Source organism: Flavobacterium sediminis, from assembly GCF_003148385.1.
GTDB lineage: Bacteria > Bacteroidota > Bacteroidia > Flavobacteriales > Flavobacteriaceae > Flavobacterium > Flavobacterium sediminis.
Genome location: NZ_CP029463.1, coordinates 114,292 through 171,962, shown reverse-complemented (window position 1 = coordinate 171,962; position 57,671 = coordinate 114,292). Strand labels below are relative to the sequence as shown.

Here is a 57,671-nt window from a genome sequence, read left to right as displayed (position 1 = left end):
ATTTTAATTTTTCATAGGACGAAAAGGGCTTAACAATATATATGTTGTTAGGCCTTTTTTATTTTCATCGCTAAGAGATATTCTGTTTTTCCTTTGGGTGTTAAGTAAGGATAGAGCGATTGACCGATCACCTCATAATAATAGGAAATAGTTTTTTTAGAAAGTCTTTCTTTAGCTATGGCGCTACCGGAGATCCAGAAATCAATTAAGATCTGCAATCGCTTGTATAAATATTCGTATTCGTGTGGCAATTCCTCTTTTCTAATGATGTCGTTAGCTATCAAAGTTGCAAATAAGGTCTGGAATTGTTCGGTACGAATAGCATTTAGTTGGGCATAATGTACTTTGATCTTTTTATGCTCTCTCATGATCTGAACAAAATCCAGTAAAAAGAAACGATACGTATAAAAACTATCCATAATGACCTGAAAAACCTGGAAGAAAGACTGCAAATTGTTTTCTTCCTCATGTTCGGCAATTCCTTTATCAATAGATTCAACCAGTTGGAAGTATAAAGTCTCTATAATTTCTTCTCTTTTTTTAAAATGGTAGTTCAGATTACCCTGACTTATTCCCATTTCCTGAGCGATCGTTCTTAAAGTAACCTGTGATAAGCCTTTTTGATTAAAAAGGTTCAAAGCTGTTATTACAATCTTGTCTTTGGTTTTTATCTTATCCATGAGTCAAAAATATAAAAAATAGTAAATATGACCTAAAAAAATATTTTTTAGTACATTTGACCTAAAAAATAAATCATGAATAAAATAACGATCATAGGAGCGGGTATCGGAGGTCTGACTACCGCAATTGCTTTGCGCCGGAAAGGATTTGAAGTTGAGATCTTCGAGCATACCCCACAATTCACTGAAGCCGGCTCCGGAATTAATCTGGCATTAAATGCTATGCAGCTCTTTAAACATCTGGGAATTTCGGAAAAGATAGAACAAAGCGGACATTCCTTAAAGGCAATGAATGTCAGAGATCTGAAGTTGGATCTGTTGGCATCTTCTCCGATTAAAGAATTAGCAGCCCTTTATTCAGTCAGGGCAGTGGCCATATATCGAGCCAGACTGCATAGTATTTTGTTGGACGAATTGGGAGACACACCGGTCTATCTGAATAAAAAACTGCGTTCGCTTTGCCAAAAAGGGGAACAGGTAGAATTAGTGTTCGAAGACGGCACAACACATACTGCCGCGATTGTGATCGGTGCCGACGGAATAAGATCGGTAGTACGTGAAGCAGTTGTTCCCGAAGTCAAAAGCCGCGATGCCGGACAAATTTGTTGGAGAGGTATTTCTAAAGCGACACTTGCAGAAGCTTTTCAAAAGGAATTGAACGAGATTTGGGGAGTTGGCAGTCGTTTTGGTTTTGTACCCATTAGTTCAGATGAGGTCTATTGGTTTGCTTTGATTCGTAAAGATAAACGAAACAATTTATCTGAAAATGGATTATCTTTATTTAAAAATTATCCGCAGGTAGTACAGCAGATCCTTGGGGAAACACCGGAAGAAGCCATAATCTGTAATGAGATCAGGGATTTAAAACCTATAGATATCTGGTACAAAGGAAACATAGTACTGTTAGGCGATGCAGCTCATGCCACAACACCTAATCTGGGACAAGGTGCCTGTCAGGCAGTAGAAAGCGCTTATGTTTTGGCAGAGTGTTTAGCCTCAGAGCAAGATATTAGTTTGGCTTTTGAAAAATACCGCCAACAAAGAATAGCCAAAGCACATTATGTTGTAAGAACCAGTTGGGCATTAGGTAAAATGGCACAATTAGAGAAAAGTTGGGCTTGCAGTCTAAGAAATTTTCTAATGAAACGATTGCCGCAAACTGTTGCTGACCGACAAAGTAAAAGGCTTTATGCGCTTGATTTTAAACTAAGATGAATACCATGAGAAAAGTAAAAGAAGAAAAAATCAGACCAACACTCGCTATGCAGGAACTTTTGGCAACCATTGATTTTTACGATACGTTTTCTACCACCAACCATTTTCATTCAATGGAAGAGATCACCCGGCTCATTTTCAATTCTTCTTCCCGATGGGTGGATGCACTTTTTAAGATCAGGAACAAGCTGGTACAACTGATCGGTTTGCGATCCGATCTACCTTCCGGTTACCATACCCGGTTTGAGGTGGGAGGTTACATCAAATTCTTTAAGATATTTTCCATTACAGCAAATGAGGTTATATTGGGTGCCGACGATTCGCATCTGAACTTTAGAGCTGTTGTGACAAATGATTATGCTAATCAGTATAATATCAAAGTCACCACTTTGGTTCATTTTAACAATGCAAAAGGGAAATGGTATATGAAGGTGATCCAACCTTTTCATCGCTTGGTTGTTGCCCGTATGGTGAAGAATGCGTTTTGTGAGAAAGTCCAATAGTTTCCATTGTAATAATTAAAAGGTTGCCGAAAGGCAGCCTTTTTTATTGGGAATTATGGGAAACCGTAAAAATAAATGTTAGTATTTTTAATTTTTGCTAAAAAGTGTATTAAAAATACCTAAAATTAGGTATTGTAAGATTTGTAGGGTTTTGTTAGGTTTGGGGTTAAAGCGAAAATATAGTAAGAAATCAAAATAAATATCAGATGGAAGATAATACTAATAATGATAGTGGAATGAATTTTTTGTTGGGATGTTTAGCATTGGGAGGGTTTGTATGGGCAATAAATGAAAAGAACAAGGTAAGTCAGCTAACCTCAGCTTTACAAAAAAGTCAGACAAGTTATCTAAAATTATTAAATGATTATACTAAGCACCAAAGTAGTTTTACTGAAGAAATAAAAAGACAATTAGTAGAGTTAAGAAAAAATTATGAAGGTATAAATGATGCCGTTGCAATTGAATTGAAATCAATAACAGAATTAATAGAAGGAGGTCAGGAAGAAACAGCTATTGCTAAACTTACTAAAGTTATTGAAAACTTATTGAAAGATAAATATATTGCAGAAGGTAAAGCTAGTGATACCAAATCGTGTCCACAGCTTTTTAAAATGTTACAAGGCGCATTAAATTTCAATTGGATTGATCAAAATGAATATAATTTTTCAAATCTTTTACGCGAACAGAGAAATCAAGAGGCTCATGAATTAGCTGTAAAGTTTCCTGAAAATTGGCGATATATTTCTTTTCTTTCAGGCATTGAAATTATTTATAAACTTAAGGGCTTTAGAAATAACTAAAAATGAGAGATGAATAATCTGTAGAAAGGCACTATTAAAATTAGCTATAAATTAGTATTAAAAGAAAAAGAAGTTGATTATAAGTAATATGACAAAAATATATTGTTTGATCGTATTTGTAATAGGGCTAAACTTCCAAGAACAAAATGTAATCCTGCTTGATAGTGTAATTCAATACGAAGGGCAAACCGTAACAATATGTGCAAAAGTGCAGGGACATTTAAAACAAAGAACAACACGATCATGTTGAATTTCGGTAAACCCTATCCGGAACAAACTTTTACTGTAGTTATCTTTGCTCAGAATTTGACGAATTTTAGCTATGTTCCGGAAACTTTTCTCAAGAATAAGGAAATATGTGTAACGGGAAAAGTAAAACTATACAAAGGCTCTCCTGAGATCATTGTTAAAAAAGAAGAGGAAATCCAATTGGAATAGTAAAAAACAAATGTTTTATGTATGTTTGGACAGCCAATTAATTTCCTGAGAAGTTTTTTATGAACGACAACCACTACCTCTATTGCCTCGAAGGCGTTGCCGATATTTCAGTACCTAATAAAAGTTTAATTTTACCTTCGTTAGAAAATCTAGCGTCACATTACGGAGTAACCAATGTCTATAAGACGTGCGACAGTTTAGAAGGATTAGAAGAAAGTTTAAGCACTCTGTTATACGAAGACCGCCATTTTAAAGACTATTCTATTTTGTATCTCGTGTTCGAAGGAAGAGGCAACCAAATTACGTTAGACCATTACTATTATACACTGGAAGAGATCGCCGAATTTTTCGAGGGAAAGCTCACCGGAAAGATCGTCCATTTTGCCAACACCATGCAATTAGACCTGGAAGAAGAATCCTTCCAATATTTCTTAGACGTAACCGGAGCCAAAGCCATTTCCGGCTATGGTAATGCCGTTCCTGTATTGAGTACGGTGCTGGACAATTTGTTCTTCGCACTGTATCAGGAATACGACGAGGTTACGGAATTAGTGGAAGAATTATTCCGACAGCGTTATGCCTTGTGCAAAAGTCTGGGATTCCGGTTGTATTACTAATCCTTTAACCGGATTGCCAGAATTTCTCCTGTGGCACAAACCGTACCGTTGGCACTCAGCGTCATATCGACCCAGATCTTTCTTCCTTCTATACTTCGGAGTTTACCTTTCAGTTCTAATTCAACACCCATAGGAGTCAATGCTTTGAAATCAACTTTTAAGGAAGCTGTTACACAACGAACCGGTATAGGAGCTTCTTCTAAAGAAATGCCTTCTGCCTGACAGGCAAAAGCAGCAGCCGATCCGGTGCCGTGACAATCTAAGAGCGAAGCGATCAAACCGCCGTAAACATTTCCCGGAATAGAAGTATATTTTTCTTCCGGTGTAAAATGAGCTATAGTTTCATCACCTACTAAATAGGTTTTAAGCTGATAGCCATCAGGGTTATTTTTACCGCAGCCGTAGCAATGGGCTAAATTATCAGGATATAAGTCTTGGATCGCTTTTGACATACAAAATATTTTATCAATTGAGCGAATAAAGGTACTCATTGGTTTACAAATAGACAAAAATTAGGTTAATTTGTAGACTTATTAAATAAACGATCGATGTTCGGAAAAAAGATCAAAGCAAAAAAACGATATTTAGGCTTTTTAGTCTTACTATTTGTAATTTGTACTGTAGTAGCCTATAAAACGATTCAAAGGGAGGCAGCTCCTAAAGTGTATGGTTCTGTTTCGGAAGTTCCGGAGACACAAACAGCCCTGTTATTGGGAACCGGTAAAACACTAAAAAGTGGTCAACCCAATGCTTATTTCTTTAATAGAATTGAAGCTGTTGTAGCCTTGTATCAAGCAGGAAAGATCAAAAATGTGATCATAAGTGGCGACAACAGTCGTGCAGATTATAACGAACCGGAAGATATGAAGCAGGAACTGATGAACAGAGGTGTTCCGGAAGAACGGATCTATTTGGATTTTGCAGGCTTTAGAACATTGGATTCCGTCGTAAGGTGCAAAGAGATATTCGGTCAGGATCAGATCATTATTGTGTCTCAGCAATTTCACAACGAAAGAGCCGTTTATATTGCGGAACATTACGGAATAAAAGCTATTGCTTTTAATGCAAAAGACGTGAATGCTTATGCAGGATTTAAGACACAGTTAAGGGAGTTTTTAGCAAGAGATAAAGTTTTTATCGATTTTCTATTTAATGTAAAACCCAAGTTTTTAGGAGAAAAAGTTGTAATACAATAAAATTTTACGGAGATAATGACTAAAATAAAAAGGTTGTCTCAATAGAAGACAACCTTTTTTAATAGGAGTTAATATAAACCTCTATTATGGCCTGCTTTAATTATAGCCTGTATTCTACTGTTTTACCTGTAAGAACACAAAACTATAGTCGGTAGGGTATTGTGTACCGTTAATGCTGCCGTATTGATGGCACGACATACATTGCGTACTTTGAGCGTAGGTTTCCATAGTTGTATTAGCAATATTGGAAGGAGTTATACCTCCCATTTGCAGCGGGATCTGTTTATTGTTGTTTCCGTCCTGTACCGGGTTCTGAGGCCATTGCACATTAACCAGTTGATAATATTGCCATACCGATTGCGGATTGCTTTGGCGAATCAGATCTTGTACCTGAGCATTTAATGTTTGAATATCGGTAGTTAAGGCATTATTAGCGATCCGTACTACTTGTACAGGAGTAGAAAGGCTATCTTTATTCGGCACAGGCGATTGGTTAGGAATAGCCGTACTGTTTGGGTTAAAAAAGCTATAATTCACAGAATTGTCAACCTGACCGGCTGTTGGTGCATTATGTACATGTTCAAATGTCATCCAGACGAATTGTGAAGCTAAAGACGTTTTACGAATAATATGCAAACCTACCAACGCAAGGTATTGCTGTGTATATTTTCCGTAAATAGGCTGATTATTAGCGTCAAAACCGGTTACAGTAGGAACTAGAGCCTGAGACATTTTATAATACTTCTGTACAGAATCTACCTCTTTTTCAGGAACTACTTTCCAGGCGGCTTTAAACTCAATTGAACCTGTCGGCAGCCAAACACCATTGTGTTGGGAAGCATAATTTTTCAAGTTAGCCATTGTATACAATTGGTTTGCATTGATAAAATCGGCTTCAGTCATATCAACAAGTACCTCATACCATACCAGATTTCCTCCCTGATCGGTAAGCCAGGTCCCTTTTGCCTGAAAGATCTCTTCAAGTTTACTGTCTTTAGATGCTTTGAGCGATTTTTTGTTTACTTTATTCAGTAACAAACCGATCTTACTTAGCTTATGGATACGTTTAATTGACGTTAGCGGGTTCAATGCTTTTAAGCTTTTTCCTTGTGCCGAAAAAATAGCATCAACACTTGGACAGCTTTCCCATACTGTCGGACTGAAATCGCCGGGTGTTCCATAGGTCGAAGCCGTTGCTGTACTATCCGGAACTCCTTGTCCGCCCGCTTTCCAGTTAAGGGCTAAAAAGCTACTCCAGGCAAAACAGTTCATCGTCTTTTGTGAACTCAGGTTACAGGCATCTTCCGGCAGCACATAGGAAACTTCCGGAGGATTACAGAAAGCACCGCAATCTATAGTTTCCTGTTCTATTTCTTGTGTTGCAGCCACTTCGGTCATTTCTTCCGTATTTTTCTCTTTTTTACATGAGGTTAGTAAGAGAAGCAAACTCAATCCCCATAATAGTGTTTTTCTCATATTACAGAATAGCTTTTAAGTGTTCAACTTGCGCTTCTGAAAGAGCCGTAGCATTCTTTTTAGTACTTAGTGTAGGTAAAGTTCCGGCAGGAACCACTTCTAATACTCCGGCAATAGGATATTTCGGATCAGTTGAGGTATTGTACAAAGCCAGTGGTTTTTGTCCAGTTGAAGCAGAACTGTCCACTTCCAGGCTTACAACAAATAACTGTCCATTGTTTCCCAAATCCTGATACGAATTGATCGTTGTTGTAATACCGGGACCAAAATCAAATTGCGTGTTTTTTGTGGCATTATAAGTAAGAATGGCAATATTATCTGTTGTTTTACCTACTTCTACCTGAGTAATGCAGGAAGTCAGGTTAGAGAGCGAATTGAGCTTATTGTATAAGCTAGCCGATAAAACGTCATAATCTAAAACGTACTGGATATTAGGTAAAAGAACAGGAGCATCGGCTACCGGAGGAAATATTTCAGGTTTCTGGCCACTGCTTGCCGGTATACCGGTTCCGGCTAATTGTACCTGAAATGTATCTGCAATTTGAGAACCCCATTTCATAGGCACTCCGTTTATTTTAATATCGCTTAGTGTAAAGTTAGCACCTTCCGGTACAAAAAAGCGGGAATGTAAGATCATATTGTTCGGGTAATAAGCCTTACCGGAATTATTTTCTAATCCTCTGACGATCGTATAACAATCTTGAATTGTTTTATTAGCATTGGCAGGCATTTCAAACATACTTAGGTCGGGTTTTTGCCCGTATAAAGCAATAGGGTTAGTAAGCGTGATCAATAGATCATGATCTTGTACCAATAAATTTACCGATTGCCCGATACGCGGATCACTATTGCGGTAAATTTGTCCGTATTGAGAAGCACAGATAAGTTGGTTGGCATCTTTGAGAATGGTTCCGTTCACTTGTCTCAAAATAGTGGCAGCAGCCCCAGATAAATTTCCGCACCTAAAGAATTCGGCGGACTGGTAAGGTGAATAGCACCACCGCTTAAACCTGTGGTAGCCGAACCGCTGTTCCATTTGTTGATAGGATTATAGGCCGGTTTTCCGGTTTCGCGTACGATCACCGGATTATTGTTGGCATCATACAGGTAAAGATCTTCCAGTTTAATATTTGGTTGGCTTAAGATCTCTTGGTACAGAGACAATACCAGATCGGGAGATACACGCCATAAATGGAACCAATATTCAGGATTTTCATGCGTAAAGTCAACCGCTGTGATGTTGCCGTTCTCATCACGTGTTACTGACCATTCGCAGTATTCGTCCTGCCAGCCTCTCGGTCCTTTGGGACCAAAGGATTTTGTTTGAGTATTGTTCGGATCGCATGGATTAGCGGGAACATCAAGAGTGATATTGTATTTTTGACTAAAAGCATCCGGACCTATATCGGCCAGTTCATGAAGTTTATCAGTAGCATCTTCTCCGAAAGTATGACTGAAAAGCCCTTGGAAATAATGATTGATCCGATTCGGAAAGGCAGTCCATTGGATCGGAACGGTATTACTGGAAGCCGGAATAACAGGAGTTACCAGCGGGTCGTAATACCAACTTCTGGGATGGTCGTAAAGGCTGGTCCAGGGATTTCCCATTTGAGAATTAATGGTGCAATAGTTAACATAATTGCTCCAGGAAGCTAAAAATTGTTCTTTTAGTTTATCAGGTTGGTTTTGGAAATCTTTTTCTCCCTGATACGCCGGAGTGTCAAATTTAGTCATTGTCATAATATTGAGTTTTAAGAGTTGTATCTCAGGTAAAGTTTTACATGATGTAAAAGGTTACACAAATCGGTTTAGGTAATAACAGTGACTAAAGTAAGCAGTACGTATCGGTACTAATACTCAATAGTAAAAGTAGAAAATCGCTACAAGATGAGTACAGGCAGAAATACCTGTTTTTATTTTTGAGTAGAATTTATAGGGTATGACAATAGTGTTAAGTTATTGTTATTGTGTGGATTATAGTAGTTGTTCCCACCATTTTTCCCAAACGGTACTCAATTGATCCAAAATTACCTTTTCGCCTATCTTTGGTGTAATAACCGGATAGTTTTCTTTTTCGGCTAATTCAGTAATCCGTTGCAGCGGTTCGTACCAAGGGTGTTGCGCCAACTTGAATTTGGAATGATGAACCGGTAAAACGAACTGAGCTTTTAAGGCTTTGGTTTCCGTTATGATCTCTTCCGGAAGGGAATGAATGTATGGCCATTTTTCGTTATACTGTCCGCATTCGAGAATTGCCAGATCAAAAGGACCGAATTGTGCTCCGATCTCATCAAAATGCGGACCGTAGCCACTGTCGCCACCTAAGAATAGTTTTTGAGAAGGTGTTTCCAATACAAAAGAGGTCCATAAAGAGATATTCCGTGTGAATAACCTCCCTGAAAAATGACGTGCCGGAGTTAAGGTTATGGAAAATCCGTTTTCGAGATTAACAGATTCGTACCAATTTTTTTCATGTATCATATTACGATCCCAGCCCCAGTATTCAAAATGCTGTTTAACACCCATTCCGCAGATCACAGTGCTTACTTTGGTTTGCAATTTTTGAATCGTATGATAATCTAAATGATCCCAATGATCATGTGAAATAAGTAGAAAATCAATATCCGGCATATCTTCCGCATTGTAATCATCAGCACCTTTAAAAGCTTTTACTGAGCCGGGGATGGGCGAAGCATTACCACTGAAAACCGGATCGACCAAAAAGGTTTTTCCATGTGTCTGAAAGAAATACGAACTGTGACCGAACCACACCAAAACCTCGTCGTTTTTAGAAATTGCTTTCAGATCGGTACGAACGGAAGGAATCGGAAATTTCGGTTCGGTTTCCGGATGTTTTTTAAAGAATTCCCATAATACCTTTAGCATGCTTTCACCTTCCCGGAGTGCCGGAGTTGTTGTGATATTCTGAAACTTTCCGTTGGCATAATTGGAAAAAGTATTGAATTGTTCTTTTTGTTTGGTTTTGGGAGATTCCCCCAGTTGTCTGAACAGATCTTTCATTTCAAATCAGGAATAGAACGGTAAAGTTAATTCATTTAGAAGTTTTTGACTTCATTTCAGAAGTTAAAATCTGCCATTCTTCTATTATTTGTATTTTTACCGAATATGAATGTTTACATCAGAATACTATTTATATTTTTCTGCGTTTATGGTTCGGCTCAAAATCCGGTTGTTTTTGACTTTGGCGATGAGTTAAATAAATATAGTAATGAGTTTTATGACATCATTGAGACTCCGAACGGAACAAAATGGATATCTTCTGAGAATGGTCTTTTAAAATATGATGGCAGAAAGTTTGAAAAAGTAAGAAACGAGGAACAAAAAGGAAATACTGTTTTCAATCTTCAAATCGATAAAAAAGGAAAGTTATGGTTCAACAACCTGTACGGACAGTTTTTTTATGTAAAGAACGATAGTATTCAGTTCTATAAGGATTTCAATTCCGTTCTGAAAGGAGGGTTGAGTCAGTTTATTGTTAAAGGCGAAGATATCGTTTATTTGTTTTCGTCTAAAGGAATTTACAGATCAGATGCAGAGACCATCCGGAAAATAAGTGACGCAAAAGTATTAACGTCTTGTTATACGGGAGAAAAAGGATATTTTATTGACAATGAAAGCCGAATCTTTACAATTGATTTTTCTACGGATAAGATCACACAACTATCGCAATTAGAAATAGAGAACTCCTCTTCAAAACCTGTTTTCTTTGTTTTAGATACAACTTGTTTTTTATTTGCTGAAAACAGATCAAAAGGACAATTCTTTAAGATTACCGATTCCGGTCATTTAAAGATCAATAGTCCCGAAGATATAGCTTTTGAGCGGTTGATCAATGTAAAGGTAGTGGATCATAAGGTTTTTGTATTTACGTACAACGGAACACAGGTATACGAGTATAAAGAAGATTCTTTTGTTTACAGAAATACTTTTTTTAAAGAGAATAAAGTAAGCCATCTTTTTAAAGATTCAGAAGACAACTATTGGTTTGCAACGCTAAAAGACGGAATAAAAGTAGTGCCCAATATCAACCTGCTTTCTAATAATTTTAATTATGAAAGCTATGGATATATTGTTGGCTCTAAAGCTAAAAATGACCGAGAACTTATTTTTTACACGGATTCAGGTTATTTGCTGTTTTTTGATGTAATAAAAGGCATTACCAAAGTTTTGAAAGTACCGACAAAGAATATTCTTTCAGCCATAGAAGTGGATCCGAAGAAAGATATTGTTTACATCGGTGTAAATAATAACGAGAGCTTTATATATGATCTTAAAAAACATACGTTTCAAAAAACTTCACTGTTCAATGTAGCCAAAGATATTCAGGTTGTCGGCGATAAAGTATTGTATTTAACGTATAACAAATCGGTTTTATATACCGAAAAGTACAACCGTATTCAGGAAGATACAGTAGATGATTCCCGGGCGTATACAGCCCATGTCAGTAAAACAACTCAAGACTTTTTTATAGCGACAGCCAGTGGTGTATATAAGTTTAGCAGTGGCAAAAAAAAGCTATTGCAATTTAAGAATGAGATATTTAACGCTACTTCGATCGCAGAAACGGATGACGGTACCATTTGGTTTTCCGGAGTTCAGAACAAGCTATACTACTTAAAAAACAATGAAGTTTTTAATTATCGCTTTAAAGATTTTGAACCTAAAGAAATTAAATTCCTAAAAGCCTATAAGAATGAACTTTGGATAGTTTCTGAAAAAGGGTTGCTAATGATCGATCGGAGTGACAAATTCAAGGAAACCCTTTACAATACACGGAACAGTGGTATCAGCGGTTCTATAGTTTCTCTGGAAGTTTTTAAGGATAAGATCATTTACACCAGTAATAAAGAAATATTTTCTATAAAAAAGGAACTTTTAAGTACAAAAAAAACAAAAATTCCTGATGCATATTTTACAGCAGTGACCGTTTTAGATAAGGAAATTGATATTAGTAAAAAAATTGAATTAACACACGAAAAGAACAATATTAAATTTTCATTTAATACCAATGCTTTTAATAATGCAGAAAATATATCGTACAAATACCGACTGAAAAATTACGACAATACGTGGCGGGAAATTGAAGAGGCAGAGCGCTCCGTAAAATACTTATCCATTCCGCCCGGAAATTATGTCTTTGAAGTTTTTCCATTCTATATTGATGAAGTAGCCCGGACCAATAATAAAATAGTTTCCATTGAAGTGGTTGTCAATGAACCTTTCTGGAAAACCAAAGGTTTTGTTTTTATGATAAGTGTACTGCTAGTCTTAATTTTATATGGGATCGTAACGATTTCCAACAAAATAAAAATCGAAAAAAAGAACCGGGAGATCTCACAATTACTCGTGGATAAAAAGATAACCGCATTGCAATTAGAAAATTTGCGTTCCCAAATGAACCCTCATTTTATCTTTAACGCAATGAATTCTATACAGGATTATATTGTTCACAACGAACGAAAATTAGCCAGTTCCTATCTGGTTAAGTTCTCCCGTTTAATGCGTTTGTATCTGGAACACAGTCAGGTAAGTGAAATCTTTTTAAAAGAAGAAATAGAAACTTTAGAGCTATACTTGTTCCTTGAAAAGATACGATTTGAGACCGATTTTGAATACGAAATACTGTACGATAAAAATTTGTTAGGCTCTGATCTCAAAATACCATCTTTATTGTTACAGCCATTTATAGAGAATGCCATAAAACACGGATTGAGCAATAAAAAAGGACTAAAAAAGATAAAGGTCAGTTTTCAGGAAAAAGATTCTTTTTTCGAAATCATGATCGATGATAACGGAGTAGGGCGACAGGCCACCCAAAATAAAGAGAACAAATACAAGTCCTTTGCCACCAAAGCCACTGCTAAGCGAGTGGAATTACTGAATAAGAATTACAATAAAAACATTTCGGTTACCATAGTCGATAAACACGATGAATTCAGTCGTCCGACAGGAACAACCGTAATTATACAAATATCCAATTACTAAAATGAATTGCATTATAATAGATGACGAGAAGAGCGCGAGAAGCTTAATAAAAACCTTTGTAAAAGAGAACTTTGCGCAGTTTGATTCTTTTTTTGAAGCGTCCAATTTAGAAGAAGGAGTTGCTCTTTTGAAAAAAGAAAAGATAGATATAGTGTATCTCGATATTCAGATGCCCGGCGAAAGCGGTTTAGAGATCATCAATTATTTTGATACTGAAGCAATGAACTTTAAGATCATCTTTACCACAGCGTATCATCAATATGCAGTTGATGCGTTCAAGCTGAATGCTTTGGATTATTTGTTGAAGCCTATTGATGAGCAGGAGCTTATTAAAGCTACCCAAAAAGCTATTGCCGAAATTGAAAAAAATGAGCTAGGCACGAAGCTTGAAAGTTTAAAAGAAGCTTTAGAACAAATTGCGGTTACTAAAATAGCACTCGATGTACCCAAAGGAATCCTGTTCATGAACTTAGACGATATTGTATATTTTGAAGCAGACGGCATGTATACCAAAGTGCATTTAAAAACCGATGAGACCAAACTGGTCAGCAAACCTTTGAAGTTCTTTAGTGACCAATTAGAGAATAAACCTATCTTTTTTAAATGCCACCGAAGCTTTCTGGTCAACCTGATGTACGTTAAAGAACTTGTTAAGAGCGACGGTGATTACCTGATCCTCGAGAACAAAAAAACAATACCGATCGCTAAATCTAAAAAAGACGAATTTATGGCAGTTATCAAAGATACTTTTTGGTAAAATCCTTTAGCAATAAAACGAGCAGTTTCAGAAGTAAATCAGCAGTCTTTATAAGATAACAAAATGCTGACTTTACGTAATGAATTTTCTTTGTTGTTGTAATAAAAAGAAACACAAATGAAGAAAATTTTACTTTTAGCGCTTAGTTTATTCGTTTTTAGTCTAAAGGCGCAAACCGTAGTGTATGTTGATACCGATGCTACCGGAAACAATGACGGAACCAGTTGGGCTAATGCCTACAACTCTTTGCACGATGCGTTAACCAATACAAATATTGCCGGTGCTGAAATTTGGGTAGCCGAAGGAACTTATAAACCAATTAATGCTACTACACCTTTTTTAAATCAGTATGGAGTTAATATCTACGGTGGTTTTGTGGGAACAGAAAACACAAAAGCTGATCGTAATGTTGACCCTTGGTTACATCCGGTGTATTTATCCGGAGATATCAACGGAGATGATTTAAATGAAGTGCCAAGTGCTAGTTCGGCTAATAAAAGTGATAATGCAACACGTATTTTACAAATTGAACCAACAACTCTTGGTGGTGCAACTTTAAATCATGTAAATGAGAGCATTGTTATTGATCGTATCAATTTTGTGAAGGCTTACGGCGGAAGCGCTTTGTACAGTCACCCAAGTTCAGCTAACTATACGCAAAATGAAATAACACTTATAAATTGTCGTTTTTCTAGAAATTATGCGTCTACAAGACCAGCTTTTGATATTTGGGCTAATATATTTGGAGGAAGTAGTTCAAGTCCAATTAAAACTTTTTCTTTGCTCAATAGTATTGTAGATGAAAATGTGTCGCAAGTTGGGTATGCTTTTGAATATAGAACGCTTCAAGATGACGATGAAATTTTCATTGCTAATAACTTGTTTATTGCTAATAAAGTAGAAAATGCAGGTTATTCAGGTAGTGTGGCGCGTTTAATTTCTGTTAATTATCATACTTTAAAAGTTAGATTTTCTAATAATACATTGGCGTTAAATCAAGAAGGCAATGGCGTAACAGGCGGCTCTGTTGCAAGTTGTATTCGCTTAGAGCGAGTAAACGGGAATGTTCAAGGTTTTTGGTATAATAACATGTATTACAATAACATCGGAACAAATGAGTATGTGGGTAGTACATCTTATTCAACTGCTGGGATTGTTGCAGGTAATACAAATGCCAGAGATTTTTCATTACCCGTTTATGATGTGCCAAACTCTGTTTATTTATCTACAAGTCCTTTTGTAGATATTACTGCAGGAAATTTTGAACCCTTAGCAGCCTATCGTCAAAACGGAACTATGGGAGCAGGTTATGATTTAACTAATTATCCAGCGACCGATTGTTTCCAAAACGGAAGAACGTATTCTAGCGGAACGATCATTGGTTTAGGAGCTATTCAACATTCAAATACAGCGATGTTTCACGGACCTGGAGATATTGCGAATTCATCAACACCAACCCCGGCAGGAGATATTTTTGTAGATGCAAGTGCAACAGGTAATAATGATGGAACAAGCTGGGCAGATGCTTATAACTCTTTATATGATGCTTTAAACTCTATGAGTCTAACACCTGGAGGAAAAGTATTTGTAAAAGCAGGAACGTATTACCCAACAGCCGGAGGGTTCACGGTAACTGATGATTCTGTTCAAATTTTCGGAGGTTTTGATGGTACGGAAACTGATGAAAATGACAGAGATATGTCGTTGATTTACACGACAAATGCTACCATTATTTCAGGGGATGTTAATGGCGATGATATTGTAGGAGATTTTTCTTCAAACAAGGCTGATAATTTAGCACAATTAATGATGGTTAATACAAATTCAGTAACCATTGATGGTTTTATTTTTGAAAACGCTCATAAACCTAGTGGTAGTAATCCTATTATTTATTTCTCAGTAACAGGCAACACATCATATTTTACGCTAAAAAACAGTATCATTAGAAACAATTATGCTGCGAGTGGTTTATTAATGGATTACAGGTATTTTACGGATACTATTGAGTTTATTAATGTTGCCATCAAAGACAATTTAGTTAATAACGGAATTTGTTTGTTCCAAAGTTCAAGTAGTAATACGCCTATCGATTTTAATTTTGTGAATTTTGAGTTTAGTGATAATCAGTTTAATTCTGACTTTGGAGCTATTTGGTTCAGAGAAACAGGAACTTCAAATATGAACACAACAATTGTAAATTCAACATTTGTAAACAACACTAATGATTATTCAACATCAACAATTAAACATTTAATCAATATCAGTTCATCTGGTTCATTGGAAAATGTTGTAGATGTTTATAACTCTATTTTTTATAATAATTACTACAATTCATCTATAGTTAGTGATAATGTTTTTGATAATTCTAAAATTTCAGAAGGTATTTACGGAGATTTAGATATTGATAATTGTATTGCACCTACAATTTATCCTTATACATCTAATATTGATGCAGATGCTTTTAATATCAGTACAGCAAATCCTAATTTAGATGCTGAATATAAACCTACGTCAACTTCTACAGCAGTTATAGATCAAGGAACTAATTCATTTTATAACTCAGGTTTATTCGGAACGTTAGATGCTTCAGGAAACCCAAGAATTGTAAACACCACAATTGATTTAGGTGCTTATGAATACAATGCAACATTAAGTAGTTCAAGTTTTTCTACAAACGATTTCAAACTGTATCCTAATCCGGTAACAGATCTCTTTACAATAGATGCTAATGAGGCAATCGAAAAAGTTGAGGTTTATAACTTAACAGGAGCAAAAGTTATGGAAACGAATCAAACTCAAGTAAATATATCTTCTTTAAATGCAGGGCTTTATTTGGTTAAAATTTACTCAGAAAACGGGGTAGGTGTTCAAAAAATCATTAAAAAATAAATTTTAAATATCATAACATGAAAAAAGTAATTCTATTCGCATTCTTAATTTTATCAAGTCTATCGTTTACTTCTTGTAATAAGGATGATGATAACACTAAAGAAAACTACGCTAAGCTTAACGATGAAAGCTATAGTTTAAAAACTAGTCTATACTATACTGACACAAATAATGATGGTACTTATGAATCTATACTATTTATTTATTCGGAAGGAATTACTTATGATGAGGTAAATGACGAGTTTACAGGTCAAGGTAGTTTAGCTGTAATAGAAATGGATAGTCATCCGACGCAAGATTTTTCCGGAAATTACACACAAACAGATGATGTATATATTGTTTTTTTTCCATTATATGATTTTGACAATTTAGGTAATGGTAGAGCTCCGGCTCCGGAAAACTATGTGTTAGATACATTTAGTCTATCTATTGCTAAAAATGGTGATAGTGCTACAATTAACGTTTCAGGAGAATCAACAGATACTCCGGCGCTTCCTTTTGAAATGTATTACAACGGAAATCTTACATTTAGTCCGATAGACTAATTTAAAACCTTAAAAATGAAAGTTTTTTATAGCATTTTATTTTTTTCTCTTGCTTCATTGACCGGTCAGGCACAATTTGGAAAGATGTTAAAAGACAAGGCAAAAAAAGCCGTTGAGAAAAAAATAAATTCAGCGGATACTACAACATCTTCGTCCGGTTCTGATTCGTCTTCAAATGCAGGAATGGCAGAGCGTTCTACTGCAGAATATTCAGATGAAGAATTTAAAAAAGAATTAGAGAAAAAGTATCCGAATGATCAAGCAAAGCAAGATTTGTACTATCAGAAATACCTGGAGAAAAAAGCAAAAGAATCTAAGTCAAACGCTATCGTTAATACTGCTGATTCTGATGAAGGCTTCTTGTATCTTTCCTATACATTCGGGATGTCTTCAGGAGTTAACAGCTATGCGGTAGACCAGGTTAAATTACGACGACAAATGACCGATAGGGGAGATAATGTCGATATTTTGCCTAAGCAAGATACAGAGTATGCCTGGCTGCGATTTTTGACCACTCCCGAATTAGAAATGATGTCGCCGGATGGTTATATCGGGTACGAATTGGTTTCAGGTTCTTATGTTACCAAAATAGGAGCTGACAGATCTCAAACTATGGAATTAGGAACCGGAATGCCGGTTTTAACCAGAGGAATGCTGATAGCAGAAGATGTATTTGTCATCTATGCAGGTTCGCATCAAGGAGGACATGCTTTTAATGTTCCTTCGTATATGGATCAAGACGATATTACCATTATGAATATCGTGGGAAAAGGTGACCAACAATTTCATTTGGAATGGTTAGAAAAAGCCAAACCGATTGTAAAAGAGTTTGAAGCTACTTTAAAAGCCAATTACGACAAAGCCGCAAAAGCAAGTATGGCGAGTATAAAAATGCCTAAAGCCGGAACCATGAATGGAAATAGCGAGTTGAAAAACTTTGCCATAGCCAAAGTAAAAGAAACAATAGCTAGAGACGGTGCTCAATTGTTAAAACTGAACATAGAATCTAGCGACTGGTCTATTGTTAAGAATAAATATACAGGGCATATTTTATACCGTTGGATAAAAGGATCCTTTACCGAAAAGAACAAAAACAAAGATTGTATGTTACAAGGATTTTTGATCAAACAGGAATACAACGGAAGCGGTTACGGAAGTTCTCAATTTGGCGGAATCATACACGGACAAATGCCTTACGGACAATTGATGGATTGCGCTAATGCGATGTAACGAACTGTATACAGTATAAAACGATCAGATTTTTTTATTGAAAAGTCATGTATTTGGTTAAGTTAAAAAAGTCCCGGAAACTTCCGGGACTTTTTGATATAGTATACTCATTAATTCAGCAAACGGTTTTATTACATCTTCCCCTGAATAATATTCTGCAACGTTATCACTGCTTCCAATCTAAGCCGCAAGCGATCAAGTCGTCGGATATTTTCTGTTGCCAGATTGCGTTCCACTTTGTCCCGAATATTCTTTAATAAAGAGGCAGGATCCTTTTTCTGCATTTCTAAAAATCGGATAACGTGCAAAGCAGCCAGATTTTTAGCCCGTTTTTGTTCCGATACCGCTATTTTCTTTTCCAGAAGCAGTTGTTCGTATCTTAGTCTCTCTAACTTTCGCTGTAATACTAATTCTCCATTCTTCCTTTGATCTGTCTGCAATAATTTTTTGGTATTGAAGATATCCTTCTCTTTTAGCTGTTGCAGATAAATAAGAATAGCCATAAGCTTTTTTTTAGCAGTTAAAGGTAAATTACGTTTTCCGCTCACAAACATTGACCATTGACTTCTGCTGATCCCTAAAAGCAAAGCTATCTCATGTTGGGATAACCCTAATGTTCCGCTTAAGCTTGATCTATCTTTCATAATTTGACAAATTTTTTGAACGAAATATTTTCACATTTTTTCCAAACAAAAATTTTGCCACAAAAGTTATAGCAAAAATGGAGAATGTATTTTTTCCGGATTTTTCAAGTTACAATTAACTAAGTACCCTACGTAATATTTGCACGTTCCACGTATGTTTTAGCATTCCTGATTGTCTTAATCTTGTAGTTGAAATTAAATCCTATTTATGATGAGAAATAGTTTGCGTAGTATCCTGTATGACCTGCCTGTACTTATAAGGTGGCAACACGAAGTTGAGTTAAGAGCAGTCCGCCAACCGGCTCGGGGTGTTTTTTGATCCGTAGGACGATCCGAATAGGAACTCTTTTACGAGAGAACAGCTCCTTTTAACGTCTGACGTTTTTTGAAAAGTAAGGCCATTCCGCAGATTACCTGATAAGGAATAGTCGTACTTAAATTTTATTATGAGACTAATTGATAAACTTAAAACCAATCATGAAAATTAAAATATTGTTGTATACCCTTGTGTCACTTATGGAGGTAATGGTAGTTGCTCAAACCAAATCCCATCCCGCTATGAGTACTCATGCAACCGCTTCGCAAATCCATGACCGAGCGGAAAATTATAATTTGATAAACTTAGCCTGTCCCGGGAATGTGACGGTGAATAACGATGCGGGGCAATGTCAGGCAAATGTTGTACTTCCGGATTATGATGTTTCGGGTAATGCAATTGCCTTTGACGGAACAAACGATTATCTGTCAGCCACGCTGCCTACAGCATTTGCTGCTATAGGAACGACTGATTTTACAGTAGAGACCTGGGTTAATCCGTCGTCTCACGGATCTTCAAGACGTGTGTTTTTTGCACAATACGATCAATTCAATTTTATGACGATCTTAATCAATTCCTCCGGTGTAGTATATGTTTTTGTACGAGACAATTCTACTGTTTATAGTACAAACACGCAAACAGTAGTTTCCCTAAATCAGTGGACACATATTGCATTTCGCTGGGTGGCTTCCACAAAGGCTATTCAAGTACTGATAAACGGAACACTTGCACCTTCTATTTCAGGAGGTTCAAGTTCATTAGGAACTAACAATCGGATGACGATAGGTAGCCGAAGTGACGGGATGCAGGTTTTTAACGGAAAAATAGATGAATTCCGGATATGGGATACCTTAAGAAGTAATTCGGAGATTGTAGGCTCAATGAATACTTGTATACCTGAAACAAGCACCGGATTAATAGCTTATTATCATTTTGATGAAACAAGCGGAAGCCTTACCGCAGCTGATGCAACCGGAAACGGTTATGATTGTACTTTGAATAATATGGACAGTTCGACAGTTTGGACGAATGGTACCATTACATGCGGAGCCTCAGCGGTAAATGATTATACAGGAACGAACAATGCATCAGGGACTTATCCTATAGGGGACACAACAGTGAACTGGACCATAGATGACGGGCAGGGGAATATAAGTAACTGTACACAGATAGTAACCGTGACCGATGCTGAAGATCCGGTAATTACATGTCCGGGGGCGATTACACTCAATGCAGCTGCAGGTCAATGTACGGCTACAGCATCCATAGGAACCGCTACAGCCACGGATAATTGTGGTACCCCAACAGTAACCAATGATGCACCGACGGCTTTTCCGATCGGAACCACTACTGTAACCTGGACAGCTACGGACGGAGCAGGGAACACGGCAACTTGTACGCAAGTAGTAACAGTGACCGATGTTGAAGATCCGGTAATTACATGTCCGGGAGCAATTACACTCAATGCAGCTGCAGGTCAATGTACGGCTACAGCATCCATAGGAACGGCTACAGCCACGGATAATTGCGGTACCCCAACAGTAACCAATGATGCACCGACGGCTTTTCCGATAGGAACCACTACTGTAACCTGGACAGCTACGGACGGAGCAGGGAACACGGCAACTTGTACGCAAGTAGTAACCGTGACCGATGCTGAAGATCCGGTAATTACATGTCCGGGAGCGATCACACTCAATGCAAATGCGGGTCAATGTACAGCTACAGCATCCATAGGAACCGCTACAGCTACGGATAATTGCGGTAGCCCAACAGTAACCAATGATGCACCAACGGCTTTTCCGATCGGAACCACTACCGTTACTTGGACAGCTACGGACGGAGCAGGGAACACGGCAACTTGTACGCAACTGGTAACCGTGACCGATGCCGAAGACCCTGTGATCACGTGTCCGGGAGCGATCACACTCAATGCAAATGCGGGTCAATGTACAGCTACAGCATCCATAGGAACCGCTACAGCTACGGATAATTGCGGTAGCCCAACAGTAACCAATGATGCACCGACGGCTTTTCCAATCGGAACCACTACTGTAACCTGGACGGCTACGGACGGAGCAGGGAACACGGCAACTTGTACGCAAGTAGTAACCGTGACCGATGCCGAAGATCCGGTAATTACATGTCCGGGAGCGATTACGCTCAATGCAGCTGCGGGTCAATGTACGGCTACAGCATCCATAGGAACGGCTACAGCCACGGATAATTGCGGTACCCCAACAGTAACCAATGATGCACCGACGGCTTTTCCGATCGGAACCACTACTGTAACCTGGACAGCTACGGACGGAGCAGGGAACACGGCAACTTGTACGCAAGTAGTAACAGTGACTGATGTTGAAAGTCCTGTTGCTATTGCTCAGGATATTACGGTTTCTTTAGATGCTTCCGGCAATGCAACCCTTACACCGGCAATGATCGACAACGGAAGTAGCGATAACTGTACTATTGCTTCTTGGCAACTGGATAGAACTTCTTTTGATTGCTCGGATATAGGGACACCGGTCACTGTAGTTCTGACCGTTACTGACGGTGTGGGCAATAGCGATAGTACTACTGCTTTGGTAACGGTTGAAGACACTATTGATCCGGTAGTGATAACACAAGATATTACCGTACAATTAGACAATTCAGGGAGTGCTTTTATTACGCCTGAAATGATCGATAACGGAAGTTATGATAATTGTGGTATCGTAAGTATGTCTTTGGATATGAGTTCTTTTAACTGTCCGGGACTTGACGAAGCTGAAATGGTGACACTAACCCTAACAGATGCAAGCGGTAACAGTAGCCAGGCACATGCAACCGTTAGCTTTACGGGACCGGATAGGGATATGGACCATATAGCTGATCCTTGTGATGCTGAGCAAAACCCTGATATTACCCCTATTTTAGGTTTATCGCCTAATAATGACGGTCAGAACGATACTTGGGTAATTGAAAATATCACCAATTATCCTCAAGCAAAGATTGAAGTTTTTGACAGGAATGGGGTAGCGGTGTTCCATACGGTAAATTATCAAAACGATTGGGACGGCCATAGAAACGGAACGGGAGACTTAGTACCGGTGGGCTCTTACTTTTACAGTATTGATGTTTTCGGAGATGCTTCCTTATACCTTAAAGGGTGGTTGTATATAAATTACTAATAAATCAATAAAATGAAATTATATAAATTATTATTTTTAATACTATTGCTTTTAACATCATCATTAAAAGTTTTAGCACAAGCAGAACCGAGTTATTCTCTGTACCGATACAATACCAGTTTTTTTAACCCGTCAGCATTCGGACTTGATGAACGCGCTACGGTCAGAGCCAATTTCAGAAGTCAGTTCATCGGTATTGCAGAAGCACCTGAAACACAAAGCCTGAATTTGTCGGTCCCGGTTAATGACAAGATCAGCATTGGCGGAATTGTTATAGCAGACAAAGTGTTCATTGAGCGAACAACCTCTTTGTTCGGTAGTTTTTCTTATGCGTTAAAAATCAGCGAGTCTACGGATGTATTGTTCGGAGTTCAGGCAGGAGGAACATTTGTGAATATTGACTTTGAACGGTTGAATTTACCGGCAGATCCGTTCTTATCTCAGAACACCAATTATTTTAATCCGAACATAGGAGCCGGTTTTTATCTGAAGAACGACAACTATTTTGCGTCACTGTCTGTTCCCAGAATATTTGAAACGGATCGGGTAGCCGATAAGAACGGAATTGCCACGACTGCTAATAATAAAGCGCAGCTTTACATAAGCGGTGGTTATAATTTTACGATCAGCGATCAGATAAAGTTCATCCCCTCAACATTGGTTCGCTATTCGAGCGAAGAAACCATTACCGACGTAACGGGAACGTTTAACTTTTTTGATGTTCTCGATCTCGGAGCAAATTACAGAATAGACCGCGCTGTAGGAGGCTTATTCAATATTAAGATAAAAAACCGCTTGCAGTTGAGCTATGCTTTTGAATCGAATGTTACAAACATAAACAAGTATGAGAACGGAACCCACGAACTGGGAATATGTTTTGAATTTTAAAAATATGTTTTTCTCTTTTCGATAGAAAAAAAGGATAAAAAAGATAATTACCCCAAAAGGATCGTGCACAGGCTGATTCTTTTGGGGTTGTTTTTTAGGGCTTAAAAGGTGTTGGATAAAAGAAGAGAAGAATGCTCAATACAAAAATCAGATCAGATAAAGTTGAATTTGTACATTTTTACATCGGATAAAGAATAATTGTGTACAAATCCTATCTTTACAATAACAAATTTTCTGTTCTTACAGAAAAGAGGTATATATTTGGCAATAAGAAAAAGGGACACACTATTTTTAAATGGTAAAAACAAGATGAGTTTATTTAAAGTTATACAGGAAAACTGCCCGCATTGTAATGCTATACAAGAGATCAAATATTATCAGACAGTCAATGTTACATTGGAACCCAATTTAAAAGAAGAGGTTTTAAGCGGGACACTGAATAGTAAAAAGTGTACTAACTGTCGCAAAGAGATCACTATTTTTTCCGGACTGCTCTATCACGATATGGAGAACCGATTAATGTTTGAAGTAAAAGTTTCAGATGAGCAAGATGAGCGGAAAGCAGAAACCCTGAATGAATTTAAGAAAAACGGTTATATATACCGGGAAGTCCATTCTTATCCTGAGTTAGTTGAAAAAATTCACATTTTCGACAACAAATTGAACGATCAAGTGGTTGAGAGTGTATCGAATAAGCTGAAAGCAATGTTAGATGAATCCCTTAAACAAGTAAAGGAAACGGATATAGAATTTAACGTCTTTTTTAAAAAAATAGAAAAAGGCCTTTTTAAGAAAAAGTTGGTTTTCTTTTGTTTCTCTCATCCGAGTCAAATAATGGAAATGAAATATGAGATAAAAAATCTCTCAGCAAACGAAAGAAAGGATCTGTATACTATTGACAGCTTAAGAGGCTGAAATGCGGTAGGGCAACACTTGAAAACCATTGAATAGAAAAAGGTTTGACGTTGTGATTCGGTAAACCGGAATGCTTCTATTTAGTTGTACCTGATTAAAACAGTATTTGATTTGTAATTGTTTGTTAAATAGTGTTTTATTTATCTAAAAGGGATTGTTTAGCATTTAATTTTAGCATACATTTATCTTTGTAGTATAATTTTTAAAATCGTAATGTTATGAGTACAACAAAAAATCACAATGCGGACAGTCACAATGCTAACAAAGGTACATCAGGTACAAATGAAACGTATCAGGCACAATTAGACAATCGTTCTAATCAATTAAACCCTAACAATCCGGAATATAAGGGTAAAAAATAAAAAGAAAAAAGGAGTTTTTGATTAATTTTATTAAAAACTCCTTTTTTGCATTCGTATGTTTTTAAAACTATATCATTTTATACAGTCCGAATTAACGTCGCTTTATAACGATCCGGATTTCCGATCGGAACTCTACCACATTGCAGGTGAAAATACGGAGCCGATAGGTTCATTAGAAGAGATCGGGAACACTTCAAATTATGTAGTAATCGATTTTAATTTTCTATTTAGTTGTGTTGTCACTGAAACATTGTCCGAATTGTTTAAAAGAAATAGTCAGACGGATAAAATTTCAAATTGGGTTATGCAGACAGATCTCAAAAAGGAAGAGTTAGGATATGCCTTAGAGAGATTAGATATCATAAAAGCAAAAATAGGACGTTATGTTTTCAATAAAATATTTAAGATTAAAAGATCGCAACGTTTGACCAAAGACTTATTGCTCAGGAAAATGGATACTGTTATCAAAGTTTCAAGAGACGAAATTGCAACAGAATTCGGAATTGAAAACAAAACCCTGAATCTATGGATTACTCAAATATACGGTTTTGATAAATTCAAAGATAAAGAGATCCGATTTTCAGAATATTTAGATTTATACATAAGGTGTTTTGTTTTTTCTGATGCAACATCATTTAATTTTGAGCACAACAGAAAGCATTTTCAAAATTTGTTCGATAAGAACAACAAGGAAATAAAAAGGGTTTATTCCAAAAAAGATATTATTGATCTATCTGATTCAGATTATAAAACAGCCAGAGCTCAAGTACTAGATCACAATAAACTGGAATTCTATGCTACAATGAACATCTTTCCCTATACATTGGCTCAAGAAATTATACAAGGAATGAACGGGAGAAATAGTTTAGAGGAGTGAATTCTAAAGAGCTAAAACATTACTTTACAATACAAAAATTAGCGATGGTAGTATTTACAGGATGTCGCAAACGGAGGTACAAAATTGACTACTAATTTTATTTTCGATTTTTTTATGAACAAAAGCAAAAATTACAACACTAGTGAACCCCCTTTTAATTTCTCCAATCAGGTTGATTTTATTTAAAAATTTAAATAATAAAACTTATTTTGAGCCGAATAGTGAATATTAATTTTAAAAGATATTCAAATTTGAAGTATATTGTTGAATTATAATTAGTATGGAAAATAAAAATATCACTGTTATAAAGTCAATTGAGGATTTCCCATCTGAAAGTGTATTGTTTAAATTAAATAGGGGAGATAAATTAATAATTTATTATGATAAGTTTAGTTCGCCAGAAAAGAAGACAAAAGCAGAAGAGTGGAAAGAAAGGTTTTTAGACTATTCGATTGAAATAGATACTGTTGATGAAAGTATCTCTATTTTTAAGAAAATTACTAAAGAAGAAGTTCTGAAAAATTTGAGTTTTTTTAAAAAATATGAGGCAGAATATAGAGAATTGGCTTCAAGCCTTTTTTTAGAACGAAATAAATTATTATTCAATAATAGAGATCTTAAACATATTGACCCAATAATGAGAAAAAAGTTTGCTAAAGGACAAATTTTAGATTGGAATTTTAATTTTTCAGGAAGTTATTATTCTTTTGAAAATAGGAAAAAAGAAGAGTTTATAACTGTGCCTGAAAACTTTAGAAAGGATACTAAGTTAGATTCTTATTGTTTTCCTAAATTTATTGAAGAGAATAGAGAAATAGCTAGTATTCTTCCAATTAAAATTTATTTTGGATATAAAGATTGGGAAAGGATTGTTAATATTATTTCAGAATAATTATTTCTAATTCATATTGGTAATATTGTAAGAAGCATGGTTTGAAAAAAAAATATTTTTTAAGTTTGATTTGCAGCGTAATGTTGCTGCTTTTTTCGGGTTGTACAAACAAAATCGATTCCAATACAGTTGTCTTATTAAAGCAGTATAAAGGACTTCCAAAAGCTGAATTAGATACAGCTAAATTGTGTCTTGAAAAGTTCTATGAGGTAAAGGTTCATATTAACGAAAATCAAGAATTGTATAAAGAAGCTTTTGTTCTAATTAAATCACCACGATACAGAGCAGATTCAATTATTAAATTTCAGAAAATGGATTTAAAAGATAGTATACAATACGTTTTAGGATTAACGAATAAAGATATCTCTACTACAAAAAGGGATAAAGATGGAAATATCAAAAAACCAGTTTACAAATACGAAGATTGGGGAATTATGGGATTAGCGTATTGTCCGGGTAATAGTTGCATAATTTCAACATTTAGAATCCAGTCTCCTAATAAAAGAATATATTTTAACCGTTTTAAAAAGATTATAGTTCATGAGTTCGGGCATAATTTAGGATTACCCCATTGTAATGATAAAAAATGTGTGATGACTGATGCTGTGGAATCTATAAAAACGATAGATAATGCTGACTTAGCCTTGTGTGAAAAATGTAAACGGGAATTAAGGTAAAGATCACTGATTATAGCACACAATTTTTACTAAATCAGCTTAGGTTTTAAAAAAGAACAAAAAGGTGTATTGATTTTCACTGCTTCAAATAATCAATCTATCCAATGCGCAGCCATTTTACCTATTCAGGAATTAGAGCAAATAGTACAATTATTAAATCAAAAATACAATTCTTGATGTTGGATAATTTTAGAATAAGCAAATTGTTTTAATTACTTCCCAATACAAAAATTAGCAAAAATATTACCTAGTAATTCATCATTGGTCACTTCGCCCGTAATCTCACCAAAATAATGTAATGCCGAGCGGATGTCGATCGCCATTAAGTCCGATGAAATACCGGCATTTAAACCCCATTTTACTTTTTGGATCTCTTCCAGTGCTTTTAACAACGAGTCATAATGACGCGTATTGGTAACAATGGTTTCATTGTTGCGCAAGGCACCTGTATTCACAAACGAAAGCAAAGCATTCTTCAGTTCGTCAATACCCTCTTTATTTTTTGCGGAAATGAATAGACTATTCGGAATTTGAGATCTCAGATCCGAAATCAGTTCTTCCGACAATAAATCTTTTTTGTTAAATAAAACCAACAGTGCTTTTTGCGGGTATTTATTTTTGATACGCTCGGCTTCATTTTTAAGAGGTTCTAAGCTATCAACTGTTAGCTGAGAACTGTCAACCAAAAAAAGGACAACCTGAGCCTGTTCGATCTTTTCAAAAGTCTTCTGAATCCCGATGCTTTCCACATGATCTTTTGTTTCTCGGATTCCGGCCGTATCGATGAATCGGAAACCAATACCGTTGATGACCAATTCGTCTTCAATGGTATCACGGGTCGTTCCGGCAATGTCCGAAACAATAGCGCGTTCCTCGTTCAGCAAGGCATTCAATAAAGTCGATTTCCCTACATTGGGTTCGCCCACAATTGCTACCGGAATACCATTTTTAATCACATTCCCCACAGCAAACGAATCGATTAAACGCTTTAAAACAAATTCAATGCGGTTTAAGAGTTCATGAAAAGCCGTTCTGTCTGCAAATTCTACATCTTCTTCGCTAAAATCTAATTCCAATTCAATTAAGGAAGCAAAATTGAGTAATTCTTCACGCAATTTGGCAATCTCATTACTAAAACCACCACGCATCTGCTGCATGGCAATCTGGTGACTCGCTTCATTATCGCTGGCAATAAGGTCAGCTACAGCTTCTGCTTGTGATAGATCCAGTTTTCCATTCAAAAAAGCGCGTAAGGTAAATTCACCTGCCTGAGCCATTTTGGCTCCTTTACGAAGCAATAATTGAATGATCTGCTGCTGGATGAAAGTAGAACCGTGACAGGAAATTTCAACCACATTTTCGCCGGTATACGAATGTGGTCCTTTAAAGATAGATACTAAAACCTGATCGTAAACCTTTCCTTCGTCTGTAATATGTCCTAAGTGGATTGTATGCGTCTTTTGTCGGCTCAGTTCTTTACCGGAAACCGATTGAAATACTTGTGCCGCAATAGCAATAGCCTCTTTACCCGACAGGCGGATAACAGCAATAGCACCGGCACCGGAAGGTGTAGCCAAGGCAACGATAGTTTCTTGTGGAATCATAGCTTTTTAATCTTACCGCAAAGATACGAATAGAATTGAGAAGTTGGTCAGGAGGAATAAGGTGTAATACAATGGAAGTCACTCTCGGGGTATACAGTATACCATAAATTGGACAGAAAGCGTAAAATTCAGTATTTTTGCTGAAAAAATATTCATGTATAAGATCATCATAGCCTTATTGGTTTCGTGCTATACATTTGCTCAGGAAAGCGAAATGAGGTCGGCTCAGGAATTTCAGGAGCATTTGAATGAAGAATTCAGAGATTCTGTTTCAAGTCCGTTAGAAAAGGAAGATTTAGTGCATTTTGAACAATTGGATTTTTATCCGGTTTCACAGGAATTCATAGTTCAGGCAACTTTTGTGCAAGTAAAGAATACAAAGAAGTTTAAGATGAGAACGTCGACTTCCCGAACTCCGTTGTATAAAAAATACGGAGAACTGCATTTTGAGTTAAACGGAAAGCAATTCGTTTTAAATGTATACCAAAATATAGAATTGAGTAAGAAACCGGGATTCAAAGATTATCTTTTTCTGCCCTTTTTAGATTTGACCAACGGAGAAGCAACGTATGCAGGCGGACGGTATCTGGACATGAGGATTCCGGAAACCGATACGGTAGTTATAAACTTCAACAAAGCATACAATCCGTATTGCGCCTACAATCACAACTATTCTTGTCCGATAGTACCCCGGGAAAACGATCTGGATATTGCTATTGAAGCAGGAGTAAAAAAGTTTCATGACTAATGCCGTTCATTAACCTACATACACATCAGTACACAGCTGATCCGGAAATTCTGGAAGTGGTTAACCAATACCCGTGGGAGTTTTCTGCGAAGATCCCTCAGTATTCCATAGGAATTCATCCGTGGTATATAAAGGAAGATCGCTTATCAAGTGATCTGCAGCTAATAGAAGAGAAATTAAAAGACGAAAAATGTCTGGCATTGGGAGAATGTGGTTTAGATAAGCGAATTGAAATTCCGTTATCGCTACAAACGGAAGTCTTTCAACAGCAGATAGAATTGGTACAGCAAACAACAAAGCCTATTATTTTACATTGTGTAGCGGCTTATCAGGAACTCATTGCTATTAAAAAAGAAATGGATATTCAGAACCCGATGATCGTTCACGGTTTCTCAAAAAATGAGCAGGTCGCCAAAAGTTTACTAGATAATGGACTGTATCTTTCTTTCGGAAAATACCTGTTGCGTAATCCTGATTTAGAAAAGGTTTTTAAATTTGTGCCCGAAAATTGTTTTTTTTTAGAGACGGATACTATTGAAGAGGGGATTGCTCAGGTTTACCAAAAAGCGGCAACTGTAAAAAATTTGACAGTAGAGCAACTACAGCAACAAGTGATACAAAATTTTGAAGCGGTTTTCAAAAGAAATAAATAAAAAATAAATCAATAGAATAAGGTATGGCAAAGTGGCAAGAACGCGCAGAATTATTGTTTAAGCCGGAAGGGATGGCAAAATTGACAAATGCAAATGTAATGGTAGTAGGTTTAGGTGGAGTAGGAAGTTTTGCAGCAGAATTTTTAGCTCGCGCCGGAGTAGGGAATATGACTATTGTAGATGGCGATACGGTTGATATTACCAATATAAACCGCCAATTACCGGCATTGCACTCTACCGTAGATAAACCAAAGGTACAAGTAGTGGGTGATCGTTTACTGGATATCAATCCGGAACTCAATTTAACCCGTGTTCAGGAATTTCTTTCTCCGGAAAGAGCGTTTGAATTGGTTACTCAGGATTTTGATTATGTACTGGATTGTATTGACAGCTTAACACCTAAGTTGAATTTGATCCTGGCAGCCAAAAGAAAAAAAGTAAAGATCATCAGTAATATGGGAGCCGGCGGAAAGTTTCTGGCAGAAAAGGTAAAGGTTCGCGACATTAGTAAAACCGATTATTGTCCGTTAGCCAAACAAGTGCGCAAACGCTTAAAGAAAGAAGGGATTTCCGGTGGCGTGAAAGTAGTGTATTCAGATGAACGACCGGATTACGATAGCGTAAAAATGACCGACGGGACCAACTTTAAAAAGTCGTTTTACGGAACGAATAGCTGGATGCCGGGATTGTTCGGACTGCATGCAGCACAAACGGTTATTCTGCATATTTTAAAAAAGAAAGACGTTAAAGAAAGCGAATAGCTTTTATATTCAGATATGAAAAAGATCATTATTGCAATCGACGGCTTCTCGTCGACCGGAAAAAGTACCTTAGCCAAACAGTTAGCTAAAGAATTAGGATATGTTTATGTAGATACCGGAGCGATGTACAGAGCCGTGACCTATTTTGCCATGCAAAACCATTGGGTTTTTGAAGAGTATTTAGACAAAGAGCAGGTCGTTCAAAACCTGAATAAAGTTCAGTTGCGTTTCCAGTTCAATGACGCTTTGGGATTTGCTGAAATGTATTTGAATGGTGAAAATGTTGAAAAAGAGATCAGAACTCTGGAGGTGTCCCAAAAAGTAAGCCGTATAGCTGAAATTTCGGAAGTACGTGCTAAATTAGTACAACAACAACAGGAAATGGGGCAGGATAAAGGAATCGTAATGGATGGCAGAGATATAGGAACGGTTGTATTTCCGGAAGCAGAGTTAAAAATTTTCATGACGGCATCGGCAGAGACAAGAGCTGAGAGAAGGTATAAAGAGTTGTTAGAAAAAGGACAAACGGTAACGTATGAAGAAGTATTGGAAAATGTGGAACAACGGGATTATATTGATACGCATCGTGAAGATTCACCTTTAGTACAGGCTGAAGATGCTGTTGTGATCGATAATTCAGATCTGACCCGTGAAGAGCAGTTTGCAAAAGTTATGGAATTGGTCAAACAAAAAATAAGCTAACAAGTTTAGAATAAGAGCGGTAATAAAACTTTTTTTTAAAAATAAGTATTTGGATTTCAGAAAAAATGACTATCTTTGCACACCTTTTTGGCAGAGTAGAGTTTCCGATTGGGTATCAAGTAATTATGTAAAAAACACTGTTGTGGTTTAATCTGCAAATTGAAACTCAAAAAACCCGGCATACAAATTTTTTTAATCAGCATGGCTGAAATTAACAAAACACAAGAAGAGTTTTTAGCAAACTTTAACTGGCACAATTACGCAGAAGGTATTGATGCGGTAGATGAGAAAAACTTGCAGGAATTTGAAGATTTAGTAGCAAAAACTTTCGTATCTACTGACGATCAAGAAGTTGTAGAAGGAGTTGTGGTAAGAATTACAGATAGAGACGCAATCGTTGATATCAATGCTAAATCAGAAGGTGTTATTTCTTTAAACGAATTTCGTTACAATCCTAACTTACAAGTTGGTGATAAAGTAGAAGTTTTAATCGACGTTCGTGAAGATAAAACAGGGCAATTAGTATTGTCTCACAGAAAAGCCAGAACTATCAAAGCATGGGATAGAGTTATCGCTGCTCATGAAACTGGTGAAATCGTTAACGGTTTCGTTAAATGTAGAACTAAAGGTGGTATGATCGTTGACGTATTCGGAATCGAAGCATTCTTACCAGGTTCTCAAATTGATGTTAAACCAATCCGTGATTACGATCAATACGTAAACAAAACTATGGAATTCAAAGTGGTTAAAATCAACCACGAATTCAAAAACGTTGTGGTTTCTCACAAAGCGCTTATCGAGGCAGATATCGAAGAACAAAAGAAAGAAATCATTGGTCAATTAGAAAAAGGACAAGTATTAGAAGGAGTTGTGAAAAACATCACTTCTTATGGTGTGTTCATTGACTTAGGTGGTGTTGACGGATTAATCCACATCACTGACTTATCTTGGTCTCGTATCAACCACCCAAGCGAAGTATTAGAATTAGATCAAAAATTAAACGTTGTAATTTTAGACTTTGATGATGAGAAAACACGTATCCAATTAGGTTTAAAACAATTACACCCTCATCCGTGGGATGCTTTAGATACTAACTTACAAGTTGGAGATAAAGTAAAAGGTAAAGTAGTAGTTTTAGCGGATTACGGTGCTTTCATTGAAGTTGCTGACGGTGTTGAAGGATTGATCCACGTTTCAGAAATGTCTTGGTCTACTCACTTAAGATCAGCTCAGGATTTCATGAAGATCGGTGATGAAGTAGAAGCGGTTATCTTAACTTTAGACAGGGATGAGCGTAAAATGTCATTAGGTATCAAACAATTAACTCCGGATCCTTGGACTGATATCACTACTAAATACCCAGTAGGTTCTCGTCACACAGGAACTGTTAGAAACTTTACTAACTTCGGTATCTTCGTTGAATTAGAAGAAGGTGTTGATGGTTTAGTGTATATTTCTGACTTATCTTGGACTAAGAAAATCAAACACCCGTCTGAATTTGTTAACGTTGGTGATAAATTAGACGTTGTTGTATTAGAGTTGGATGTTGAAGGACGTAAATTGTCTTTAGGTCACAAACAAACTACTGAAAACCCTTGGGATAAACACGAAGAAGCTTTCGCTGTAGGTACTATTCACAATGGAACAATTGCTGAGATCGTAGACAAAGGTGCTACTGTAGATTTCGGTGATGATGTAGTTGCTTTCATTCCGTCTCGTCACTTAGAAAAAGAAGATGGTAAAAAATTGAAAAAAGGAGAAACTGCTGACTTCAAAGTAATTGAGTTCAACAAAGAATTCAAAAGAGTAGTAGCGTCTCACACTGCTATCTTCCGTGAAGAAGAAGAAAAAGTAGTTAAAGAAGCTGCAGCGTCAACTTCATCTAACACAGTTGAAAAATCAACTTTAGGTGATATCGATGCTTTAGCAGAATTAAAAGCTAAAATGGAAAAAGGAGGAAACTAATTTTTCCTTTTCTAATAAATTAAATCCCGCATGATTCATGCGGGATTTTTTTTTTGCCTAAATTTTTTTATTCAATTATTATATCGTAATATTGCAATATAATAATTTAACTATGGGAGCTTCAAAAGCCGATTTTTTTACCAAAGAACAAAATGATTTAGCAGGTTTATTCAAAGCCATGTCGCATCCGGCGCGTATTGCTATTATTCAGTATTTATTGAGTGTAGATAGCTGTATTTGCGGTGATATTGTGAACGAATTACCATTGGCGCAGCCAACGGTTTCGCAGCATTTAAAAGAGTTGAAGAATGCAGGTGTTATTCAGGGAAATATAGAGGGAACAGCGATTTGCTATTGCTTGAATCTGGAAACTATGCAGAAGATCCAGCATTACTTTGGTGAAATATCAAGTAAACTACAAAAGAAATGTTGTTAATTTTAAAAAACATAAAAAATGAAATTATCAGAATTTAGAACAGCTTTAGAAACGATAACTGAATTTACTATTCAGTTACCTGACGGAACTTTCGTTCCGAACCATTTTCATATTACAGAAATGGGATTGTTGAGTAAGAATTTTATCGATTGCGGAAATACCATTCGTGAAGAAAAGTTGATCACGTTTCAAGTTTGGTTTGCCGGCGATCTGGAACATCGTTTAACGGCTGATAAGGTGTTTAAGATCATTAAAGCCTCTGAGAATTTGTTCCAAGAGCAGGATCTGGAATTGGAAGTGGAATATCAAATGGAACAAACCATCGGGAAATTTGGTTTGGCTTTTGAAAACGGAATCTTTAAACTGACTAAAAAAGAGACTACTTGTTTAGCATCTGATCATTGTGGCATACCACCGGAAAAAATGAAAATTTCTTTAAAAGACCTGGAAGCCAAAACAAGTTGTTGTACACCAAATTCCGGCTGTTGTTAAATGGAGCTTTCGAAGAAAGAACATTGGGAAAATGTTTTTGCTACAAAGGCTGTAAATGAAGTGAGTTGGTACCAACCCAATCCTGAAACTTCTTTACAGCTTTTTGAAAGGTATGGTATTGATAAAAAAGCTAAAATAATCGAGATTGGTGGCGGTGACAGTTATTTGATAGATCATTTGTTGCTTTTAGGTTACGAAGATCTGACGGTTTTAGATATTTCTGAAAAAGCCATTGAAAGATTAAAGACAAGATTAGGCGATAAAGCTAAAAATGTAAATTTTATAGTTTCAGATGTGTTAGATTTTCAACCGACAGAACGTTATGATGTTTGGCATGATCGCGCAAGTTTTCATTTTCTAACGGAAACCAATGATATTCAGAAATATGTTGATTTAGCTTCCGAAGCCTTGACACAAGACGGATTTTTATTTTTGGCAACCTTTTCTGCCAATGGTCCGTTGAAATGCAGTGGATTGACCGTTACGCAATATGATGAACCTAAAATAGGACTTCTTTTTCAAAACAATTTTCAGAAACTAAACTGTTTTACAACGAACCATCAAACACCGTTTGATACAATTCAAAATTTTATTTTTTGTTCCTTCCAAAAGAAATAATATGTATTCAAAATTATTGCAAACACTTGAAAAAATAACAGATATTTCTGTTTCAAACAAACGAAAAGAGGTCTTACAATCTTTAATTGATTTTATTCAGAACAAAGTCAATTCAAAAGACGAGATCCGATTAAATTTTATCTGTACACATAATTCACGTAGAAGTCATTTAGGGCAAATCTGGGCACAAACTATGGCTTTTCATTTCGGAATTCCGAATGTTTATTCTTATTCAGGTGGGACAGAAGCTACAGCAATGTTTTCTAAAATAGTGGAAACTTTAACGCATCAAGGATTTAATATTGAAAAATTAAGTGAGAGTACTAATCCGGTTTATGCTGTAAAATTCGATAGTAGTGAAGCGGCTGTTATCGGGTTTTCAAAAAAATATGATGATACGTTTAATCCGGAAAAAGGTTTTGCGGCTATTATGACTTGTTCTCAGGCTGATGGTGGCTGTCCTTTTATAGCAGGAGCAGAAAAGCGAATTCCTATTACTTACGAGGATCCGAAAGCTTTTGACGGAACGGAATTAATGAACGCTAAATATGAACAGCGAAGTTTAGAAATTGCCTCTGAAATGTATTATGTTTTCTCACAAATAAAAAAATAATATGTCGGTTACAAATTGTGCTCCTGTTGTAGAAAGAAAAAAATTAGGCTTTTTAGACCGGTATTTAACGTTATGGATTTTTATAGCCATGTTGGTCGGAGTCGGGATAGGGTATTTTATTCCTTCAAGTAGTGGTTTTATCAATTCTTTTTCAAGCGGAACGACGAATATTCCTTTAGCAATCGGATTGATCCTGATGATGTATCCGCCTTTGGCAAAAGTTAATTACGCTAAAATGGGTGAAGTATTTAAAAATACTAAAGTATTGAGTGCTTCCCTTATCCTGAACTGGATTATAGGTCCGGTTTTGATGTTTCTTCTCGCTATTTTATTTCTAAAAGGTTATCCGGAATATATGATTGGAGTTATTCTCATTGGTTTAGCGCGTTGTATTGCAATGGTAGTTGTGTGGAATGATCTGGCAGAGGGAAATCGGGAATACGGTGCCGGATTAATTGCTTTGAACAGTATTTTTCAAGTGCTTTTGTATAGTGTATATGCTTATTTTTTTATAACAGTGCTGCCTCCGGTTTTTGGTTATAAAGGGTTTGAAGTCAATATTAGTATTGGTCAGATTGCAGAAAGTGTCGGAATTTATTTAGGAATCCCGTTTGCTTTGGGAATCATCAGCCGATTTGGTTTGATTCGTTTAAAAGGCGAAAAGTGGTTTCAGGAAAAATATGTTCCGTTTATATCGCCAATAACGCTCATCGCATTATTGTTTACGATTGTTTTGATGTTTAGTTTGAAAGGCGAATTGATCGTTCAGATTCCGATGGATGTAGTTCGAATTGCCATTCCTTTGGTAATTTATTTTGCCTTGATGTTTGTGATGAGCTTTTTTATCGGGAAATATTTCGGTGCCGATTATTCTAAGGCTACAGCCATTGCATTTACGGCAACCGGAAATAATTTTGAATTAGCAATTGCAGTTTCTATTGGTGTTTTCGGGATTAATAGCGGTCAGGCTTTTGCCGGTGTAATAGGTCCTTTAGTAGAGGTTCCGGCTTTGATAGCTCTGGTTAATCTGGCTTTCTGGTTTAAGAAGAAATACTTTTAGAATAAAATATATTAAAAAACCGGATTCTTTAGGGCTTAAAGAATCCGGTATATTTAGTTATGTTAAAAGTAATAGCATAATCTTATTTAGCCCTATTCTTTTAAAATTTTAAAAACTGATTTTTGACCTTTTTGTTCAAGGGTCAGAAAGTATATTCCTTTTTTTAATGAAGAAACATCAATAGTTTGTTTAGGTGTTTTGTCTGTAAATTCAATATGGTATACATTTTTTCCTGAAATGTCATATATCATAATCGCATCAATACTTGTTCCGTAAATAGTTAAAAGATCTGTTGTGGGATTAGGATATACTTGAATGCTGTTTACTGTAGTGTTAAATGTTTTGTTATCCAATACCGTTGTAATAGCAAACTGATAAGGAGTTTGGTAGTTAGAGGTACTAGGACTTACACTGGTTATTCTTAAAAAGTAATTGCCGGGACTTAATGTTTCAGTAAAGTTTAATGTACTTCCGCTGTTATTATGGGCAGAACCGATTAAATTTCCGTTGGCATCTAAAAATGCGGCATTCATATTACTCGTAACAATAGAACTCATATCTACTGTAGCATTGACATTATCAGAAACGGTAAACTTAAAATAATCGATGTCTGAAGTACCGGAATTAGCCTGAACGGTGGTAAAACCAATGTAATTTTGATTTGTTGAAATACCGTAAGCTAACTCTTTATAATTGGGTTCGTCTAAACCTTGAAGGATCTGGTAATATTTACCGGGAAGTTCGGTGTGATTTTCAATAAAATCAAAAGAAGAGTTAAAGTAAAAATACTTAGCAGGATAAAGCAGACCTGTTATGTATGTATTTAAAAGTGAAGAAGGCTCTGCTACGACACCATCAGTTGTTCCTCCTGTAATTCTACCGATAACACAAGAAAAGTCAATATAATTATCCAGGACTTTTTGATTCAACCCTATAATACTTTCTCCTGTGACACCATTGCAATTAATATCAACATTATAAAAATCAGGAGAATAAGAATTATCATTCATGCTACTGCTGTTCTGTATTTCTGTTCCTCCGAATAAATAAACGCTAGGCTCACCGCTGTAATAGTAGGTTTCTTTAAGATCCCGGATAGCTTCTGAACGAACATTAACACTGGTAAAGAAGGCTAGAGGATTATCGCTGGCATTACTTCCGCCGTGTGGTGTTCCTAAAGTCAGCAATTTGGCTACGTGGTGCAGGTTGTCAGCCTGCCAGTTGTTTGTATTCTGAAGATATTCTCTGGAAGCCAAACCTCCCATGCTGTGACCTACCAGAATAACTTTGTCTTTTCCGGTTATTTGTAAAACACGCTGTACGGCATCTTTCATGGCTGCTCCTTGTTTGGTAACGGCGGCCTGGTTACTCAATACATTAGTATCAATTGTGCCGTCAGGATTTAGATTAAAGTTGACGTAATAATAATCTCCGTTTTGAAAGTTTGTAGAAAATGCGGCAATATCAGCATTTGCAACAGGGTAGAAATCGGTATTGGCAAGTACATTATTTGAATCTGCATTGAGACAATAATCCAGTCGGCCACCAAAAGTAAAATTGTACTGGTTGTCAAAATAATTGGTAGAAGTATTCCAAGTATCTGAGCTGGAATTTAATCCGTGTACAAAGATAATAGGGTAGGGAAGTTTGCTGGTAAATGTTTGAAGGTTAGCTTGAGGTGTTTTTAATACAATTATTTCATCATTGTGAAATTCCAAATATTCAAGCTGAGTAGCTCTGGGTTTAAAAACAACTTGTGCATAAACCGATGAGGTCAATAAAAAGAGAGTCGAGAAAAAATATAGTTGTTTCATAAATTATATATTGAATTTTTATGCAATATATAATTTTTTAACAAAATAATAATAATGTAGTAAAAAATAGTGTAAATAAATACTCTCTTTTTAATGAGAGTATTTATTCTTTATCGATTGAACCCAGTACCCGCTTCATAAAATCGTTAAGAGCTGTTTTCTTGTCTTTTCCTTCTTTGATCATTTTATGAACTTCAAGGGCACCGTACATGTTGGAAATCAATTCACCGATTACATCAAGTTCTTCGTCTTTAAGAGAAGGAACTTCAGTAAGGTTTTCTAAAACTTCTATAGTTTCAACCAGATAATCCTGATCATTTTCCTCAATAAACTGAGTTAATTGTTTAATTACAGGGAGTTTCATTTGGATAGATTTAATAGTTCCTGTTTGCCAGATTACAATACTTTGCTTGCTAATTCTGCCAAAACTTCTGCTTTGTTTGTCTGAGTCTGATCGACCAGTTGTCCGTTTTTGAATGCTGCGAAAGTAGGTAAATTATCCACTTTTACTAACTTTCTGGATTCAGGGAATTTTTCTGCATCTACTACTAAAAACGGTACATTTTCATGTTCAGAAGCTAATTTTTTAAATTTAGGCTTCATAATTCTACAGTTACCGCACCATGAAGCTGAAAATTGTACCAATACAATATCATTAGTGTTTACAACTTCCTGTAAGTTATCTTGATCTAATTCTTGGAACATAATTAATTGTTGTAATTTCAATCTCAATAACAATATCAGATTTCAATTACTGATCTTGACATTGCTATTGAGATTTATTATTGATTTTTTTATTAGTGAGAAGCTAAGTATTCAGCAGTACTTTTTCTGTCAGCTTTCATAGCGTCTTTTCCTTCTTCCCAGTTTGCAGGACAAACTTCTCCGTGTGTTTGAACGTGTGAATAAGCATCAATTAATCTTAAGTACTCGTGTACATTTCTTCCTAAAGGCATATCGTTTACACTTTCGTGGAAAATTTTACCGTCTTCGTCAACTAAATAAGTCGCACGGTACGTTACATTAGAACCTTCGATTTGATATTCACCGGTTTCTTCGTTGAAAATATCTTCAGCTTCTAGAATTCCTAATGCACTTGACAAGTTACGAGTTGTGTCAGCAAGGATCGGGTAAGTAACTCCTTCGATACCACCGTTATCTTTCGGAGTGTTTAACCATGCAAAGTGAACTTCATTTGTATCACATGAAGCACCGATTACCATAGTGTTTCTTTTTTCAAATTCAGCTAAAGCTTCTTGGAAAGCATGAATTTCTGTAGGGCACACAAAAGTAAAGTCTTTTGGATACCAAAATAAAAGGACTTTTTTCTTGTTGTTAACAGCTTCTTCAAAAACGTTGATTTTTAAGTTGTCACCCATTTCAGAGATCGCGTCAACAGTAATGTTAGGAAATTTTTTACCTACTAGTGCCATAAAGTTTTTATTTTAAAGTTATTACTAATTTTCTGATAGCAAATTTACAAATAAAAAAACCATAACTATAGTTAAGTCATGGTTAATTTTTATTAGAGAATAAGTTTTATTTATACTGCTTATTCTGTCTCTTTTTTTGAGACTAATTGTCTTATTTTTATGTTCAAAGCTGCAAAAAGTAATGTCATTAACGGACTCAAATAATTGAAAATAGCATAAGGCAAATAATCAAAAGTGGCCACACCTAAAGCTCCTGATTGATAAGCCCGCATGTGTTCCAAGGAATAAGGACTGAAGTTACAGTTCCTGAATCTTCAAGAGTTCTACTTAAGTTCTCAGGCGCTAAGCCTCGATCTTTATAAGCTTTGGCAAACATTTTTCCGGGAACTACTATGGCCAGGTATTGGTCAGATGCAGTGACGTTTAAAGCAAGGCAGCTTCCTACTGTAGAAGCAAACAATCCGGCTGTTGAATGAGCCAGTTTTAATAAGGATTGGCTAATGCGCGCTAATGCTCCGATTGCATCCATGATTCCTCCGAAAACCATAGCACAAAGGATCAGCCAAATAGTACCTAACATCTTTTGCATTCCTCCGGCTTTGAAAAGGTCCTTTAACGTTTCATTATCAGTTGGGATCACAGATTCAACAGTGATTGCATTCATTACGCCTTTATAAGCATTTACGAAGTTCAGTTCAGTTCCTCCGGAAAGCATCAGTACAATATTGGGCTGAAAGATAATAGCAAAGATAGCTCCCAGTAAGGTTCCTATTAAAAGGGCAATAAGCGGTTCTGTTTTTTTGACGATCAATCCGATCACAATAACCGGAACTAAGAATAACCACGGTGTGATGGTAAACGATTTTTCGATATCTGCTAAAAGTCCGTCAGTATTAGCAATTCCGTGCGTCTCTACGGTTAGCCCGAAAATGATAAAAATAATCAATGTGATGATGTAGGTAGGAACAGTAGTTAAGGTCATATACTTGATATGCGTAAACAGATCTGTTCCGGCCATAGCAGGGGCTAAATTGGTTGTATCTGACATTGGTGATAACTTATCACCGAAATAAGCACCGGAAATTACGGCACCGGCAACCATACCTAAATCAAAGCCTAAAGCTCCTCCTATTCCTATTAGAGCTATACCTACAGTAGCTGAAGTAGTCCAAGAACTTCCTGTGGCTATAGAGATTACCGAACAAATAATTAATGTGGCCGGTAAAAAGATAGCCGGACTTAGAATTTTTAGTCCGTAATAGATCATAGAAGGAATTACACCGCTAACGAGCCAGGTTCCGGCAAGGGATCCTACCATTAACAAGATCAATATGGCTCCTGCAGTTGATTTGATATTTTCAGCAACTTCATCCAGCATTTTTTTATAGGTAACTTTGTTTAGGAAACCTACAATTGCTGCAACCGAAGCTCCTAAAAGAAGGACAAACTGGTTTGTTCCGCTTAGGGCTTCATCACCGAAAACATATACGTTAAAGGCTAACATACCGATTAAGGCTATGACAGGGATCAGGGCTTCAAAGATGCTTAGTTCTTTATTTTTGATGATTTTTGTACTCATAAAATAGTGTTATTGGCTTGTAATTAATTATTTAAGAAACGTGTTGAAGTAGTCAGCAATTTTAGCATACATGTGAATACGATCAGTTCCTCTTACATTGTGTTCATGATTAGGGTATAAGAAATAATCTACTTGCTTTCCGGCTTTGATACAGGCTTCAATAAAGTTCATGCTATTTTGTTGTACGACTACAGGGTCTTGTGCACCGTGTATCACTAATAAACGAGCCTTTAAATTGGTAGCTTTATTTAATAAGGATGCTTTTTCATAACCTTCAGGATTTTCTTGAGGAGTGTCCATATAGCGTTCTCCGTACATTACTTCATAATATTTCCAGTCAATAACCGGTCCTCCGGCTACACCTGTTTTAAACAGTTCCGGATAAGTAGTTAATAAAGAAGTAGTCATAAATCCTCCGAAACTCCAACCGAAAACACCGATTCTGTCACTGTCTACAAATGTTTTTGATTTTAAGAATTCTACACCTTTTAGCTGGTCTGCCATTTCATTGATTCCCAGTTGTCTGTGGTTTACATCACAAAAGTGTTTGCCTCTGGCTTCACTTCCTCTGTTGTCCAATGAAAATACCACATAGCCTTGTTGCGCCATATAGTAATCAAAGAAGGCGGCACCGGCTAACCATTTGTTCTTGATCAATTGTGCATGAGATCCTCCGTATACATAGATCATTACCGGATATTTCCGGGTAGGATCAAAGTTTGCCGGATATAGAATTCTTCCGTTTAAAGGTGTTTTGCCATCAGCAGAAGTTAAAGTAACCAGTTCTGTTTTAGGTAAATCAATTTTTCCGGTAAACGGATTTTGAGCATTGACTAAAACCGTTTCTTTTTTTGTTTTAGTATTTAGAATCTCAATTTTGTTAGGTGTTTCTGTATTACTGAACGTATCTAAAATATATTTTCCGTCAGAAGAAACAGCGGCAAGATGAGTTCCGCTATCAGAGGTTAATTGTGTTGTTTTTCCTGATTTAAGGACAACATTGAACAATTGACGGTCTAATCCTTGATTGGTAATTCCGGTGTAGTAAACCGATTTATTATCTGAACTAAAACCAAGGAACTCCTGAACAATAACGTCTTTAAAACCTAGGTCTTTAATTAATTTGCCAGAAATACTGTATAAATACATCTGGTTGTAACCGTTGTTATCAGTTTGATAAATAAATTGTTCCGGATCATTCGGCACAAAAATAATAGTATGTTGAGGCTCAACCCAAGTTAGGGACTTTTCTTCAAACAATGTTTTTATCAAAGCTCCGGTTTGGGCGTTGTATTGATTGAATCGTAAATGATTTTGTTCCCGATTCAGAACACCTATAAATATACTTTTCCCGTTCGGATGCCAGGAAACCATCGTTAAATATTGTTCTTTTGGTTCACCGGTTTGGATTTGAACAGTATTTTGTGTTTTCAGATCAAAAACTTGAAGTGTCACTTCTTCACTTTTCATACCCGCCATAGGGTACTTAATGTTATTATTTACTGCTTCGCGTTCATTCCAGTTAATGATAGGATAATCTCCTACCATTGTTTCATCTTTGCGATAATAGGCTAGTTTTGTACCGTTCTCATTCCACCACATTCCTTTGTGAATACCAAATTCTTGACGGTGAACGTAACTGCTCCCGTTTACAATTCCTTTATTACTATCATTAGTTACGGAAATAGAAGAGCCGTCCTGACGCGTAATTTTGATGTTGTTATCTTCTAACCAAGCAACATCGGAGTTTTTAGAGACTGCCGGTTCATTTGCTGTTAGCGGAGTAGCAACACTATGTATTACTTTTTTATTTTTTAAGTTGTAGTGAACAAAATATTTGTTGCTCTTTCCGTCAACATCAAAAGAAATGACCTCTTTTGTCTCCCAATTAAAGTTGTAAGGGAAAAAACGCAATTCGAAGGTTTCATTAGGAATTGCAGCTTGTAGGTTTTTTGAAAGTTCGGAAGTTGAAGCTAAAGTATGTTCTTTCCAATTGTCGGAATCATTTCTTTCCAGTAGTGATTGGAAATCTTTACTTACATAAACAATAGCATTTTCATTTTTTTTCCATTGCGAAAACAATAGGTTTTCAGGAGCATATTTTCGAGAACCGGTTACGGTTTCTTCAATAGTGAAATTTTGGGAAAATGATACTAAATGAAAGAATAATGCAAAAGCACTGATTATAATTTTTCTCATATTTAATTTTTGATTACGAAATCCAAAAATAACTTTAAATTATTGAAAAGGAAAATTTATCCTTGAAGTTTTCCATATTAAATAACAAAACGGGACAAGTGTTAAAAGATTTTAATAGAATTTGCTTTTTTCTTAAAAGCTAAAAGATTTTTTTTAGGTAGTACAGAAAGAGCTTTTTTTTAGTAAAAAAAATAAAGTTTTATTGTCTTTAAGATTAAAAATTTGTCATTCTGTTTTTATTTTAGTTAATTTATGCGTTTTTAACCCCTTTATTTGATTTTTATTATGAAAAAAACGCTACTTTTTATTCTTTCGGGAATAAGTATTACTGTTACTGCCCAGGTAGGGGTGGGGACTACGACCCCAAGAGCTGCTTTAGAAGTTAATTCTACAACTAATGGTTTTTTAGCTCCGCAAATTGCTTTGACTGATACAACGATTGACACCCCCGTAGTAAATCCTGCCGGCGGAGCTTTGACAGCAGGAACTATTGTGTACAATACAGCAACAGTAAATGATGTAACACCCGGTTATTATTATTGGAACGGGACAATTTGGGTGAGAATGGCAGCCGGAACAGGAGGCGGTTCTCATAATACACTTGACATGGCCTATGATGAAGGTGGTGCAGGTGCCGGAAGAGTTATTAATGCTGATGCCGGAGCAGTATCTATTACAAACAATAACTCGGCTTCAACAGGACTTTTGGTTGTAAATAATACAACTTCTGCGGGCTATTCCGGACAATCTAATTTTGTGATCAATGATAATACGATAGGTGTTGTCGCTAATGTTGATGCAAATGGTGTAGGGGTGCTCATTGACCATAATGATACCAATAACCCTTATGCGGGTTTGCAAATAACGAATTATTCGGCAAACGGTTCAGGTATTTTATCAACTACAAATGCGGCAGGACCTTCTATTGCTGTTGAGGCAGACGCAGCCTCCGGAGCAGCTAATGCTATGACAGTGTATAATTTCAGAACAGGTGGCGGTGCTGCTATTGATGCCATTGGAGCGATAGGAATTCGTTCTATGAGTCAAACGGCTTCCGGGTCGGCATTTGCAGGTTATCTGAATGCTACGCAAGGAACGGCAGCGCAATTTAACGGAGCTGGAACAGCCTCTCTTTCTCCGATCAATGTTTTTACGGGGAACAACCGTTACGGTGCAGTTGTTCAGGGAAATCCTGTAGGAACATATTCAAGTTTTCCGGGAACCAGTGGAGCAGCTTTTATAGGGTATGCTACGAACTATTCAGGAGCTTGGTTTGGTTATACTTTAGTTACCGGAGGAACTTTGTATGATGTTTATAAATCAGCACCCGGTAAAGAAGAAGAAACAAAAATGATGTTCAATGTTGTAGGCCCCGGAATTAATGCAACAACTGTTAAGAAGGATGATAAAACGTATGTAATGCCTGCTGTTTCTGCTCCTGAAAGCTTATTGCAAGATTACGGAACAGAAAAGTTAGTGAACGGAAGAGCAACGGTGACTATAGATCCTATTTTAAGTGAAAATATCTTAGTAGATAAAGAGCATCCTTTGAAAGTTTTTATCCAGTTAGAAGGAGACTGTAATGGGGTTTATGTTACGAATAAATCAGCTGAAGGATTTGAGGTGGTAGAATTAGGTCATGGAACATCTGATGTTGCTTTTTCTTATTCTATAGTAGCGTCAAGAGCTACGAGAGCATTCTCAGGTAAAGACGGTATGGAGGCTTTTAATGCTCCTGAAAGATTCAGACGTATTGAAGTTAAGCCAATAGCGGAAAATTTATTGTCGGATGACGATAAAGAAATTAAACCGGCTATAAAACTCGAAGATAGAGAAGAATTAAAATAAGAATTCATAAAAAAGTCCCGATAAATTTTATCGGGACTTTTTATTTAATTATTTGATATTAGTTTACAAAACGTTTAATTCCGTCATACACTGTTTCATGATTTGGTAAGTACGTTCAATATCGTTGTCTAAACCTATTGAAAAACGGATTAAACCGTCTGTTAAGCCCATTTCTTGTTGTTCTTCCATAGGAATTTCGGAAGAAGTAGAAGTTCCGGGAGCACTGAATAAAGTTTTGTAAAAACCTAAACTTACGGCTAAATATCCGAGATTTTTTTGTTGCATTAGCTCCATAAGCTCATTGGCTTTGTCTAAATTACCTACATCAATGGTCATCATACCTCCGAAACCATATTCCTGATTAATCATTCCGGCATATAGTTTATGACTAGGGTGACTTTCTAAACCGGGATAAACAACTTTTAAGCCGTCTTTTTCAAATTTTTGTGCCAAATACATAGCGTTGTGACTGTGTTGTTTCATACGGATATGTAGTGTTCTTAAATTTTTTAAGATACTTGCAGCTCGTAAACTATCCATTGTCGGACCTAAAAGCATACTGGCACCATCATTAACATTGCGCAGATCGTCTATGAATTGCTGTGTTCCGCAAACGACACCGCCAACGGTATCACTGCTTCCGTTGATGAATTTGGTTAAACTATGGATCACAACATCAGCACCTAATTTTCCGGGTGCTACCGAAAGCGGAGAAAAAGTATTGTCTACAACTAATTTTAGATTGTGCTTTTTAGCAATTTGAGCCAAACCTGCTATATCAGCAACTTCTAAAAGCGGATTACTTACTGTTTCGCAGTATAAAACTTTGGTATCAGCAGTAATTGCTGCTTCCACTTTGTCTAATTTAGTAATATCGACAAATGAGGTTTTAATAGCAAACTTAGGAGCAAAGTTTTTCAGGAAAGCATAGGTTCCGCCGTAAATAGTTCGACTCGAAACAATGTGATCTCCGGCATTGCATAATTGCATCAGAACCGGAGTAATAGCACCCATTCCGGACGCTGCAACATTAGCAGCCTCTGTTCCTTCCATGGCAGCTAAAGCTTCACCTAGATATAAATTAGAAGGAGAAGAGTGACGAGAGTATAAATAACATCCTTCTGCATTGCCTTCAAAAGTATCAAACATAGTTTTAGCAGAAAGGAAAGTATAAGTAGAACTGTCAGAAATAGAAGGATTTACTCCTCCGAATTCACCGAAATATTGTAGATCCTGAATCTTGTCAGCCGGATTAAATGTATTCATAGTGTTATTTTGTTTAGTTTTTATTGTTCAAATTTCTAATTACATAATTTATTTTTCAATATAAAGTAAAATATTTAGAATAAAAAACTGTAAATTTGTATAAATATAGATTTTTATACTATTTAAAAATTAAAATAACTTTAAAACTAAAGAAATATGAAGTTAGATACTATCGATAAGCGTCTGTTAGAGTTGTTACAAGCTGATACCAAAAAAACAACTAAGGAGCTTTCTCTTAAACTGAACTTATCAGTAACGGCAGTTTACGAACGCATTAAAAAGTTAGAACGAGAAGGTATAATCAGTAAATATGTAGCCTTATTGGATAAAGCAAAGATAGAGAAAAATTTTGTTGTTTTTTGTCATATCAAACTGACACAGCACAATATTGATATTATTTCACAGTTTGAGAAAGAAGTAGTAAAGATCAATGAGGTACTTGAATGTTATCATGTAAGCGGTGATTACGATTATATTTTAAAGATATTTGTAAAGGACATGGAGGCTTATCGTGAGTTTATGGTAACAAAATTAACGACAATTCAACATATCGGAAGTACCCATAGTACCTTTATGATCGGTGAGGTAAAAAACAGCACAGCCTTTAAATTTTAGATATAATAAATTACCAATAAATTCACACCTATTAATACAAAAAGCGTTACTTTTGTAATGAATAAATCAATATAACTACTAATATTAATAAAATATTTCCAAAAAAATGAGTCAATTTGATGTAACCATTATTGGTTCTGGTCCCGGCGGATACGTATCGGCAATACGTTGCGCTCAATTAGGTTTTAAAACTGCAATCATTGAAAAATATTCAAGTTTAGGAGGTACATGTTTAAATGTAGGCTGTATCCCGTCTAAAGCTTTATTAGCATCATCTCACCATTACGAAGAATTACAGCATTTTGCAGATCACGGTATTGACGTTTCCGGAGATGTAAAAGTGAATCTAACTAAAATGATCGAACGTAAACAAGCGGTTGTAGATCAGACTTCAGGCGGTGTTAAATACCTGATGGATAAAAATAAGGTTACTGTTTTTGAAGGTGTGGGTTCATTTGAAAGTGCTACTTCAGTTAAAATCACTAAAAACGACGGTAGTTCTGAGGTAATTGAATCAAAATATGTTATCATTGCTACCGGTTCTAAACCATCGACTTTACCGTTTATTTCAATTGATAAAGAAAGAGTAATTACTTCTACTGAAGCTTTGAAATTACCGGAAGTGCCTAAACATTTAGTAATCATCGGAGGGGAGTTATCGGAATTGAGTTAGGACAAGTATATATGCGTTTAGGAGCTCAGGTTTCGGTAGTAGAATATATGGACAGAATTATTCCGGGAATGGACGGTGCTTTGTCAAAAGAATTGACTAAAGTGTTGAAAAAGAAAGGAATGAAATTCTATACTTCGCATAAAGTAAAAGAAGTAACCCGTAACGGAGAAACGGTTACCGTTAAAGCTGATGATACTAAAGGAAATGAAGTAGTATTAGAAGGAGATTATTGTTTGGTAGCTGTTGGTCGTCGTCCGTATACTGACGGATTGAATGCTGACAAAGCCGGAGTAAAAATGACAGAAAGAGGTCAGGTTGAAGTGAACGACCATTTACAAACTTCAGTGCCTAATATTTATGCTATCGGTGATGTGATCCGCGGAGCTATGCTGGCGCACAAAGCAGAGGAAGAAGGAGTGTTGGTTGCTGAATATTTAGCAGGTCAAAAACCACATATCGATTATAACTTGATTCCGGGAGTAGTTTACACTTGGCCTGAAGTTGCGGCAGTCGGTAAAACAGAAGAACAATTAAAAGCAGAAGGTGTAGCGTATAAATCCGGAAGCTTCCCGTTTAAAGCATTAGGTAGAGCCAGAGCAGGTGGAGACACAGATGGTTTCGTTAAAATTTTAGCTGATGCTAAAACAGATGAGGTGTTAGGTGTTCACATGATCGGTGCTCGTTGTGCAGATCTGATTGCAGAAGCAGTTACAGCGATGGAATTCAGAGCAAGTGCAGAAGATATTTCAAGAATGTCACATGCACACCCTACATTTGCGGAGGCTGTGAAAGAAGCGGCTTTAGCAGCTACTGATAACAGAGCATTGCACGTATAATTTAGTACAATAACTATATATAAACCCTTATTAAAGAACTTAATAAGGGTTTTTTTATTTGTGATTTTGAGAAGAAAATGATAAAATAGTATTTGAGGATAATATGTAAAAAGTAAACCTTTGCGAAAATTTTGAAATCTAAATAAAATGAGAAAAACATTTTTAATTGGTTTGGTTTTCTTTTCCTTGATAAGAATAAATGCCCAGGTTGGGATTAACACAGTTACTCCGGATCATTCCTCAATTTTAGATGTGGTTAGTACAGACAAAGGTGTATTGTTACCACGTATAGCTTTAACCTCAACACTTGATATATCCTCAATTTTTAATCCGGCTACAAGTTTACTCATCTACAATACATCAACTGTGAATGATATGGTTCCGGGATATTATTACTGGGACGGAGCAAAATGGGTAGGGCTTAGCGGTGGAGATAGTTCTGAAAAATGGGATATACATGGAAATAATTTTAATGCCGGAACAGGTTCAGAATTTTTAGGGACAACAACATATCACCCTTTAACTATAAAAGTAAATAACACGAGTATAGGTCGGTTACATCCTAACGGAAGTATTTATTTTGGGTTGGGAGCTAATGCGAACGGAAATAATTCAATAGCTTTAGGATATAATGCTTTGGCTAACCTTCAAAATTCAGTAGCTATAGGATACAATTCCCAAACACAGCAAAATGATGCAATAGCATTGGGTTACGGTGCAAATGCTTCCGGTTACCAATCTACAGCAATAGGATATGGAGCAACAGCACCTCAGGACAATTCTATAATTTTAGGTTCATCAACTAATTATGCTAATAAAATAGGTATCGGGACAAATACACCGGACGAGCGCTTACATGTTGTAGGGAAATTAAAGTTAGTAGACGGAACTCAATCTGCCGGAAACGTACTGATCTCTGATGCAAATGGTGTTGCTTCCTGGGCCGACCCTGACCTGAATAAAGCATTCGGAGAAATAACAAAAGCAATCAATAGTACTTTAATAGCCGGAACAATAGACTTTAGCGGAGCTTCTATCAATACTAATGTAATCGTAAATGCTAATTCTATTCAGGTATTAAAAACAGGGACTTATAGAATTACGTATTCCGTTACCATAACAAAAACAGGTACTATTGTAACTACACCTTATTTTTATCTGTCAATTTGGGGAACCGAAGTTCCTAATACCAGAACGTATTGTACGATAGCAAAAGATGAAACAAGAGTCGTAACACTTACAAAATTTGTAAATCTGAATAGTTATGACGATATCAGAATAGATTCAGGTATAAGTGATGCAACTGTACAGGTTTTAGCCAATGCCACAATTTTAAATCTGGAATTGATGAAATAAAAATAAAGACCTTACCTGATAGAAAATACACGGTAACATATTTGTTTTTTATATTTTCAGTACTTTTGGGGTTTAAATTTCCGAATTGAGAACTAAAGTAATTCAACATATTTCTGATCCCGAAGAATTTAAGAGAAAATTACTGTATTGGGCGAACCAATTCAGAGAAATAGTTTTTTTAGATTCGAATGATTATCAGCAAAAATATTCCCATTACGATTGTATTTTGGCAGTTGAAGCTTTTACTTCTGTTCAAACTGATTTTTATAATGCTTTTGATGATTTGCATCAATACCAATCACAAACTAAAGATTGGCTATTTGGTTATTTATCGTATGACCTGAAAAATGATACAGAAAAGCTGGAATCTAATAATTCAGACGGCTTGGAGTTCCCGGATGTGTTCTTTTTTCAACCTAAAAAAATATTCCTTTTGAAAGGAAATGAACTTGAAATTCAATACCTGAACTATATTGATGATGAAATTGAATTTGATCTTGAAGCTATCATATCAGTTCAGACAAAATCGGATGTAAAAGATACAAGTTTAGCAATACAGATCAACCAACGGATTTCCAGACAAAAATATCTTTCGAAAATAGATAAAATGTTGGATCATATCCACAGAGGTGATATTTATGAGGCTAATTTTTGCATGGAATTTTATACAGCGAAAGCCTCGATCGATCCTTTAGTTATTTATGAAAAATTGAATCTTATTTCCAGACCTCCTTTTGCTACTTATTTAAAGAATAATAAATATTATGTACTCTCGGCATCGCCTGAACGCTATATTCGCAAAGAAGGAAACAAAGTCATTTCGCAACCGATAAAAGGAACAGCCAGAAGAGGACAAACTGAAGCAGAAGATAAAGAGAGCATAGCAGCACTACGATCTAGTGAAAAAGAGCGTTCTGAGAATATTATGATTGTTGATCTGGTGCGAAACGATCTGTCTCATACTGCAACAAAAGGAAGTGTTGAAGTAGAAGAATTGTGCGGTATCTATACTTTTAAGCAAGTACACCAGATGATCTCTACGGTTGTTTCTCAAGTAGAATCAACGACTAGTCCGGTTGAAATTATACGATCTACCTTTCCTATGGGAAGTATGACTGGGGCGCCTAAGATCTCGGCAATGAAAATTATTGAAGACTTAGAAGAAACCAAGCGCAGTTTGTACAGTGGCGCTATGGGTTATTTTACACCTGAAGGTGATTTTGATTTTAATGTAGTAATTCGCTCTATATTGTATAATTCCGAAAAGCAATACCTCTCTTTTTCCGTAGGAAGTGCTATAACATCGCAATCTGTTCCTGAGCAAGAGTATGAGGAATGTTTGTTAAAAGCTAAAGCCATGTTTGAGGTTTTGGGAAATAAATAATGCTTATTTTTGAAAGATGTTAACTCGATTTCAAAACCATATAGAAAATAAATTTCCTTTTTTAAAAGAAAGCCCATTCTACATTGCTGTAAGCGGAGGAATTGACAGTATGGTTTTGGCTCATTTGTTTCAACAATTGGGGTATTCGTTTTCTGTTTTGCATTGTAATTTTCAGTTGAGGGCGAAGAAAGTGATGGGGACGAACAATTTGTGATCCAATATTTTCAAACCAATCATATTCCCGTTAAAGTAAAACATTTTGCAACGGAAGAATATGCTACAAAGCACAAGCAAACCATTCAGATTGCCGCTCGCGAATTGCGTTACCGCTGGTTTGAAGAGGAAATGCAGGCGCAAAATATTTCATATTTGCTTACAGCTCATCATGCCGACGACGATTTGGAAACGTTTATTATTAACCTGAGTCGGGGTTGTGGCTTAGACGGATTAGTGGCTATTCCGGAAGCAAACAAAAGTATCCTGAGACCGATGCTGCCTTTTTCACGTCAGGATATTTTAGAGTATGCTAAAGAGAACAATATCTTGTGGCGGGAAGATAGTAGCAATGCTTCTGATAAATATTTACGAAACAAGATCAGACACCATATCGTTCCGTTATTAAAAGAATTACATCCTACTTTTCTCGATAATTTCATTAAAACACAAGAGTATTTAAAACAAACTCAGGATGTAATTCATGAAACTACTGCAAGTACCATTTCAGAATTGCTTTCTGTTGAAGAGAATGGAGGTGTTTCGATTCCTGTGGAGTACCTGAGAAGATTACCGAACTACCAATTCTATCTGTACCAATGGCTGAACGATTTCGGCTTCACGGCCTGGCAGGATATTTATAATCTATTAGATGCTCAAACCGGGAAAAAAGTGCTTTCGCCAACACATATTCTACTTAAAAACAGAGAACGACTGATACTTTCTAAGCTAAAAGAAGCGGAAGAAGGTGTTTATTCTATTTCTGAAAAACAAAATACTCTTAAAGTTCCCTTAAAACTTACAGTTGAGCAGGTTGAGGTTATCGACTATTTTAATAACAATACTATCTTTGTAGATGCAGAAAAACTACATTTTCCATTGATTGTCCGAAAAAGAGAAGAAGCCGATGTGTTTTTTCCTAGTGGAATGAAAGGAAAGAAAAAGCTGAGTAAATATTTTAAAGATGAAAAATACTCACTTTTTGATAAAGAAAACCAGTGGTTATTAGTTTCTGCAAAAAATGAAATTATTTGGGTGATCGGAAAAAGAGCAGACGAACGATTTATGGCTCATTCCGATACAACAAGAATTTTAAAAATAGCATTAGAAGATTAAATTGTTTAAGAAATAGTATTAAAGAACCAAATAAAACCAATGAAAAAGAACTTATTTTTTATTTTACTACTTATTTCCTGGATCAGCCAAGCTCAGCTTTTAGATCCGGTAAAATGGAAAACCAGCCTGACAAAAATTTCCAATAATGAGTTTGAGTTGGTCATGAATGCGACTATTGAGCCGGAATGGCACATGTATTCACAATATACCCCAGACGGAGGTGCTTTGCCAACTGTTTTTGAATATAAAGAAGCCAAAGGAAATTATACCGTTGTTGGAAAAACTTCAGAAAGTAAATACATTAAAGAGTACAATGATATTTTTGAAGTAGATGAATATTTCTTTAGTAATACGGCTCAGTTTAAGCAAAAAATTAAGGTAACTAATACTCAGTTAAAAGAAATAAAGGTTTATGTGGAATACCAGGTTTGTAAAGAACAATGTATTCAACAAGACAAAACATTTACATTCAAATTACCCGAGATCAAGGAGGAAAAACCGGCAGTAGTTGAAGAGGTTAAAACTATAGCTCCAGAAACGGAAGCAAAACCTTTAGAGCTAGAGATCGATACTACAGAAGTAGCTGTTATAGAAGAGCCTGTAGGAAAAGAAGAAGCAAAAACTGCTGTTGCAACAGAAGAGCATAAAGATTTAGTAAAAGCAGAAAAACGTGAAGAAAAGAGAAGCCTTTGGACGATTTTCATTTTTGCTTTTTTAGGTGGTTTTGCAGCATTATTGACGCCTTGTGTTTTTCCAATGATTCCACTAACAGTAAGTTTCTTTACTAAACAAAGTGGTTCTCGTGAAAAAGGAATTATGAATGCCGTTTTTTATGGTTTATCTATTATTGTTATTTATGTAGCATTAGGTTCGTTGATTGTCGGCATTTTCGGTGCTGATTCTTTAAATGCTTTGTCAACGAGTGTTATTTTTAATATCATATTCTTTATTATTTTGGTATTTTTTGCGGCTTCATTCCTTGGCGCTTTTGAAATTGTATTACCTCAATCTTGGGCAAATAAAGTAGATATGCAAGCCGGAAAATCTGGTATTTTAGCTATTTTCTTTATGGCATTAGCTTTAGCTATTGTATCTTTCTCTTGTACAGGTCCTATTGTAGGGACATTATTAGTAGAGGCTTCTTCAAAAGGTGGAATTGCTCCCATTGTAGGGATGTTAGGTTTTTCCAGTGCTATTGCCTTGCCATTTATGTTATTTGCATTATTTCCGGGATGGTTAAATTCTTTGCCTAAATCAGGAGGGTGGATGAATACTGTAAAAGCATCATTAGGATTCTTAGAATTAGCAATGGCGTTCAAATTTTTATCAAATGCTGATTTAGTATTACAATTACATTGGTTAGAGAGAGAAATATTTATAGCTATTTGGATTGCTATTTTTGCAACTTGGGCATTTTATTTATTCGGGAAAATCACATTACCGCACGATAGTCCGCTTTCTCATATTTCTGTCGGGCGCTTGTTTATGGCGTTGATAATATCCATTTTTACAATCTACTTAATTCCGGGATTATGGGGAGCACCGCTAAAAGTGATTTCTGGATTTCCACCGCCGATGACATATAGTGAAAGTCCTTATGGAGTAGGGTATACCAATGGAGGAGAAACAACTACTACTACTGAAGTTTTACCGGAACATGCTCACTATGGACCACATAAAATTATAGCTTTTCACGATTATGATAAAGGAGTAGCTTATGCTAAACAAGCCGGAAAACCAATTTTATTAGATTTTACCGGTCATGCTTGTGTAAATTGTAGAAAAATGGAAGAACACGTTTGGTCTAAATCTGAAATTTTACCATTGTTGAAAAATGATGTAGTATTGATTTCACTTTATGTTGATGATAAGCGTGAATTGGAAGAAAAAGATAAATATACTTCGCCGGAAACCGGAAAAGAAATAAAAACTATTGGTAACAAATGGAGCGATTTCCAAATTACACGTTATCAAAATAATGCTCAGCCTTTTTATGTTATCTTAGATGCTGAAGGAAAAGATATTAATACTCCTGTAGGTTATACTCCTGATGCTGATGAATATAAGACTTGGTTAGAAGGAGGAATTAAAACATTTAAAGAGAAATAAATATAATGCTGCCTAAAAGAAAAACGAAGCCTTTTGGCTTCGTTTTTTATTCTACGATCTTTTCAATATAATCGGAATTGAGCAGGTATAAAGCGCCCATATATTGGAGTTTAAACGTAACAATATCGCCTACTTTGTACTCTTTTTTAGAATCGGAAATGTCAATGACCATCATATCTGAACTGGCATCTACAATTGTAATATCCGGATTAACGGGAATTAAGTATTGTGGCTGCATATCTAAAAGACCAACATCTAAGATAGCTCGTAGTGAAGTTTCACTTAAATCGGTATCCTCATTGATCTCATAAGTATTTCCGGCTACATTTTCACCCAATTCTCCTATGGGGTTGTTTGGTTTTTCTGTAATTTCAATGATTTCTGAATAAAGGGTAAACACATCGTTATGCATACCTTCAATGGTTTCGCTTGTGAATAGATCTTTACCGAAGAAAAGAGCTTCTCCGACTCTAAAGTGATTCACAGCCATTGGTCTTGCATTTTTCAGCATAAGTGGTATTGCTACAGAAGTACCACCGGAAACCCAAGGAATTTCAATATTGAATTTTGCTTCAATGAGTTGTTTGTATAAACTCAACTGGATCAGTTTATCTTGCGTTGGCATAACACCACTAAGACAATTCAGATTGGTCCCTATACCACTGATCTTGATATTAGGTAAACTAAAAACTTCCTGATAAAATTGTAATAGATCTTCGCCCAGAACACCTTCTCGCAGATCACCCATTTCGATCATAATAACGATCTTATGAATTTTATTTTGACGTTTGGCTTCTTCTGAAAGCATTTTAATAGTGTAAATTTCGGTATTGAAACTAACGTCAGCAAATTCTATAATCTTAGGAATATTTAGTTTAGAAGGAGGTTTTATGTAAACGGTTTGAACGTCAGGATTTAGTTTTTTGATCTTTTTTAAATTGCCAATTCTGGAATCGTGAATTTCTTCAACTCCCAGATCTAAGACCTCTTTTAAATAAATCGTATTACCACATAGTAATTTGGAAACAACTCCCCAAGTAATGTTACGCTCTTTAAATAATTGATCTAAGAATGTGTAATTTTCTTTTAGCTTTTGCCTGTTTAGTTTTAAAAATGCCATGACTCAATACTTATTGTGTTAGACGCATTTCCAGATACTTATTGGTAAAACCTAGTTTTTCATATAACTTCTTTGCCGGATTGTCAGGTTCCACATGAAGTGCAATGCTTCCTTCAACACTTGCAATAGCTTTCTGCATCAGTTTTTTGCCATAGCCTTTGCCGCGCTGACTGTTGTCAACTGCTATATATACCAAAATGTTTTCAGGAATATAATCTTTCATTCCTGTGTTGTTCAAAATAACGATGCCTACGATTTTGTTTTCGTCGGTTCCGACAATGATAGTACCTCCTTTTTCAGGAGTCATAACGTAATCGATACATTTTAAAATATCTTCTTTTGCATCGCCGTATTGCTCCAGATGGGTAAATAAAAAATCGGCAATAATTTCTGATGTAAAAACAGGATTTTCACCTGTTTTAGAATTAATAATATTAAATTCCATTTTTATTCTTTTTATAGTGATAGTTTGATAATACAATAAAAGTAAGTAGGGAGATACTGATCCCGAAAATGTTGGCATCCAGATCTTTTGGCAGTGAATATCCGAAAGCAAGTTTGTTACCGGACAATATGAGACTGATTGTTGTAGCTCCGCCTAAGAGCATACTCCAGAAGGCTGCCTTTGCATTGCTCTTTTTCCAGAAGAGTGCTCCTAAAACCGGTACAAAAAGTCCGGAAACCATAAAAGCATAAGAATACAGCATTAACTCTAATACGTTTTGCATTTGTGAAGCCAGAAGAATAGCAAAAACACCAACAGCAAGTGTTACAATTTGGGAAATTTGAAGTAGTTTTTTTTCGGATATGTTCTTTTTGTAAAAGGTTTCAATAATATCTGTTACAATATTTCCGGATGCAGCCATTAAACAGCTATCAGCAGTAGAGAGAATGGCTGAAAAATAAGAAGAAAGCATTAATCCCATTAACCCGACAGGTAAAATAGTACTTAATAAAACAGGCAGTCCCATTTCACTATCCATGGAAGCGACATCTGTGATGCTGTCAAACATTCCTTGTGATGCAGCTACTTTGGCTAGCATTCCCAGTATAACCCCATAAAGGCCATAATCGGCCACTCAAATAAACCCGCTATGAACCAGGCTTTTTTCGCTTCTTTTTCGCTTTTACAAGCATAAATTCTCTGGTATAATGTCATCCCGATGAACCATATAGGTATAATGGTAACAGACCAATTTAAGAGCTGTAGCCAACTCACATTTTTTAGTGATAGATATTCCGGTGCCAATGTAGTTTTTATAGCTTCCATTCCTCCTACAGCATGATAAGCAATCGGGATTCCGATAAAAACCAAGCCGGCGATCAAAATGATCCATTGAATGGTATCGGTATAAATAACGGCTT

53 protein-coding genes and 2 pseudogenes (1 of these 55 running past the window's edge) are annotated in these 57,671 nt (G+C 36.1%); 36 read left to right on the top strand and 19 right to left on the bottom strand.

Annotated features, from left to right (window positions below; genetic code table 11):
* Positions 1-47 precede the first annotated feature (47 nt).
* Entirely contained in the window at positions 48-680 is a 633-nt protein-coding gene (locus DI487_RS00810; RefSeq protein ID WP_109567963.1) for a TetR/AcrR family transcriptional regulator, read from the bottom strand.
* A 75-nt stretch (positions 681-755) separates the two neighbouring features.
* Here DI487_RS00810 and DI487_RS00805 point away from each other — a divergent pair, with 75 nt between their 5' ends.
* From DI487_RS00805 to DI487_RS00785, 5 genes are all read left to right on the top strand, one after another.
* A complete protein-coding gene (locus tag DI487_RS00805) occupies positions 756-1,895 on the top strand; it encodes an FAD-dependent monooxygenase (protein WP_109567962.1) in 1,140 nt (379 codons plus the stop codon).
* A gap of 5 nt (positions 1,896-1,900) precedes the next feature.
* A complete protein-coding gene (locus DI487_RS00800) occupies positions 1,901-2,398 on the top strand; it encodes a DUF2867 domain-containing protein (protein WP_170108151.1) in 498 nt (165 codons plus the stop codon).
* Positions 2,399-2,604: 206 nt separating this feature from the next.
* Positions 2,605-3,198, top strand: coding sequence for a hypothetical protein (locus DI487_RS00795; protein WP_109567960.1), 594 nt, complete (start codon positions 2,605-2,607; stop codon positions 3,196-3,198).
* A 198-nt stretch (positions 3,199-3,396) separates the two neighbouring features.
* Positions 3,397-3,636: a hypothetical protein gene (locus tag DI487_RS00790; RefSeq protein ID WP_146193346.1), complete on the top strand. Its 240-nt coding sequence runs from the start codon at positions 3,397-3,399 to the stop codon at positions 3,634-3,636.
* A 59-nt stretch (positions 3,637-3,695) separates the two neighbouring features.
* Positions 3,696-4,253: a DUF6642 family protein gene (locus DI487_RS00785; protein ID WP_109567958.1), complete on the top strand. Its 558-nt coding sequence runs from the start codon at positions 3,696-3,698 to the stop codon at positions 4,251-4,253.
* Here the strand turns inward: DI487_RS00785 and DI487_RS00780 are convergent.
* Positions 4,250-4,705, bottom strand: coding sequence for a PaaI family thioesterase (locus tag DI487_RS00780; protein WP_109567957.1), 456 nt, complete (start codon positions 4,703-4,705; stop codon positions 4,250-4,252). The genes DI487_RS00785 and DI487_RS00780 overlap by 4 nt on opposite strands.
* Positions 4,706-4,801: 96 nt before the next feature.
* Between DI487_RS00780 and DI487_RS00775 the strand changes: the two genes are divergently transcribed.
* Entirely contained in the window at positions 4,802-5,449 is a 648-nt protein-coding gene (locus tag DI487_RS00775) for a SanA/YdcF family protein (protein ID WP_109567956.1), read from the top strand.
* A gap of 114 nt (positions 5,450-5,563) precedes the next feature.
* Here the strand turns inward: DI487_RS00775 and DI487_RS00770 are convergent, their stop codons facing one another.
* The 4 genes from DI487_RS00770 to DI487_RS00755 form a co-directional block, all read right to left on the bottom strand.
* Complete coding sequence (locus DI487_RS00770; RefSeq protein ID WP_109567955.1) at positions 5,564-6,925, bottom strand: hypothetical protein; 1,362 nt, start codon at positions 6,923-6,925, stop codon at positions 5,564-5,566.
* 1 nt (position 6,926) lies between these two features.
* Positions 6,927-7,844, bottom strand: coding sequence for a hypothetical protein (locus tag DI487_RS00765; RefSeq protein WP_146193345.1), 918 nt, complete (start codon positions 7,842-7,844; stop codon positions 6,927-6,929).
* A 5-nt stretch (positions 7,845-7,849) separates the two neighbouring features.
* On the bottom strand, positions 7,850-8,665 hold the full coding sequence (locus DI487_RS00760) for a hypothetical protein (RefSeq protein WP_109567953.1): 816 nt from the start codon (positions 8,663-8,665) through the stop codon (positions 7,850-7,852).
* A 234-nt stretch (positions 8,666-8,899) separates the two neighbouring features.
* Complete coding sequence (locus DI487_RS00755) at positions 8,900-9,946, bottom strand: MBL fold metallo-hydrolase (protein WP_109567952.1); 1,047 nt, start codon at positions 9,944-9,946, stop codon at positions 8,900-8,902.
* Positions 9,947-10,051: 105 nt separating this feature from the next.
* On the opposite strand from DI487_RS00755, the gene DI487_RS00750 reads away from it, so the two are divergent.
* The 5 genes from DI487_RS00750 (at position 10,052) to DI487_RS00730 (ending at position 18,352) form a co-directional block, all read left to right on the top strand.
* Positions 10,052-12,931, top strand: coding sequence for a sensor histidine kinase (locus DI487_RS00750; protein ID WP_109567951.1), 2,880 nt, complete (start codon positions 10,052-10,054; stop codon positions 12,929-12,931).
* 1 nt (position 12,932) lies between these two features.
* Entirely contained in the window at positions 12,933-13,688 is a 756-nt protein-coding gene (locus DI487_RS00745) for a LytR/AlgR family response regulator transcription factor (RefSeq protein WP_109567950.1), read from the top strand.
* A gap of 117 nt (positions 13,689-13,805) precedes the next feature.
* Positions 13,806-16,577: a T9SS type A sorting domain-containing protein gene (locus DI487_RS00740; RefSeq protein ID WP_109567949.1), complete on the top strand. Its 2,772-nt coding sequence runs from the start codon at positions 13,806-13,808 to the stop codon at positions 16,575-16,577.
* Positions 16,578-16,594: 17 nt separating this feature from the next.
* Positions 16,595-17,122 carry a hypothetical protein gene (locus DI487_RS00735; protein WP_109567948.1) on the top strand — a complete coding sequence of 176 codons (528 nt, stop codon included), beginning with the start codon at positions 16,595-16,597 and terminating at the stop codon, positions 17,120-17,122.
* A 15-nt stretch (positions 17,123-17,137) separates the two neighbouring features.
* The gene (locus tag DI487_RS00730) at positions 17,138-18,352 is read left to right on the top strand and encodes a hypothetical protein (RefSeq protein WP_109567947.1); all 1,215 of its coding nucleotides are present in this window, start codon (positions 17,138-17,140) and stop codon (positions 18,350-18,352) included.
* Positions 18,353-18,483: 131 nt separating this feature from the next.
* Here the strand turns inward: DI487_RS00730 and DI487_RS00725 are convergent, their stop codons facing one another.
* A complete protein-coding gene (locus tag DI487_RS00725) occupies positions 18,484-18,996 on the bottom strand; it encodes a helix-turn-helix domain-containing protein (RefSeq protein ID WP_109567946.1) in 513 nt (170 codons plus the stop codon).
* Positions 18,997-19,473: 477 nt separating this feature from the next.
* Between DI487_RS00725 and DI487_RS00720 the strand changes: the two genes are divergently transcribed.
* The 7 genes from DI487_RS00720 to DI487_RS00690 all read left to right on the top strand — a co-directional run bounded on the left by DI487_RS00720 (position 19,474) and on the right by DI487_RS00690 (position 27,093).
* Positions 19,474-22,482, top strand: a complete 3,009-nt coding sequence (locus tag DI487_RS00720) for an HYR domain-containing protein (protein WP_109567945.1) — start codon at positions 19,474-19,476, stop codon at positions 22,480-22,482.
* A gap of 12 nt (positions 22,483-22,494) precedes the next feature.
* Positions 22,495-23,370 (top strand): PorP/SprF family type IX secretion system membrane protein, encoded by an 876-nt coding sequence (locus DI487_RS00715; RefSeq protein WP_109567944.1) that lies wholly within the window; start codon positions 22,495-22,497, stop codon positions 23,368-23,370.
* A 309-nt stretch (positions 23,371-23,679) separates the two neighbouring features.
* Positions 23,680-24,285 (top strand): CpXC domain-containing protein, encoded by a 606-nt coding sequence (locus tag DI487_RS00710; RefSeq protein WP_109567943.1) that lies wholly within the window; start codon positions 23,680-23,682, stop codon positions 24,283-24,285.
* 218 nt (positions 24,286-24,503) lie between these two features.
* Positions 24,504-24,647: an alpha-amylase gene (locus tag DI487_RS00705; protein ID WP_109567942.1), complete on the top strand. Its 144-nt coding sequence runs from the start codon at positions 24,504-24,506 to the stop codon at positions 24,645-24,647.
* Between the two features lie 55 nt (positions 24,648-24,702).
* Positions 24,703-25,524 (top strand): hypothetical protein, encoded by an 822-nt coding sequence (locus tag DI487_RS00700; RefSeq protein WP_109567941.1) that lies wholly within the window; start codon positions 24,703-24,705, stop codon positions 25,522-25,524.
* 280 nt (positions 25,525-25,804) lie between these two features.
* A complete protein-coding gene (locus tag DI487_RS00695; RefSeq protein ID WP_109567940.1) occupies positions 25,805-26,416 on the top strand; it encodes a hypothetical protein in 612 nt (203 codons plus the stop codon).
* Positions 26,417-26,457: 41 nt separating this feature from the next.
* Complete coding sequence (locus DI487_RS00690) at positions 26,458-27,093, top strand: matrixin family metalloprotease (protein ID WP_146193344.1); 636 nt, start codon at positions 26,458-26,460, stop codon at positions 27,091-27,093.
* 212 nt (positions 27,094-27,305) lie between these two features.
* On the opposite strand, the gene mnmE is transcribed toward DI487_RS00690, so the two are convergent.
* Positions 27,306-28,697, bottom strand: coding sequence for a tRNA uridine-5-carboxymethylaminomethyl(34) synthesis GTPase MnmE (gene mnmE / locus DI487_RS00685; RefSeq protein WP_109567938.1), 1,392 nt, complete (start codon positions 28,695-28,697; stop codon positions 27,306-27,308).
* Between the two features lie 154 nt (positions 28,698-28,851).
* Here mnmE and DI487_RS00680 point away from each other — a divergent pair, with 154 nt between their 5' ends.
* The 10 genes from DI487_RS00680 (at position 28,852) to arsB (ending at position 36,745) form a co-directional block, all read left to right on the top strand.
* Entirely contained in the window at positions 28,852-29,445 is a 594-nt protein-coding gene (locus tag DI487_RS00680; RefSeq protein WP_109567937.1) for a DUF1684 domain-containing protein, read from the top strand.
* Complete coding sequence (locus tag DI487_RS00675) at positions 29,445-30,098, top strand: TatD family hydrolase (protein ID WP_109567936.1); 654 nt, start codon at positions 29,445-29,447, stop codon at positions 30,096-30,098. Before DI487_RS00680 ends, DI487_RS00675 begins: the two co-directional genes overlap by 1 nt.
* A 23-nt stretch (positions 30,099-30,121) precedes the next feature.
* On the top strand, positions 30,122-30,859 hold the full coding sequence (locus DI487_RS00670) for a tRNA threonylcarbamoyladenosine dehydratase (protein WP_109567935.1): 738 nt from the start codon (positions 30,122-30,124) through the stop codon (positions 30,857-30,859).
* 15 nt (positions 30,860-30,874) lie between these two features.
* Positions 30,875-31,561, top strand: a complete 687-nt coding sequence (cmk, locus tag DI487_RS00665; RefSeq protein ID WP_109567934.1) for a (d)CMP kinase — start codon at positions 30,875-30,877, stop codon at positions 31,559-31,561.
* Positions 31,562-31,762: 201 nt separating this feature from the next.
* Positions 31,763-33,526: a 30S ribosomal protein S1 gene (rpsA, locus tag DI487_RS00660; protein WP_109567933.1), complete on the top strand. Its 1,764-nt coding sequence runs from the start codon at positions 31,763-31,765 to the stop codon at positions 33,524-33,526.
* Positions 33,527-33,638: 112 nt separating this feature from the next.
* On the top strand, positions 33,639-33,962 hold the full coding sequence (locus DI487_RS00655; RefSeq protein WP_109570558.1) for an ArsR/SmtB family transcription factor: 324 nt from the start codon (positions 33,639-33,641) through the stop codon (positions 33,960-33,962).
* A gap of 18 nt (positions 33,963-33,980) precedes the next feature.
* Positions 33,981-34,454 carry a DUF6428 family protein gene (locus tag DI487_RS00650; protein ID WP_109567932.1) on the top strand — a complete coding sequence of 158 codons (474 nt, stop codon included), beginning with the start codon at positions 33,981-33,983 and terminating at the stop codon, positions 34,452-34,454.
* Complete coding sequence (locus DI487_RS00645) at positions 34,455-35,072, top strand: class I SAM-dependent methyltransferase (protein WP_109567931.1); 618 nt, start codon at positions 34,455-34,457, stop codon at positions 35,070-35,072.
* 1 nt (position 35,073) lies between these two features.
* On the top strand, positions 35,074-35,685 hold the full coding sequence (locus DI487_RS00640; RefSeq protein ID WP_109570557.1) for an arsenate-mycothiol transferase ArsC: 612 nt from the start codon (positions 35,074-35,076) through the stop codon (positions 35,683-35,685).
* A 1-nt stretch (position 35,686) separates the two neighbouring features.
* Positions 35,687-36,745 carry an ACR3 family arsenite efflux transporter gene (gene arsB, locus DI487_RS00635; protein WP_109567930.1) on the top strand — a complete coding sequence of 353 codons (1,059 nt, stop codon included), beginning with the start codon at positions 35,687-35,689 and terminating at the stop codon, positions 36,743-36,745.
* Positions 36,746-36,837: 92 nt separating this feature from the next.
* Here the strand turns inward: arsB and DI487_RS00630 are convergent, their stop codons facing one another.
* The 6 genes and pseudogenes from DI487_RS00630 to DI487_RS00605 all read right to left on the bottom strand — a co-directional run bounded on the left by DI487_RS00630 (position 36,838) and on the right by DI487_RS00605 (position 43,770).
* Complete coding sequence (locus DI487_RS00630) at positions 36,838-38,559, bottom strand: alpha/beta fold hydrolase (protein ID WP_109567929.1); 1,722 nt, start codon at positions 38,557-38,559, stop codon at positions 36,838-36,840.
* Between the two features lie 103 nt (positions 38,560-38,662).
* Positions 38,663-38,923 carry a DUF6952 family protein gene (locus DI487_RS00625; RefSeq protein WP_109567928.1) on the bottom strand — a complete coding sequence of 87 codons (261 nt, stop codon included), beginning with the start codon at positions 38,921-38,923 and terminating at the stop codon, positions 38,663-38,665.
* 32 nt (positions 38,924-38,955) lie between these two features.
* The gene (locus DI487_RS00620; protein ID WP_109567927.1) at positions 38,956-39,264 is read right to left on the bottom strand and encodes a thioredoxin family protein; all 309 of its coding nucleotides are present in this window, start codon (positions 39,262-39,264) and stop codon (positions 38,956-38,958) included.
* Between the two features lie 92 nt (positions 39,265-39,356).
* Positions 39,357-39,992: a peroxiredoxin gene (locus DI487_RS00615; RefSeq protein ID WP_109567926.1), complete on the bottom strand. Its 636-nt coding sequence runs from the start codon at positions 39,990-39,992 to the stop codon at positions 39,357-39,359.
* Between the two features lie 119 nt (positions 39,993-40,111).
* Positions 40,112-41,571: pseudogene (gene nhaC / locus DI487_RS00610) on the bottom strand (Na+/H+ antiporter NhaC).
* Positions 41,572-41,598: 27 nt separating this feature from the next.
* Complete coding sequence (locus DI487_RS00605) at positions 41,599-43,770, bottom strand: S9 family peptidase (RefSeq protein WP_109567925.1); 2,172 nt, start codon at positions 43,768-43,770, stop codon at positions 41,599-41,601.
* Positions 43,771-44,055: 285 nt separating this feature from the next.
* Here DI487_RS00605 and DI487_RS00600 point away from each other — a divergent pair, with 285 nt between their 5' ends.
* Positions 44,056-45,618: a hypothetical protein gene (locus tag DI487_RS00600; protein ID WP_109567924.1), complete on the top strand. Its 1,563-nt coding sequence runs from the start codon at positions 44,056-44,058 to the stop codon at positions 45,616-45,618.
* A gap of 63 nt (positions 45,619-45,681) precedes the next feature.
* On the opposite strand, the gene DI487_RS00595 is transcribed toward DI487_RS00600, so the two are convergent.
* A complete protein-coding gene (locus DI487_RS00595) occupies positions 45,682-46,884 on the bottom strand; it encodes an aminotransferase class I/II-fold pyridoxal phosphate-dependent enzyme (RefSeq protein WP_109567923.1) in 1,203 nt (400 codons plus the stop codon).
* A 156-nt stretch (positions 46,885-47,040) separates the two neighbouring features.
* Between DI487_RS00595 and DI487_RS00590 the strand changes: the two genes are divergently transcribed.
* The 7 genes and pseudogenes from DI487_RS00590 to DI487_RS00565 all read left to right on the top strand — a co-directional run bounded on the left by DI487_RS00590 (position 47,041) and on the right by DI487_RS00565 (position 55,186).
* Positions 47,041-47,499 (top strand): Lrp/AsnC family transcriptional regulator, encoded by a 459-nt coding sequence (locus DI487_RS00590; RefSeq protein WP_109567922.1) that lies wholly within the window; start codon positions 47,041-47,043, stop codon positions 47,497-47,499.
* Positions 47,500-47,605: 106 nt separating this feature from the next.
* A pseudogene (lpdA, locus tag DI487_RS00585) lies at positions 47,606-49,008 on the top strand (dihydrolipoyl dehydrogenase).
* Between the two features lie 147 nt (positions 49,009-49,155).
* Positions 49,156-50,364, top strand: coding sequence for a hypothetical protein (locus tag DI487_RS00580; RefSeq protein WP_109567921.1), 1,209 nt, complete (start codon positions 49,156-49,158; stop codon positions 50,362-50,364).
* Between the two features lie 85 nt (positions 50,365-50,449).
* Positions 50,450-51,748, top strand: a complete 1,299-nt coding sequence (gene pabB / locus DI487_RS00575) for an aminodeoxychorismate synthase component I (protein WP_109567920.1) — start codon at positions 50,450-50,452, stop codon at positions 51,746-51,748.
* Positions 51,749-51,764: 16 nt separating this feature from the next.
* Complete coding sequence (locus tag DI487_RS16495; protein ID WP_317046245.1) at positions 51,765-51,962, top strand: ATP-binding protein; 198 nt, start codon at positions 51,765-51,767, stop codon at positions 51,960-51,962.
* The gene (gene tilS, locus DI487_RS00570; protein WP_317046244.1) at positions 51,959-53,077 is read left to right on the top strand and encodes a tRNA lysidine(34) synthetase TilS; all 1,119 of its coding nucleotides are present in this window, start codon (positions 51,959-51,961) and stop codon (positions 53,075-53,077) included. Before DI487_RS16495 ends, tilS begins: the two co-directional genes overlap by 4 nt.
* Positions 53,078-53,116: 39 nt before the next feature.
* Positions 53,117-55,186 (top strand): protein-disulfide reductase DsbD family protein, encoded by a 2,070-nt coding sequence (locus tag DI487_RS00565; RefSeq protein WP_109567919.1) that lies wholly within the window; start codon positions 53,117-53,119, stop codon positions 55,184-55,186.
* A gap of 46 nt (positions 55,187-55,232) precedes the next feature.
* On the opposite strand, the gene DI487_RS00560 is transcribed toward DI487_RS00565, so the two are convergent.
* The 4 genes in view from DI487_RS00560 to DI487_RS16425 are tightly spaced (at most 10 nt apart) and all read right to left on the bottom strand, a layout consistent with a single transcriptional unit that may run on beyond the window.
* Positions 55,233-56,306: an alanine/ornithine racemase family PLP-dependent enzyme gene (locus tag DI487_RS00560; protein ID WP_109567918.1), complete on the bottom strand. Its 1,074-nt coding sequence runs from the start codon at positions 56,304-56,306 to the stop codon at positions 55,233-55,235.
* Positions 56,307-56,316: 10 nt separating this feature from the next.
* The gene (locus DI487_RS00555; protein WP_109570556.1) at positions 56,317-56,751 is read right to left on the bottom strand and encodes a GNAT family N-acetyltransferase; all 435 of its coding nucleotides are present in this window, start codon (positions 56,749-56,751) and stop codon (positions 56,317-56,319) included.
* The gene (locus DI487_RS16430) at positions 56,741-57,349 is read right to left on the bottom strand and encodes a sodium:solute symporter family transporter (protein ID WP_262498002.1); all 609 of its coding nucleotides are present in this window, start codon (positions 57,347-57,349) and stop codon (positions 56,741-56,743) included. Before DI487_RS16430 ends, DI487_RS00555 begins: the two co-directional genes overlap by 11 nt.
* On the bottom strand, positions 57,343-57,671 hold the final stretch of the coding sequence (locus DI487_RS16425; protein ID WP_262498001.1) for a sodium:solute symporter family protein. It continues 526 nt past the right edge of the window; the window shows 329 of its 855 coding nt (coding positions 527-855); its start codon lies beyond the right edge, outside the window — the gene reads right to left on this strand; its stop codon occupies positions 57,343-57,345. The genes DI487_RS16430 and DI487_RS16425 overlap by 7 nt, the downstream gene beginning before the upstream one ends.

Excerpts from the sequence above, each read along its gene's own strand:
- DI487_RS00730 (WP_109567947.1), top strand. The coding sequence starts at position 17,138 with ATGAAAGTTTTTTATAGCATTTTATTTTTTTCTCTTGCTTCATTGACC.
- DI487_RS00760 (WP_109567953.1), bottom strand. The coding sequence starts at position 8,665 with ATGACAATGACTAAATTTGACACTCCGGCGTATCAGGGAGAAAAAGAT.
- DI487_RS00595 (WP_109567923.1), bottom strand. The coding sequence starts at position 46,884 with ATGAATACATTTAATCCGGCTGACAAGATTCAGGATCTACAATATTTC.
- DI487_RS00700 (WP_109567941.1), top strand. The coding sequence starts at position 24,703 with ATGTTTTTAAAACTATATCATTTTATACAGTCCGAATTAACGTCGCTT.
- DI487_RS00560 (WP_109567918.1), bottom strand. The coding sequence starts at position 56,306 with ATGGCATTTTTAAAACTAAACAGGCAAAAGCTAAAAGAAAATTACACA.
- DI487_RS00785 (WP_109567958.1), top strand. The coding sequence starts at position 3,696 with ATGAACGACAACCACTACCTCTATTGCCTCGAAGGCGTTGCCGATATT.
- DI487_RS00810 (WP_109567963.1), bottom strand. The coding sequence starts at position 680 with ATGGATAAGATAAAAACCAAAGACAAGATTGTAATAACAGCTTTGAAC.
- DI487_RS00705 (WP_109567942.1), top strand. The coding sequence starts at position 24,504 with ATGAGTACAACAAAAAATCACAATGCGGACAGTCACAATGCTAACAAA.
- DI487_RS16495 (WP_317046245.1), top strand. The coding sequence starts at position 51,765 with ATGTTAACTCGATTTCAAAACCATATAGAAAATAAATTTCCTTTTTTA.
- mnmE (WP_109567938.1), bottom strand. The coding sequence starts at position 28,697 with ATGATTCCACAAGAAACTATCGTTGCCTTGGCTACACCTTCCGGTGCC.
- DI487_RS00600 (WP_109567924.1), top strand. The coding sequence starts at position 44,056 with ATGAAAAAAACGCTACTTTTTATTCTTTCGGGAATAAGTATTACTGTT.
- DI487_RS00775 (WP_109567956.1), top strand. The coding sequence starts at position 4,802 with ATGTTCGGAAAAAAGATCAAAGCAAAAAAACGATATTTAGGCTTTTTA.
- DI487_RS00590 (WP_109567922.1), top strand. The coding sequence starts at position 47,041 with ATGAAGTTAGATACTATCGATAAGCGTCTGTTAGAGTTGTTACAAGCT.
- DI487_RS00745 (WP_109567950.1), top strand. The coding sequence starts at position 12,933 with ATGAATTGCATTATAATAGATGACGAGAAGAGCGCGAGAAGCTTAATA.
- DI487_RS00675 (WP_109567936.1), top strand. The coding sequence starts at position 29,445 with ATGCCGTTCATTAACCTACATACACATCAGTACACAGCTGATCCGGAA.
- DI487_RS00645 (WP_109567931.1), top strand. The coding sequence starts at position 34,455 with ATGGAGCTTTCGAAGAAAGAACATTGGGAAAATGTTTTTGCTACAAAG.
- DI487_RS00780 (WP_109567957.1), bottom strand. The coding sequence starts at position 4,705 with ATGTCAAAAGCGATCCAAGACTTATATCCTGATAATTTAGCCCATTGC.
- DI487_RS00555 (WP_109570556.1), bottom strand. The coding sequence starts at position 56,751 with ATGGAATTTAATATTATTAATTCTAAAACAGGTGAAAATCCTGTTTTT.
- DI487_RS00735 (WP_109567948.1), top strand. The coding sequence starts at position 16,595 with ATGAAAAAAGTAATTCTATTCGCATTCTTAATTTTATCAAGTCTATCG.
- DI487_RS00625 (WP_109567928.1), bottom strand. The coding sequence starts at position 38,923 with ATGAAACTCCCTGTAATTAAACAATTAACTCAGTTTATTGAGGAAAAT.
- DI487_RS00670 (WP_109567935.1), top strand. The coding sequence starts at position 30,122 with ATGGCAAAGTGGCAAGAACGCGCAGAATTATTGTTTAAGCCGGAAGGG.
- DI487_RS00770 (WP_109567955.1), bottom strand. The coding sequence starts at position 6,925 with ATGAGAAAAACACTATTATGGGGATTGAGTTTGCTTCTCTTACTAACC.
- DI487_RS00725 (WP_109567946.1), bottom strand. The coding sequence starts at position 18,996 with ATGAAAGATAGATCAAGCTTAAGCGGAACATTAGGGTTATCCCAACAT.
- DI487_RS00655 (WP_109570558.1), top strand. The coding sequence starts at position 33,639 with ATGGGAGCTTCAAAAGCCGATTTTTTTACCAAAGAACAAAATGATTTA.
- DI487_RS00755 (WP_109567952.1), bottom strand. The coding sequence starts at position 9,946 with ATGAAAGATCTGTTCAGACAACTGGGGGAATCTCCCAAAACCAAACAA.
- DI487_RS00750 (WP_109567951.1), top strand. The coding sequence starts at position 10,052 with ATGAATGTTTACATCAGAATACTATTTATATTTTTCTGCGTTTATGGT.
- DI487_RS00695 (WP_109567940.1), top strand. The coding sequence starts at position 25,805 with ATGGAAAATAAAAATATCACTGTTATAAAGTCAATTGAGGATTTCCCA.
- rpsA (WP_109567933.1), top strand. The coding sequence starts at position 31,763 with ATGGCTGAAATTAACAAAACACAAGAAGAGTTTTTAGCAAACTTTAAC.
- DI487_RS00795 (WP_109567960.1), top strand. The coding sequence starts at position 2,605 with ATGGAAGATAATACTAATAATGATAGTGGAATGAATTTTTTGTTGGGA.
- DI487_RS00620 (WP_109567927.1), bottom strand. The coding sequence starts at position 39,264 with ATGTTCCAAGAATTAGATCAAGATAACTTACAGGAAGTTGTAAACACT.
- arsB (WP_109567930.1), top strand. The coding sequence starts at position 35,687 with ATGTCGGTTACAAATTGTGCTCCTGTTGTAGAAAGAAAAAAATTAGGC.
- DI487_RS00740 (WP_109567949.1), top strand. The coding sequence starts at position 13,806 with ATGAAGAAAATTTTACTTTTAGCGCTTAGTTTATTCGTTTTTAGTCTA.
- DI487_RS00710 (WP_109567943.1), top strand. The coding sequence starts at position 23,680 with ATGAGTTTATTTAAAGTTATACAGGAAAACTGCCCGCATTGTAATGCT.
- DI487_RS00605 (WP_109567925.1), bottom strand. The coding sequence starts at position 43,770 with ATGAGAAAAATTATAATCAGTGCTTTTGCATTATTCTTTCATTTAGTA.
- DI487_RS00580 (WP_109567921.1), top strand. The coding sequence starts at position 49,156 with ATGAGAAAAACATTTTTAATTGGTTTGGTTTTCTTTTCCTTGATAAGA.
- DI487_RS00630 (WP_109567929.1), bottom strand. The coding sequence starts at position 38,559 with ATGAAACAACTATATTTTTTCTCGACTCTCTTTTTATTGACCTCATCG.
- DI487_RS00650 (WP_109567932.1), top strand. The coding sequence starts at position 33,981 with ATGAAATTATCAGAATTTAGAACAGCTTTAGAAACGATAACTGAATTT.
- DI487_RS00565 (WP_109567919.1), top strand. The coding sequence starts at position 53,117 with ATGAAAAAGAACTTATTTTTTATTTTACTACTTATTTCCTGGATCAGC.
- DI487_RS00805 (WP_109567962.1), top strand. The coding sequence starts at position 756 with ATGAATAAAATAACGATCATAGGAGCGGGTATCGGAGGTCTGACTACC.
- cmk (WP_109567934.1), top strand. The coding sequence starts at position 30,875 with ATGAAAAAGATCATTATTGCAATCGACGGCTTCTCGTCGACCGGAAAA.
- DI487_RS00715 (WP_109567944.1), top strand. The coding sequence starts at position 22,495 with ATGAAATTATATAAATTATTATTTTTAATACTATTGCTTTTAACATCA.
- DI487_RS16430 (WP_262498002.1), bottom strand. The coding sequence starts at position 57,349 with ATGCTAGCCAAAGTAGCTGCATCACAAGGAATGTTTGACAGCATCACA.
- DI487_RS00720 (WP_109567945.1), top strand. The coding sequence starts at position 19,474 with ATGAAAATTAAAATATTGTTGTATACCCTTGTGTCACTTATGGAGGTA.
- DI487_RS00640 (WP_109570557.1), top strand. The coding sequence starts at position 35,074 with ATGTATTCAAAATTATTGCAAACACTTGAAAAAATAACAGATATTTCT.
- DI487_RS00680 (WP_109567937.1), top strand. The coding sequence starts at position 28,852 with ATGTATAAGATCATCATAGCCTTATTGGTTTCGTGCTATACATTTGCT.
- DI487_RS00790 (WP_146193346.1), top strand. The coding sequence starts at position 3,397 with ATGTGCAAAAGTGCAGGGACATTTAAAACAAAGAACAACACGATCATG.
- DI487_RS00615 (WP_109567926.1), bottom strand. The coding sequence starts at position 39,992 with ATGGCACTAGTAGGTAAAAAATTTCCTAACATTACTGTTGACGCGATC.
- DI487_RS00800 (WP_170108151.1), top strand. The coding sequence starts at position 1,901 with ATGAGAAAAGTAAAAGAAGAAAAAATCAGACCAACACTCGCTATGCAG.